Genomic DNA, 57671 nt, shown 5'->3' on the forward strand with positions numbered 1-57671 from the left:
TCAGTTTTAAATTCAGCAACGACTTGAGGCCCATTACTCATCTGGCTTCCCAAGGACTGATTAACATTCTTATCCAGCATTTTAAAAGGCCCTGATTCACTACCGCCAAATTGCAAATCTTGTACATGGTCAGCACTCCAGTTATCAATTGCATTCGGATTTTTTTCTAATTCCTCTTTCATACAAGGATCCATAAAATCGCTATCGTCTCCCTTTGGCATCCGGTCTGACCGTATCCATTGGCTCCTGCTCTTCGTACCTTTTTGCATCGCTTTAAAATGTGATTTAAACCCTTTGGCAAAAGCATTACCCAAATCTCTTGTACTTGCTGCTAGCCCATCAGCAGCGGATATGCCGGGCTTCCTGGTCAATGGGCACATTTTGTTCATTTCAGCAACCTTAGCTCTTGCTTGAGCCTTCTGACAGGGCGTCCAGTCATCTTTACAAGTAATTGTGACAACTCCAGCAGACATACCGTCTATTTCAGGGAATGGAGGTGTTTGACCTATCTGCGAGGCATGATTATGTGTAGTTATGTCCAAATGCCTAACTACGTTCGCTCCTTCAACTTTGACATCCATTGACCACGAATTAAAATATACCTTCCCTCTATTCGTACTGGTAATCACCCCTTTTTTTGCCGCGCTGCCTGCTTCATCTCCTACGCTTTTTTTAAAATATGATTTATTTTTCAACCCTACTTCTTTATTTGAAATTTTGACTTTTTTACTGCCTTTTGTGGTGTCGGATGCCATTCCCGTATTCGGATATGGCACCGGCACACCAGGAGGTGTAGCAGGATTCTCCGGCGGAGTCATACAAACATCAGGCATTGCACAGATAGTCTTCCCCGATGCAGCCTTGCAGGAAATCTCACGACCATTAGCAAAAACATTATTGCTCATCAATCAGCCCTCTCTATGCGTTGAGCCAATATCATTGCAGCACGGTTGCCTGAATCTGTCCCCCAATGAGCAAGAATGTTGTTTCCCACCAAATAACTCTTCTTGCCAGCAGCGAGCAGGACCGCCAACATAATCGGTCCGATTGCAGCACCTACTTCACCAACGCAATCTGCCGGATGCCAGATGTCGTAAAACTCTTTTCGCTGCCTTAAAACACGCAAAAGAGCCAGAGTCGCCTCTTTAAATGCGTATTGTTCGCCCGAGATATCAGTTATGCGGAAATCCGTTATTCCAAGATTGCAACCGGCCTCATCCAAGGCGCCATGAATCGCCTCCACCATACCGTCAGCACGCAGTGGAATCTCTGCGTTGGAAATGGTAGCTTTTTCCCTGCCAAAGCCAATCCCAATGCAGGTGAGGCCAGCCCTACCGTCAGGGGCTTCCACCAATATGGCCGCAGCTGCTTCACCAGGGACAAAGCCATTGGAGTTTTGGCTGGTCAGCAAACGCCCGCATTCTTCAAAGGATTTAAGAGTTGCACCAACCAATAAGCTGTCCACACCAGCGATAATGACCTGACCCAGACCATTTTCAAAGATAAGTTTTCGGGCGCGCTGCATAGCTGCTGCAATGCTGACTCTACCTTGAGAAAAACACTCCGATTTATCATGCAACCGGATCCCCAACTCTTTTTGCACTCCTGAAAAAACCTGGTTATTAAGATCATCCAAGCGCCCGGGACGATCCTCCTCAGCCAGGCAAAAAAGTACAGGCACTTGTTCTAATTTAAGCATGGGATCACTTGCAACGCATTCCTGCAAGGCACAAGTCACCATTTTAATGAGCCTAAAGGCTCCCCGCCTAGACTGCTCAATCGGGACGCGGCTTCCCATAATCCACTCACCACCCGAATCTATGAAACGGGTTTCCTGAGCATTATCGATGCCGCAGCGGATTGCAGCGCAGGCGGAAGGAGCGCTCAGGCCAACAGCGCAGACCATTCCAGATCCGCTTATTGCCAGCGGCCTGGTGCTCATACGTTTTCCCCCTGCGCATCTTTGCTTTTTTCTCTGGCCAAAGACGCTAAAGAACGATAATAGGTCTTTCCCATCTCCCGGGCCCGCCACCAGCCACGCGACATCTCGCCCACAACAACCTGCACGACCTCGAACATATTTCGCTTCAACGGCAAACTGGTCCTCCAGGTGACCATGAATCGACCCTTGTCAGGTTCTATAAGCAAAGTATCGGCAAACATCTGAGTTGAATTACGATCATAATTTTTCAGAAAGAACACGACCGGCAAGTCAAGTTTCGGAAGAATGAAGCATGTTTTCCCTTGAGGTGTCATATTGATCAACTCTACCTTCTCTCCACCTTTGAGATAGCGCACTTGCTGGTCCAGAGGGGCACTCTGGAAATAATCGTCTTTAAAGTCTGGGGGAAGAAACGGAAAGATGTTGTCCAGCCAGTTTTGATCATAGGTTCCGGCATGCTTTAGACGGGATTCCCAACCACGCCCTACCGGGCCGAAAGACATCGGCTGATAGTAGCCTGTCGGTTTGCGGACAGATTTCCCAATCTGTTCGGTATTTGGAAGAGGTTGTCCTTTGATTGCTTTTGCTTCCTGATTGGAATGAAATCCGACACCAATGGGGTTAGGCATAAACGCCTGATGTTTATCCGCCTTCTCGTGAGAATTATCTGTTCCACCAAACGCATTGTCGTAACTTAGCGGCATAACCGTGAACGGTTCCGGGGAAGAAACGGATATTCCCATGAGGGATTTATGCCAACAGCGATTGCCAACTACGTTAAACGACTTGGTTAGTCCAGCAACCTTAAGAGTGACTGGTACCTTAGTGACCGCCCTTCCGCCTGGCGCATAGGCGCTACCATTGAGGAGTACATCGCAGCGGGGTTTAAAAGGGGCATAGTCTGATTCATAAACCGGCGCAGACAATCCGGGCTCTCCGGTAAAACTGTCCGCTTCGACCAATGGTTCCTGCTGCTCACAGAGCCTGGCTTCTTCTCCCTCTTCAGGGATTACGTAGGTACCTTTTGCAACGACAACCAGCGACTCCCGTCCTTCGGGATTCATCCCCATGGTGTATCCAGCCACCATTTTTGTCGCGTTCAAAAGATCCATCTTTTCCCCAGAAACAGCTCAATTGATTTGCACCGAGCCACCTTTTATCCGATTTACCCCGGACGATCGACTCAACAAATAAGCGCCGCGTATCAGTATCTTGCCCGCTTTTGTTAAGGTTATACTTGACCTCCCGCAGCGCAGCACAATCTGCTCTTTTGCATCGAAAGCAATCTGCTTCCCATCGACCGTAACAGCCTGTTCCTCATCCGCTTGCAGATTCAGTTCTGGAGCCTCGATCACTTCATCCAGATACGAATGCAGGGTGTCGATAATAATCGGCAACCGTGGATCGCCATTTTCGAAAGTTAGCAGCACTTCCCGTTTGGAAGTACATGCCTGATGCAAAAGTTCCAGTTTCAGGGAACTGACAAAACGGGCGGCAACCGGGTAGCCCATGCTTCCAGGGAAATCAACAAACACGTCGCCGCTGCTGTCAATATGGTCAACAACACCAACCTGCACCCCGTCAATCCGTTCACTCAATTCAACCTGTTCGATGCTTTTCGTCAGGTCCTGTTTCATGCTCAGTTCTCCAGAATCTTTTTGCCCTTAATCACCACATTGCCAGAGCCCTTGATCGTGATCCCCTTCCCTTTGATGAGGATGTCGCCACTCTTCTTCAAAGTGATCGACGCTTTGCCGCATTTGAGGGTAAGTTGATCGGCGATATCAATAACTCCATTCTTTTTCCCTGATACCGCAAAATCATCACCGGCAGAAAGAGTCATCTTTTTACCGGAGGAATATGCGATATCCTTCCCGGCATCTATAGATTTATTGGCGCCGACGTTCTCACTGCTATCGGCGCCAACATTCACCGACTTGGCGGCACCGATCTCTTCGGCTTTGGCAGCGCCAACGGTTTCATTCATCCCTGCGCCAACGGTTACCTGATAGGCCGCGCCGATGGTCAGTTCTTTTGCTGCGCCGATACTCTCAGCAGTGTTGACGGCAACCGTTTCGTTTTTATTGCTGCCGACATCCAGCTTCATGTTGGCGCCGATTGCTTCGGTGTGGTTGTTGCCGACAGTTATCGATTTGTTGTTGCCGATCTCCTCGCTCTGATCGACACCAACACTCTTACTTCTGTTGTTGCCGATCGACAACGTCTCGTCGTGCACTACGGTCTGGTTCTTGTCATTCTCGATGGCAATGGTCCAATCCTTCTGCCCATGCAGAAAAACCTCCTCCTCGCCTTTTTTATCCTCAAAACGGAACTCGTTCGAGCCCCCGCCACCGATGGTAGAATTTGATTTGATAGTGCTCTTGGTCTTTTCCGCCGGCAATGAATATGGCGGTTGGTTGTCACCGTGATAAACGCGGCCGACGATGATCGGCTGATCGGGGTCGCCTTCGATGAAATCGACGATCACTTCATGGCCGATCCGGGGAATGTACATCGCTCCCCACTTGGCGCCGGCCCAAAGCTGGCTGACCCGGATCCAACAGGAGCTTTTGTCATCTTTTTTCCCCTCGCGATCCCAATGAAATTGCACTTTGACCCGTCCGTGCTTGTCGGTATAGATCTCCTCACCGGCAGGTCCGACCACGATCGCGGTCTGAACCCCTTCGACAATCGGCCTCAGTGTCGACCTGACCGGCCGAAAGGGAACCTTGTGCGGCATGCAGGTAAAGCTGTTTTTATAGGTCGCATCAGATTCCCCCGAAACGTATCCTCCCTGCTGAGCGCTGTGTTCGAGGCGGGTCAGGAGATATTCTTCGTCATTCAGATCGGTGCGATAGTGATTGATCAATTTAAAACGATATCCGGGACTGAACGCACGGCAGACACTTTCACCACTGATCGTGGAGAACTGGGCCTCTTCCTCTTCCATGCGGATATCAACCAGTTTCTGGCCATCGGCTTTGACCGCATATTCTCCCGGATGGTCGTAAATCTCTCGCTCCCCCGGCCCCAGGTTCTGTTCCGGTTTCGCAGTTGCCGTAACTTTCAAGCTAGTTGTCGGCATCTCGAAGTTGAAATCGTTCAAGGAGTACTTGCCGGGGCGAATTTGCTGCTCAATTTCCAAACTGGTAATGACATCTTGATCAAGCCAGCTACCGGCAGCAATCTCGCAGCTGGCCTCTTCCTGTTTCGGGCAGAGCGGATGTTCGCCCGGGCTGTCGGCAATGATCAGGGTGTGGACTTTCTCACTGTGCTCAAAGAAGTAATAAATCCCCTCTTCTTCCAGTAAACGACTGATGAAATTGAAATCGCTTTCGCGGTATTGAACGCAGTAATTACGCTGAGAGTAGTTGGCATTTAAGCGGAAGCTGAAGTCCTGAAACCCATACTCTTCAAAGATAGATTTGATGATATCAGGGACCGATTTTTCCTGAAAAATCCGTGAGTCGGTTGTGCGGGTGAGCAGCCACAGCCAAGGCACCATACAGGCGGAATAGTGTGAAAAGCGACTATCCCCCTCTCCTTCTCCACCACCCCGACCTTGAGAAAACCTGGCAATCAGGCCGTGAAAGAAACGTTTTTCCCCCTCAGCGGTAAAGATCGAGATAGAAACATTTTTGCCGATAATCTGGTCGAATGAAATGCTGTGATCTTCTGAGATGAAGTCAAGATCGAACTGGAAAAGACCCGAAAGTTGCTCTTTGCCATGAAAACCGGTCAGCAGCAGCTTGTCCTTCCCAAGCGGCGTATTGATAGTGATGAACCGGTTTTCCTGAGTAATCATAAGAGCCCACCTTTGGCAGGAAACACAAAGCAGAGCGATACTGCGACTCCACGACTTCCGTGAGGTGTGGCAAACTAGCAACTCATTGTAATAAAAGAAAACTTTCTATTTTCATTAATAGCAGCAGACGAGCCAATGTCAAGGTTCACAGCCTTAATCTGCCCAGAATTCAAATACGATTACCCCTTGTCTGCCAGAACCAGATGACCTGCTACCGGGTGCTTGCCCTCGTTGCGCAAAACGACCGCATCAAGCTGCAGCAACTGCAACCCGGAGGAGGCGAGCACCTGCTCAACATACTTTCAGCGATGCGCGTAACGACCGGTTTCGTTCAAAACAACATCCTGCCCTCCTCCAGCATCCTCCAACGTAAAAGCAAGCAGCCCACCAGGCCTTAAAGCTTGACTCGCTGCCTGCGTAACTGCCCCAAGCTCGCCGAAATAACAGAGCGTATCGGCCGAAACGATCAGGTCATAGCTTTCCGGAGCCTGCGCCATAAACTGGGGCAGCTCAGCTTTGCGCAGTTCGTCGTAGGCTTGCCGACCGCTCGCTTTTTGCAGCATACCGGCAGACAGATCAACCCCGCAGAGATGCTTGGCATAAGGGAGCAAGAAATCAGCACAAAGCCCGGTACCGCAACCAGCATCCAAAACATCCAGATTCGCCACAGACTCAGGCAACTGTTCTTTTATCACTTCTGCAATCAATGCCGGGGCCCGATACTCCAGATTTTCCAACAGGTGGGCATTAAAGCGCTCCGCCATATCGTCAAAAATCTGCTCAACGTAAGCGTTCGGCGCCCTTTCCGGTGCTTGCTCGCTGAGACATGAGGCTTTCAGATAAGGGATGATCGGATTTGCCGGGTCACTCTCTTGCCACTCCTCAAACATCTGCTCAGCATCATTTTTCCGCCCGTCCAAAACCAATGCCTGAGCCTGTCCCTGCCATGCCCCTGCATGTTCCGGATTCAACTGGACTGCCCTGTGATAAGCTTCCGCAGCCGGTGAATAGTTACCGGTACGGCGCAGTGCATTCCCCAGATTATATTGAAAATCAGCAGAATTGGAATTCAGCGATGTTGCTTTGCTATACGCCTCAAGAGCTTCAGCCGTTGTGTTTTGATCCATCAGAATCACACCCAGATTGTTGTACGCCGGGGCATGCGCCGGAAGCAGCTCAATCGCCTTGAGGTAACATCTTTCGGCCTCGTCGATCCGCCCCAATCCCTCCATCACATTGCCGAGATTGTTGTGCGCATCCGCATTATTCTGGGCGAGATTGATGATCTGCTGGATCAGTTCAGTAGCTTCTTTGTGACGGTCTTGCTGGTGGCAGAGCAGACCGTAGTAGTGGAGAGCGTTCAGGTCGTCGGGAGCCGTTTGAATAGTGCGTTTGTAAATGAGTTCTGCTTCCGGCAGTGCTCCTGATTGATGAAGGCACAGAGCAGTTTGTGTTGCCTCCTCGATCGTTAAGCAAACTGGCCTGCCAGATAAATTGGGTTGAAAATCGCTCCCAGTGCTCATTACGTCACACTCCTCACAATCTCAATTAAAATAGCGCTCAATCAGACTCAAAACTTCATCTCTTCCGGGAAATACGCTTATACGACTCGTCGATGCTAGCTGGAGTAAACTCTTGGCGTGAAAAATATCCGCACGCCTCAATTTTTGGATTTCGTTCGGTTCGAACCTGAAACAGCCTGCAGGCTTTTGGTTAGCATAGTATCGAAGTAGGTGCTTTCCTCTCATAAGATTGTTGGCCTGCTCAATTGCAGACTTAATCCCCTTGAGCTCCTCCGGCAGACCTTGGCGAGGAACGAGTGTGTCGAAGAATCCTATTCGATAGTCAATCCTGTCGTTGATCGACAATGGCAGAGCAACCTCAAGGAGCGTATGGTGGCAATTGTGAACGATAACCCCGAGTGGCAGCAACGCATATGCGGGATGCCCAAGTGTATCAACCCCCCACCTGTCAATAGCATACACTTGGTCACAGGTAGTTCCCGAGATATCGCAACCCCACGTGAGTCCAAACAAACGGTTAATTATCGAGAGATTTGCCCCCGAAACAAGTCTCTTGCTGTGTTCCCATCTTCCGGTCTTCTTATCCTTGATCCCACCCATGCCAGAGAATCCTGCAGGGTCACGCATAAACTCTTGCAATTGGGGTTCAACCTGCCACCCTTCATGTCTCCACCTTGCTCCTCTTTCATTTTGGGCAACAGGCAATCCCTCAGCTTTCAGGTCAGCGATGACTTTCCCAAAGAACTTTTTCGGTTGATGCCATACCTTCTGAGCGTCTGCTCCTACACCACCGCGGTAAGATTCCTTATCCTTTGCGGTCTGACCACCACCTTTTTCTACCCAAGTGCCCGCTAGTCGAATAAGATCAGCCACATCCGTCGCGTCTAAGCGCTTTATATACAGAGGGTTGGAGGTGAACAATTTGAAAGCGGATTTGGATTTCTGAACCTTGTCCCACAGACGAAGATTGCCTTCTTCTGTCACCGCTGCGTCAAATGCCTTCAAGTGACCAGGTTCGTCCCCCATCGCTGTGAGGATCGCGACTCCTAGACATTGTAACCTCCGGAGAGGTTCTCCTCCATTGAACACGGTATAGATGTTCTTCGCAAGGTCAGCCTCTATGCGTTCCTTCTCGTAGCAAATTTGAAACGTATCCGGGAGTTGACGACCTGTCATCTCTTCCACTTTATTCTCCTTAAATTCATTGATAGCAAATTGCTTTGGGAAAACACCAAGGGACATCTTTGTCATTTCACCATCAAGCATCCCTTCTCTTGTTTTCAATCACCTAACCTCAAACCCAAACCCTTCCCCTCTCAAACTCACAATCGCCTCCTTGATCTGCGCTCCATCCGCCATGCGCGCCAACAACTCACGCGACAGATCAGGCAACAGAGTATTGCTGAGAATATGATCGATATTCCGTGCCCCGCTCTCCACTTCCGTACAACGGCTCGCGATAGCTTCAATCAACCCATTTCCATACTTAAGTTCCACCTTGCGGTTCTCCATCATTCGTTTTGCGATCTTGTTCAGCTTGAGCCGGACGATAAGTCGGATAACCTCATCGGTCAGCGGGAAGTACGGCACCACTTTTAAGCGGCCAAGAAAAGCCGGTTTGAAATGCTTTAACAGGTCCGGGCGCAGGGCTTCGGCCAAACCAGCTGCATCCGGCATGGTTTCTTCGTCGGCACAGAGGCTCATAATGGTGTCGGTACCGAGGTTCGAGGTCAGGATGATCAGGGTGTTCTTGAAATCGATGCGCCGCCCTTCGCCGTCTTCAAGCATCCCCTTGTCGAACACCTGGTAGAACAGTTCCATCACGTCTGGATGGGCCTTCTCAACCTCATCAAGCAACACCACGCTGTAAGGTCGTTTACGGACAGCTTCGGTCAGCACGCCCCCTTCTCCGTAACCGACGTAACCGGGTGGTGAACCTTTCAGGCTGGCGACGGTGTGAGCTTCCTGGTATTCGGACATGTTGATGGTGATGACGTTCTCTTCGCCACCGTAAAGCAGTTCGGAAATTGCCAGTGCCGTTTCGGTTTTACCAACCCCACTCGGCCCGGCGAAGAGGAAGACGCCGGTCGGTTTTGAGGGGTCTTCGATACCAGCATGTGCAGTCTGGACAACCTGCGCAATCGCTTCGAGAGCGTGATCCTGGCCGATCAGGCGTTCACCCAGCAGCTTGTCGAGCTTCAGCACTGTTGCAATCTCGTCGACCAGCATGCGGCCGGTGGGGATACCGGTCCAACCGGAAATAACCTCGGAGATGATCTCGGAATCGACTTCCAGCTGCACCATCGGCGTATCGCCTTGGACGTCGGCTAGAGCCTGCTCAAGCTCCTGAAGTTTGTTCCGTTGTTCGGTCATATTTTTTGCTTCAGCAGGATCTTTTTCCATCTCGTCCTGCATGGCTTGGCGCAATTCGCGAATCTGCTCGGCCAACTCCACTTCTTTCTGCCATTTTTGGTTCAGAATATCGAGTCTCGCGGCGGTTTCTTCCTGCAGATTGGTTAATTCCTGCAGCCTTTCGCTGTGCTCACGCCCCATCAGTTCTTCCCGATTGAGGATTTTCGTTTCACGCTCATACGCGGCGAGCTGACGATTGGCCGCTTCGACTGCGGGCGGGATGGTGTTCTGCCCGATAGCCACGCGGGCACAGGCAGTATCGAGGACGCTGACCGACTTATCCGGCAGCTGCCGCCCAGGCAGGTATCGGTGTGACAGGCGCACCGAGTCGAGCAGCGCCTCGTCGGTCATCATGACCTTGTGGTGATTTTCCAGGAAAGGTGCAACGGCACGCATCATTACCAGTGCCGTTTTCTCGTCCGGCTCTTCAACTTTGACCACCTGGAAACGTCTGGCCAGTGCGGCATCTTTTTCGAAGTATTTTTTGTATTCCGACCAGGTGGTCGCTGCAATGGTGCGCAGCTCACCGCGCGCCAAAGCCGGTTTCAGCAGGTTGGCTGCATCACCGGAACCAGCCGCACCACCCGCGCCGATCATGGTGTGCGCCTCATCAATAAACAGGATGATCGGCACCGGCGAAGCTTTAACTTCTTCAATGACCGACTTGAGACGCTCCTCGAATTCCCCCTTAATGCCCGCACCAGCTTGCAGCAATCCCAGATCGAGGGTATGAATGGCGACCCCCTGCAGCGGTGGCGGCACATCCCCTTCGACAATGCGTAGAGCAAAGCCTTCCACCACGGCGGTCTTGCCGACGCCTGCCTCGCCGGTAAGGATCGGGTTGTTCTGCCGCCGCCGAATCAGGATGTCGACCATCTGGCGGATTTCAAAATCGCGTCCCAACACTGGGTCAACCTGCCCCTGCCGGGCTCTTTCGGTCAAATTGATGGTGAACTGGTCGAGGGCCTTGGTGCCAATAGCAGCCCCTGTTGCCCGTCCCCCAGAGCGTGGTGCCGCTCCAGAAGACTGAACATCACGCTCCTCCACCGATCCAGCGGTCAAATCGACCAGATTCTCCTTCAGGGTATCGATTTTAATTTTCCTGAACTGATCGGAGCTCTCAATCAGTGTACGTGCAGATTTGGAGTCGCTGAGCAAAGCCAGCATGACATGCCCGGAACGAGTCGCCCCCGATTGAAAATCGACCGAAGCGTACATCCAGGCCTGTTCAACCATTTTAGGGATATTGGGCGACAAAGCCGGGGTTCGCGCATTGCCGGTTTTGAACTCTTCGATCGCACCCGTCAGATCACCGATCAGGTGATCCTGATTGACCTCAAAATATCGCAGGATCTTTTGCAGATCGGTATCCGGCACCTCCAGCAGCTTGAGCAGGAAATGTTCAATATCGACCTCATAATGGGTATGGGAAAGACAAAGCCCTGCAGCAGATTCAAGTGCTTTTCGGCAGGTGCTGTTGAGCTTACCGATCAGCGATTTAAGATCGTGCGTTGCCATAATTGGTCTCCTTGTTTATTGCAGCGGTCTGTTTTCAGATCGCAACCGATAAATCCTTTTCCGCAAATGCCAGAGCGGTGTCATATGAACACCTGTATTCCGAGCTTTTAATCCAGCTCGTCCAGCCGAGTTGTGCGGCATCAGGCCCAGTTCCCCCAAGCATGCAAGGTCTGACTTCGCTCCGTTTTAAAATCAGCCGGATATCAAACTCGAATTCGACGCCGACCATGTACTTCACCAGCGCGAAGATCGGGCGTAGCATCCTGCCATTCGGCAAAAAGCGTTGAAACTCATCAAAGCTGAGAGGCCCGAGTTCAACCCGGAATTTGGTCTGACATTCCCATACCTGACTGCCGACAACGGTATTGACGCCGAGTTTTCCATTGACCCCGCCGATTTGTGACAAGTTGTCCTTTTCCAGCGGCAGCACTCGGTTGATAAACTGTCTGACCGTTGCCGGGACACCGGAAAAGTGCTCGACCGATGCCTGTATCGATGTGGCCGATGCGGCATTGCGGGAAAAATGACCGCTGTAAAAGGTCAACGATTCTTCCGGCAGGCCGATCCTTTCTGACAATCCTGCCGTACCCAAACCGGTCAGGCTGAGCAGATGCTGCGACAAGCGATCATGCGCACCGGAGCGATAATTGACGGTGAACTTGTGCTTTTTCCAAGCAAGATAAAACAGGCTGATCAGCCGATGATGAAAGACATCGAAGAAGGCTTTTAAGGTTCTGTCTTTCTTGTAGACCCGCTGTTGGGTCAGTTCGGTAAACCAGCATGGCAGAATGCCGGAAGGCCCGATCAAGCCAAGAAATGTCACTTCCAATTCAGCCGGCAGATCTTCTGTGCCCGGTACCAGCGATGAGATATCGCTGGCAGGAAACTGCAGGTTGGCGGGCACGCTGAAGCGTACGGCCTCCTCTCCTGGCACCAATGCCTGCCCCAGGCATTTCTTGCCACGAGCAGACTGCTCGAGCAGCTCCACCGCCTTGAAGAAAGAAAAGCGGTAATATTCCTCAGCAAGCAGCTCCGCTACAGCAGGATCTGGTTGCCGTTTCTTGGTGGCCACTGTCTTAGTACCTCTTTTCTCTGGAGGGTTTTCACCACCAGCTGGGAAAAGGAGTTGACTGAAACATACTGTCCAAGAAATCTTTCCAATACGCTGGCGAACAACATCAAGCCTGTGCCGACAAATTTATCTTCATCAAGGGTGATTGTCGTCTGGACACCTCGGCAGAACGCCTGTCCGACTCGGCGCGTTACATACTGCGACTGTAAGGAAACAATCCCGTCAATCTGTTGCTGATTGCTGGGAGAATTTTCAAAATCATAAAGCTTCAACAGCTCTTTAAGCCCCTCTTCGCCATCGTTGACAATCGACAGATAGTTCAACGACAGATGCGATATCAGGCGCCACTGCAATGCCCCTCCCAACGCCGGCCGACAGGAGCTGGTCGGTTTGATCAAACTACAGATTCGGTGCACCGGAGCGACAGTTTCCATGTCGAAATCCCCCTGCGCATCACCAAATGGAAGACGAGCAGGCAGATCGCGATTGGTGCAGGTGACGTTCAGGGTCAGCACTTCCACACCCGGTTGTGTGGGGTTGAAATCAAGATCGGTAAAGGACAGGTAGACCTCGGTTCCGTTATCCCCTTTTTTACCGGAAGGCCTGCGCTGGCTGTGCCAGAAAGCGTTGCTTCGAGTGCCGCCATCTTCTTCCAGGTGATGGCGCATCGAATAAAAGGGTTTGTACTCGACAGTCGAGCCAATATTGTTGGTGCGGGCCGAGACAACGCGATCGACCGAGTAAATTTCCGTGGCCAACTGACGGCGGACATCGGCGACAATCCGGTACTCCGGTTGACGATGCTCCAGCCGGATCGGTTCGGCGATCCGCTGAAACAGATTGACCACAGGAGTTGCGTTCAACATGAACGTGTCTGCGTTGACAACCAAGTTGGTTTTAGCCATCCGGTTCAGATAAATCTTGACCTCGAAGCTGTTTCCCAACTCTTCGTGAGTGAAGCGGTCTAGGCCGCAGAGATCGAAGAACAGAAACTTTTCAGCGAAGACGAAATACTCAAACAACATTAGGTAGCCAGAAAATGAACGCTTCGAATAAGGCAAAAGGTTCTCGTTGTCGGAAAATCCGACCGGCACCAATCTATCCGGTTGCAGGCTGATCCTTTTCTGATTGCCCTCGCTGGTTTCTGCAACCAGTTCAAGATGGCAGATATTGTTGTACAACAGCTCGTAGAGATGAAAGACATGCTGTGAGGGGCCACTGAGGAAGAAGCGCAACGACTGCCAATTGAGTGTTGACAAGCTGATGTCGTTAAAGGTTTTCAACCGCAAACTGAGTTGTTGCTGAGCGTTGGCGAGGTTGTGGTCGGGCTCACTCAAGGTCGCGGAGATGACTTCGATCGGCCAGAGCTGCACAGGGTAACAGGTTGAAAATTCACACGGGGTGCCAGCGACCGGCTTTGAATAAACTTTGCTCCCTCGTTCGATATGGTACCCGGTCTCCGACAAGTTCTGATTAACGGGATCGAAGCAGACCACAGACAGCGACGGAATCGGATTGATATAGTGTGGGTAGAGTATGTTCAGCAGCGACTCGGTGATTTCGGGGAAATCATCGTCGATTTTTTTATGAATCCGGCCACTGATAAAGGCGAAGGCTTCTATCAACCGCTCAGTAAAGGGGTCTTCGCATTTGTCCGCCTCCAACTGCAAGCGCCCGGCAATTTTAGGATATTTGCCGGCGAACTCGGCAGCCATTTCTCGGACAAAGGTCAATTCCCGTTCATAGTAGTAGAGCAGTTTGTCATCCATGCCGACCCTTGCGTTACCCGACCGGCAATAAAGCTAACCGGTAACGGTACAAAGCCCTCGATTCATATCGAAGAATGTGTCGAATGCAACTGGCTCGGAGAGCGGTTCGACATGCAACACCGCAGTAATCCGAAACCTGAGTTTGCGCAGGTTCTGCTCCCCTGTTTCCAGATGGACCCTGACGTTCTTCAATCGCGGTTCAAATTTCACCAAAGTCTTTTCAATGTCCTGCCGCAACTGTTGCCTGATAATAATGCTGTTCGGGTTCTCGGCAGTAAAATCCTTCAAACCATACAATAGTAGAGACTTGTTGAGTTCGCGCAGTTCTGCTGCCGGTTCCTCGATCAGCCTGCGCGTATTCAACAGAAGCTCCAAGTGATGGACAACCGATTTTTTGATCGGTTCGATCCCCTGCATGCGATTCTGAACCGGTTCACTTGAAACACTCGGTTCAAGGTCTATCAACCGGTCCAGAATCGATGTCCGGACATAAAAGCCAGGCTCACTCACTTCTCAACATTCTCGGCAATACTGAACTTAAACGGCAGCACAGAATCACCAGAACCATCCGGCTTCTGAGGAGTATAATCAAATTCAAATTCACCAAAGTTGATCGATATGTTCTCGGTCAAACGATCTTCACTGCCTGATGCGCCGGTCGAAACAGAGGAGATAAGGCAGTTCTTCATGATCAACTTGATGTATTCAAGCGGCTTTTCTCCGGCTTTACGCACAGTCAAAGTTGCTTCTTTGATGTGCGTGCCTTTAGCGACACTCCCCAGCAGTTTGTGAGATGCCGAATCGACCCACTTGGTGACGCTGATATCTTGAAAGTTAGCTTTGCCAGCTCCAGAACCACCACCTACATGGGTCGTTCCACTTTGAGTCGCGCCCCAACTCCAGCCAAGAACATCGATCTCCTTTTTATGTTTATCGTCAACAGACTCTCCATTGATCCCATCTATTTTCAGAAACATATCAACAGCCATTTTCTCATCTCCTTATCAACGATTGCCGGTTAAAGCAGCCATGAGTACCAAGTTGCCCTCCATGAGATCGGCTAAAAGCACTTAAAACAGTTAATCCTCCTTTCTACTCGAAGCCCTATTTTTTAGGCAGCTGGTGGCGGCAACTCTGCAACCAAGCGCAGAGATACCGTCAGTTCATCAAGCTGATAATGCGGTTTCAAGAATGCGACAGCTTTATAGACGCCTGGCTTCCCGGGCACATCAACGACATCGACCCTCGCTTCGCGAAGTGGATATTTAGCCTTCATATCCTGACTGGCATCGTCGTCACCGAGGGTGTAGTTATTGATCCAGCGATTGAGAAAGTCCTGTGCGTTCTGCCGGGTCATGAAGCTGCCGATCTTGTCGCGCATGATCGATTTGAGGTAATGCGCGAATCTGGACACCGCCATGATGTACTGTAGTTGTGATGATAGTCGTGCGTTCGCAGTTGCACTGTCGGTATCGTAAACCTTTGGCTTATTGTTGGTCTGGGTGCTGAAGAAGGCGGCATAGTCCGTGTCTTTACAGTGCACCAAGGGGATGAAACCGAGGTCGGCAAATTCCTTTTCGCGCCGGTCGGTAATCGCGATTTCGGTCGGACATTTTAGTGCGACCTCCCCTTCGTCGGTATTGAAGGTATGGGTCGGCAAGCCCTCAACCAATCCCCCCCCTTCGACCCCACGAATTGCTGCGCACCAGTGATATTTGGCGAAGGCATCGGTCATTCTGGTCCCCAGTGCATAAGCGGCATTCCCCCACAGGTATTTTCTGTGGTCGGTGCCATCGACCTGCTCTTCGTAACCGAATTTTTCCACCGGAACATTCGCTTGGCCGTAAGGCAGTCGCATCAGAATGTGTGGCAAGGCCAACGCGGTATATCGAGAATCTTCCGATTCACGGAACGACTTCCACTTGGTATATTCAACCGACTGGAATATCTTGTTCAGATCTCTCGGCCCACCTAGTTCAGTGAAGCTCTCCCAGTTGAAAAGCTCAGGAGCCGCTGCAGAAACAAAGGGAGCATGGGCTGCGGCAGCCACCTCGGAAATCTTTTCCAGCAGCGCCATGTCTTGTGGATGATTGCTGAACTCGTAATCTCCGATCATGGCGCCAAACGCCGAACCACCGAATGTACCGAACTCATCTTCATAAATCTTTTTGAACAGTGCTGACTGATCGAACTCACTGGCCTTTTCAAGGTCTTTGAGAAGATCCTTCTTCGAGACATTCATGACCCTGATTTTCAGCTTTTCTCCGGTTTCCGTCTGCTGCACCAGATAATTTAACCCACGCCAGGACCCTTCTAGCTTCTGGAAATCGGGATGATGCATGATCTCGTTTAACTGGTCCGAAATCAGCTTGTCGATCTGACCAATGCGGGTATTGATCATGGCTTCGGTATCACTGGAAACCGTAATGGTTTCATCCATAATCTGGCTGACGAACTCGCTAATAACATCTTTGGCCCAGCCCTTTTGCTGTTCCTCGCGAGCCATCCGCCCGTCTTCCAGTATCTGGTCGAGCAGACTTTTTTCTTCTACGCTTTCAGCCGCTGTTGATTCGACCTGCTCTACAGCTTCTTTATCTGCCATAACAACCTCCTAATCTTCCTGCCCCTTGTCACCGGTTTCTTCGCCGAGTTTTTTCAAGGCATCACTGTTATGAATGACTTCCTGCAGCAGTTCGTCCAGCTTATCGTTACCATCTAGCTTACTGAGCAATTCAGACAGCTTAGTCCGGGTTTCAACAAGCTTGCGTAGTGGATCAACCTGATTGGCCACTTGTTCCGGATGAAAGTCATCCAACGCTTTAAAGCGGAGTTCGACAGGAATCTGGGTATCTTCGTCGGTCAATTTGTTATCAACCTTAAATGCCAGGCGCGGCTTGATGCCGGCCAGGACATTGTTGAAGTTGTCCCGATCTATCTCGACCAGCTTGCGGTCCTTCAATTTGGGCAAGGGTTCATCCGGCTTCCCGGAAAAGTCTCCTAACACACCGACAACAAAAGGAATTTCCTTCATCTCGATGGCATCACCGATTTCGACATCGTAAGTAATCTGCACCCGCGGTGCGCGCACCCTGTCGATTTTATGTTGCAGACTCTCTTTGCCCATAGCGAACCTCCTTCCTTGCGATCCGTTTAGATTAGTAGTCTCTTCTTTATTACTGCTTATATTTCGTTGCCTTGGTCACATCGGTCGTACAGAGCACCTTTAACAGCTCAGCCGCCCGGTCAAGATCCTGAAAACGTTCATCAGGATTGGTCAGACACAGGTACAAACCTTCTATAACTTCACCAATCCAAGTTGGTGCCTCCCAAAGCTTCAAGTTCAACTCTTCAATCAGTGTGTTCAACTCTTCCAAAATAGGTTTGGCCAGATCGACCCTATTGGCCTTCAGACATAATCTGGCCATCAAAAGTCGATAACGATGCTTCTGACGAATCGACAACGCACTGCAGGACGCTTCAAACAGCAAGGCCAGCGCGGCATCGATGTTATTCGGTCGCAACAGCGACAAGGCCTCCGACCAAACCGACTCTTCCTGACCGTCTGCCGGCAACGGCGCTTTTTTCTGAACTTTCTCAGGCTGAGAAGGAGCAGCGATTTCTTCTTCCATAGCAGGTTCTTCCACTTCATCAGGCTGTTCCGGGATATTTTCTACTTCGCCAGCAGAATCCTCATCCGGAGCAGCCTCCTCCTCGAGCGACCAGCCCTTTTCCTTGAACAGCCGCTGGAAAAACTTCTCACAGTCCTCTAGAGTTTCTCGCAGTTGCGCCAGGCTTGGTCCCTGGTCCCCGAACTTCTCATCAACCTGCTCGTCAAGTCGGATAAACTCCTGTTGAGAGTCCTGCAGCGCAAGCAACTGTGCCCGGATAAAGTTCTCGTCGGTGTACGCAAGAGCGTTATCGAACTCTTCCGGTGCAAGCTTGCCGTCGGCGATCGCCTCGCTGCGATTCTGCTGTCGCTTTTCATCGACAGTGCCATCGGCTGCAACGAGATCTTTTTCGTAACCGACTTCTCGCGACTCATGCCATTCAAGCCAACTATAGGGGGTTGTTTTGCTTTTGTCGGTTAACGGAATCTGCTTGATCGACAGCCAGAGGTTGTCGTTCAAAAAAGCCAGCCGTCCGGCACGATAATCGAGGTCACCATCATCTATTTCCGGGTACAGAGTTTCCCAGAACTCCTGCAGCAGGCCATTGACAACCTGCAATCCAACTGCAAGCCCCTCGAATCCATCAACGTTGACCAGCCCTTCCGTTAACCAAGCTGCCAGCTGCAGGTCTTTACTCTTTTTGGCCAAGGCTTCTGCTGCCAACTGAATAACCTTGTTCCAGTCCGATGATTTCAGATCACGCTGCCAGTCTCCTCGTTCCAGCTCATCATCCGCCTTACGTGCGTCTTTTATCTCGTCATAGACAGCTTCGTAACGCAGATCGGCTCCAGAAGGGTTGTCACCAGGAATCGGAGTAAGTATGTCGTTGACGTCTATCACGAATTGCATGACGAAAACCTCTACTCGCGCGCCGCAAAAACGATTTCACGTATTTCCAGGAGGCCTATATCTTGTTCCCCGAACTGAAAAACATGTTGCCCCGCCCCTCTAGCATAGCCTCCTCCCTGAGAGAGCCAATCAGTCATACGGCCCATTTTTACCCGCTCATCTTCGTGGAGATATGATTCCGGGTAGAGAACCGGCAGATAACAGTTCAGGTCATGTCCGCTCCACGTGGTAATCCGGGCGGATGTCCAGATCAGATCGAAAAGTGTTTTGGGTGGTTCGATGATTAATTCCCGGATCGCTTCGAACGGCATCCAGACATAGCGTTCATAGGTAAAGGTTTCCAGAAAACGGCAAAGAAACTGGTCGGTATCGATCAGTCCTCTAAAGTCCCGCCCATTCAGTGTTCCGACAAGTTGAGGGATCTGTTCATCGACTTGAGCGATTAATTCATTTACTCTGTCGAGCTGGTTTGTTTCCAGCGCTTGCCAGGCTGCAAGATATGCATCGAGATAGACAGGTGATTCTGGAAAAACGCAGGGGCGACGGCCCTGCTTTACGACTTCCAAACGCTCCTTTTCCGCATGGAGAAGATTTTTGTAGACCTGAACTCCAGTTTCCGAATCAGGATTCTGCTGCACGATTGCATTCAGATGGCGTTCAGCCTTGTCCCATTCTCCGGAGAGAACCAGAACCTGAAACAGAAGCGTACGAAACGAGAGATCAGTTGGGGCCGATTTTACAGCAGCAATTAGATTCTCTCGGGCCTCAGAAAGTCGACCAGACCTAAGCAGTTCCTTAGCTTCCACTGTGGTCTCCCCTTTGCTTTAATTAACGGCCCATATCTATCTATATTTTAGCAGGTTGCAATCAACCTACAGCCCGTTGGCAAAAAAACCTTCTAAAATCAGGCGATAAAGAGTCCCTCTATTTAATAGCTCTTCCCATCTATAAGCTTTTTCAAATCACTCAAAACCAATGACCGATTCAATACATATATGGCCGAATTGGTCATATTTCCGCCGATAAAAATCGCTGTCGGTATTTTAGCAAGTTCTGTTTTCAACATCATAAGCAAACCGAGAATATGACGATCCAGTTCTTCATTTGTTGTTGTGGGTAAATTGCTGAACAGCTCAGCATTCCGTTCGATTACCGAACAATCGCAAGCAGACAGCAGCTCCTTGCCCTGTGCCTGATCTCCTGCTGCGTTCGCCAGCATATCCCAATCACTGCCAGGGGCAGGAACTCGAGCTATCTCTCGTTCAAAATCCGACAATTCTGCATAACGCTGCACCGAAATGAATTCCATCTGTACCCAGGTCTTTTCCAGCGCCAGCGGCAACAGCTGTAAATTTTTTTCCCATCCGTTTAAGTTTCCGTGCCCCATAATCAGAAGCGGATAACTTCGATCGCTCCGGTCAGAGCTGTTCTTCAAAATTCCGCAGGCGAGTGCTCCTTTGCGCGGAGATTTAAGCCAAAAACGCCATGAATAAGCTTTCTCCTCTTGCCTGCCCTGTTGACAGCAGGGCTGATAACCGCGATCGAGCCAGCTACAGATTGTTTTCGTCAGTGAATCTCCAACTCCAAGGGTGAAATAATCACCAGCCACAGGATGTTTCCCATGGGCAATCCAGTTCCATGCCGGCTTATATTTTCTCAATCCCAGCATTGACCGATATCTCGTGGGATGGTGCCGAGTGACCATTCACTGAGCGCCTTGATGGTCTTTAGTTTCTTACCGCTCAGCTGATACTTGACCTTGATTAGGTCAATTCCGCTACGCTCCAGAACATTCCTTTCTGCAGGGAAATCCTTCGGCCGGTAAATGGCCTGCCCATCTTCAAAAATCTTGATAAGCTCTGGGAACGAATATGTTTTTTCCAGTACAAAGTTGTTCTGGAACTCAATTCGCATATTCACTTCCCCGCAGGTTTCCGGATACCAGGTAAAAGGCGTCGCCCTCGTCGGAAAGCTTTCGGTCGCAAGAATCAGGTTTTCGTTGGCACAAGGGATCAGCAGATGCGTGGCATGTAGGTTGAGTCGAGCACCTTTGTTCAAATCGGCTGGCAACCCTTTTATGAAAATCAGATAGCTTGATTGGGCAACCGGCGGTGGTAGCTGCGCTTTCTCCATCATGGAAAACAGCGTCGGCTTGAATGGGAACGGTTTATCGTAAAAATAATTCTCCCGCTTTTTCTGCCCCTGCTGATAAAAGGGTTTCGCCGGACCCTCTACGAAGTTCATGGCAAAACCAGGATTGCGGAACAGCATCTCCCACTCTTGTCGATCCGAACTGACCCTGCTGATCTTCTGCAGAACCTCGGCATCCCAAAGATCCTGCAAGTAGCAGGAGGTTTCTACCTGGAAATAATGCCAGAGAAAGTCGAGCGGCCCGGCCAGGAGTTGCCAGAAAATCTTCTCTTGTTGCGGCTCTCTCCCCATATGTTTCTGTAAAGCGAGCAGTGCGCGATAAGCAAGATAGAATGGCGACTCCCCAGTCACGGAATCTTCGTTATAAACCTGTGCAGTCGCGTCATAGACCGCTTTGCTCGCAGCGGTTTTCTTGGAGATAGCGACTAAAGCCTGCCGCATTTCTCGGTAAGAGTTTATGGCTTTGACACGTTCCCAGGGATGACCTTTTACCCGGTCGACGGCCTGACGTCCTTGTGAGATAAGCTCTTTCCCCTTGTCAACGGCCTCACCAATCAGGCTTTTCTCTTCATCCTGAGTGGCAGAAACAGAAGCACTGAGATCCTGATGCCTAAAGACCTGTACCGCCCAAGCCGGTATATCGTCCTGTAGCGACAATACCGTCAGTTCGCTGGCCATACGTTGCAACAGAGCGAAATACGGGCTGAGGCTTTCCACAACCTTCAGCGACATCAAGCGCCAATCCTGGCCAGTCATGAGCAGTTGCTGCCCTTCGTTAAATCGCTCGGCAAACTCTTCCCAGGCGGTAAAATAGCCGATATAGTACCATTGCTTGAATGTTGCCACCTGTCGATCAAATTCTTCAGCTTTCGCGATCGTCAGGTCGACTTTAAGATCCTCGATAAAGTTATCTATCGCCATTTTGCCTTTGGCAGTGAAAGCCGCGTCCACGTATATCTGTTCGCTATCCAGCGTGTTCTCTCCTGGCCAGAAATCGACCAACGTGATACGGGGCAGCGATTCTTGAGCGTTTGCCCAGGCAACCAGCCAGTTCAGGTTTCCTCCTTTGTGCCACAATATTGATTGCAGCAAATCATTCAGATGCTCTTTTTCCGTGAACATCCTCTCGCCATTTTGCGACCAGAGCAGATAAGAGCGATAAAGTTCAGGCATCTTTGCACTTACTTCTGCAGGCATGTCTGTTGTTCTATCCAGGTTCAGTTCTTTAACCGGTATCAGAGGGAGGTCTTCGGATGCCGCCGTCGGATCATCCAGCCGATCCTTGAGCTGGGTAATCCGCCGCAGTAGATGGATAACGTAATTGCCAATATCTTCGGCCGGGGTCAGTTCGTAAAAATTGCTGATTTCAGACCGCAAGGTCTGGTCGAATGGGGTAAGCAGATAGCGATTAAATTTGTCGCAGTAGCGTTTTTTCATTCTTTCTTCAGCTTGCAGGCTCTGTGACAGCCCGAAACGGGGAACGAGCCAGTCACTGTTTTTGCTCTCAAGCTTTTCGATTTCTTTACGCAGAGCATCAAGAGACCCGAGGTCGGATAGTAGCTCATCCCTGAACTCAGGCCCTTGAATATAATCATTCGAGACAGACTGCAGGGCGGTAATATTGTTGATAAATGAAAATGCCAGTAAACCGGAGAACGCAACTCCCAGCAACAGCCAAGCCGCTAGTCCATAATTTCTCGTCAGCCGATTCCATTCCAACGCCCTTCCCGTCGGCGCAAAAATAGCCCTGTCTGCAGGGAGAATGCGGGAAAAGAAATCGTGCAGGAACAACCCTTTGCTAGTTCCTGGTAAGACGTCTTTGGAACTGATCAAGCCAAGTTTGTTCAGAAAATGGGAGTATGGCGTGCCTTCCTGGCAACCACTGCTGAAATAAAGTCCTCTGATGATCGGATTTTCCTGATATGGGGTTTCTTTAAAAGCTGCCCGGACAAAAGTTTCCAGACCGCTGCGAAGTTTGGCAAACTCGTCGGGAAAAAGAAGCAGTTCTGGAGCGATCTGGCTTTTCTTATGCTCGTGAATCAACAGCAGACGCAGGTTTCTCAAGCGATCCACGATTGAATTAACAGCCAACCCTACTAGCTTGTCCGTTGCCTCATCCAATCCCTGATTCAGATACCCCATCGCCTGCTTCTGGGCAGATTCCGGAAGTTGATCACAGAATTGCGTCATCCCCTGAATCAGGTCGCATTTGGTGACGAGCAGGTAAACCGGAAATTTGACTCCCAAAGCCAGCATCAGTTCTTGAATGCGCATCCGGATGCTATGGGCATCATCCTCAATTGCCACAGAATCAGCCGAAAGCAGCTTGTCTGCGGGCAGAGACACGATCAGGCCGTTTAAAGACTCTTTTCTACGATATTTGACCAGCAGGCGCAGAAACTTCAGCCATTCGTCTTTGTCCCGGCCCTCATCGACCGGGATAGCGTAGCGGCCCGCCGTATCGAGAATGACAGAATGGTCGAAAAACCACCAATCGCAGTTTTTCGTCCCGGACAAACCGGAGACGCGGGGGGCTTCGGCAAATGGGGAGGACAACTTAGCACTAGTGATCGCGGTGGTCTTTCCAGAACCGCTTTCGCCGATAACCATGTACCAAGGGAGAACGTAGAGCGGGTTGCCCAGTTTTTTAAGATGGGAACGTTTGAGCGTTCCAATCGCTTCTTTCCAGCGTTCCTGAAGTTCCTGGCGCTGTTGCCTTTCAGGCGCGCTAAGGTTCGCCTGTTGAAGCTCATCCTGCTCAACGATTTGGTTGACGAACTTCTGTTCTCGCCGCCGCATCCAGATTTTACGGAAAAACAGGCCGCTGATAATGAAGCCGACAATCGCCAGCAGAATAAAAAAACCATACCAACCCAAGGCAATGATCAGCATAACCGCCAATAGAAGAACTAAGGAAATTCCTGTGACAATGAGAAGAATCTTGAAGATTTTCGCAACCATTTGTCACTCTCCCGCAACCCGGTATCAGAAACTTGCAACCTTCATCTTCAATATCAGTGTAAAAATCAATAACAATAGTGCAAACAACAGAATCGGCGACCCGAGCAGACCGAGGGTTGTCGGCGACAGGCGCCAGCGTTCACTTTTCAGAGGAATCGATTCAACCTCGGAGGCATACGACTGGGGAAACAGCTCACTTCGTTCCAGCGACGGGATGCCGAGCGAACTTCCAGTCAATAGCTTCAGGTTGGACGTCTTCAGTTGCTCCAGCAGGAACTCATCCCCCTCTTGGCAGTAACGACCCTTAAACCCCATGGCCAAACAAAGAAAATAAACTTCACGGACATCCTGCTGCTGCAACCCAAGACTGTTCAACCGGGTGTAGAATTCCTCACCAGCATCAGCGGTCTGATAATAAAATCGTTGCAGGGTTTCCTGTTGCCAGCGCCCCTTCTCTGGCCAATTGGAACTGAGGATGGCCTCATCGATCCAAGCGCAAATGGCGAACCGGGCCTGATTATAATCATCCTGGCTGACTTGATTGTTCCTGACGTACTGTTCGCTTTCAGTCAACAACCTGCGAACCTCCGAGCTGAACTGATCGAAGCCGATCTGGCGACCTGCATCAGCAATCAGAAAATACGAAACGTAAGCAACCGTTTCAGAAAAACAATCTGTCATTCGCATGGTTAATTTCTCCCGACAACCATCAATTCGACTTTCAAATCTTCTGGTGCTTTATCCCAATAAAGCGCAAGGTTTTTCAACTGCTGAACATTGGCCCAGGGCTCACTGTGATGATCAATCTGGAAATAGAGACAATTTGCCCTGCGTGGCAATTCCTGTGGCGGAATGGTCAGATGTTCCAGCCCGACGCCAGGCAGCGCACGAGCAATAAATAGAGGTAAGGATTCGCGAGTGGCCAGTTTGGCGATTCCCAGTAAAGCCTCGATGATCTGCTGGGGATCTTCATCACTTTCGATAACCAGGTAATAACGGTTACGACCATCGAAAATTGCCGGCTGCAGTTCGGAGGCAAAGTAAGTTCCGTCGTAAAGCAGGTTGATAACGTACTCGGGACCGGCGGTTATTTCATCAAGCAGTCTAGTGACCGTCGACTGCAATTCCCGATAGCTTTGCGACAAGTTCGAATGATCATACTCGTTTAGCAACAATCCACCATCTGCCAACTTACCCATCACGCTGACTTCGCCGGAAAATGTTGACAACTCGCCGATCAATTGTCTGGCCGCAGTGTACAGTTGCCAGGGATGGGTGTGTTGAGCAGTCAATAAGGAATGCAGCAAGGGGATATACCGATTAAGGGTTCGCAGGGCCAAAAGATAAACCATGTCCCTGGCACCGAATTCTGCCGTGTGGATCCCACGTTGCCGCTTATAGGCTTCGAGTTGACGACCGCGGCTGGCAATCTGGTCGGAGACATCTCTGGCAAGTGTCAATAACTGCTGAGAGGTCTGCAGTGTAACCATGGGCGGGATAAAGTTTTCAGACAGGATGATTTCATCCGCTTGCACCTCCAGTTGGGCAAGTTCGATAAGCTGATAATTAGTGGCCTGCTCTTTCTCAGAGCCGAAGAAGAGCTTCAACAAAAAGCTGAGTTTTTTTACTTGCCCGTCCGGGCCTTGCTGATAAAGATCTACCACCTCATCGGCATCAAAAGAGGCAACAAATCTTGTGTTCAAATCGGCAAGATCTGATTCGTCGTTATACTCCCCGACATTCCCCCCTTCGCTATTAAACCTGCGTAAACCGATGAAAACGGGCAGAGGTTCTTCTTTATTGGGCCAACAATCCTCGAAGGAGCGACTACGCATCACGGCATTGTCATGAATCGCAGCATAACTGTTGTCCTGAAAAAGAAATTCTCCGTGCTGAATCTCGAAGACAAAGTTGCTTAGGGCTGCCTCAGCTACTTGCAACCTGACAACCCCCCAAAAATAAGGACCGATAAAACGATAGAGCGGCGCAATCAGAGACTGATGATAAAGGTCAGTCAGCTGCAAATGCTGAGGCTGGAGGAAAAGACCTTGATGCCAGAAAATCGGTTTTTCGATGCCCATTCTGAGCCCCCTACTAACCGTCCACTATTCTGAAATCTGCTGAGACCCTAATACCAAACGCTGATCAAAAAGTCGTAACGTATCAATTTTGGAGAAAAAACTCCTTTTGGTCGGTATTTCATAAAGTCTGATAATGTCCTCTTTTCGCAGGTTGTAGTAGCCTGCGACGATGCCGACAAACCTGGTGCCCTCAGCTCGGTCAAAGGTTAGATTTTGATGCTTGCCGGGATGAACAAACTCCTGCTGTGCAACCTTAACCGATGAGTCATACCGTTTGCAGTCGAGCAAATCGTACAGTCCATTCATGTCATGAGTTAACTGCTTGAAACTATTTGGGTCGCTCAACTGATAAATACAGAGTTTCAAGCTGTGTGGTATCCCTTGGTGAAAGTTAAGTTGCTGGTCGGCCGATATTTCCAGGCGGATACAATCTTCACAAAAAGTTGCCGCGACCACAGGTGCAACCGCGGAACCGGAGCACGCGGAGAGCAAAGCCAATAACCCGACAAGACTGATCAATTTCGCTACAGATGTCATGATTTCCTCATTTTTCTGCATAAATTTGCTGGCAGTGTTTTTCAAATTCTCGCAATAACGCTTCTTTGAGCAACCCGGTCCTGTGCCAGTTGTCTAGCGTACGATATTTCTCTTCGTAGATTTTGTACATTTCCGCTTTTTGAAAGGGGCCTATTTTCATGCCGCCATTCAGGGAGGCTTCTATCTTCCGGGGGTCAAGTTCTCTTAACATCTCTTCCATTTTTGTCATCGCTGCATCGGTAAAAGCCCGATGCATGATCGAAAAAGCTTCTTTAATCTGCGCCAGATAGCTTTGCAGGGAAATCGATTCTGTTGCTTCATCAACATTGGACCTGATAACCAGCCGGATAGTTTCGCTGCCACCGACCTGCCCCATAAAAGTTGTGTTGATGCCCAGGATCAATTCGTTAAGGGTGTCGAAAATCAGGTTCAAGGATTCCGCAAGACGTTCCGGCAATTCGTCTGCTGAGCACTCAATTTCTTCGACTTGCTTCCCCAACAACAGCGGCACAAGCTTCTCGAAAACCTGCTTATCTAGCTGGGGGCCAGACTGCTGAACGGGTTTATCTATAGAGAATTGCGAAGCCAGTTTTTGTAAAAAAACAATTTTCACGTCCAACGGTTCATCAACCAAACAACGCTGCAAATAATCTTCGATCGCAGTCGAGGGGTCTCCCTGCGCCTCCCGATAGAGACGCATTACTTCCGAACTAATTTTCTTTTCTTCTAACGAGCTAATCATGTCGCCTCGGTTTCATCTTCTGCTCAAATTCAGCCGGGTTCAGAATAATCGTCTCATCCAAGTGGTCATCATTGCTTGGCTCTGGAGTCACAGGCGGTTGCATTTCTACTTCTGCGTTCTCAGGGTTTTGTTCAACAGCAATGATAACGGTTTTATCGATGTCTTCGTTTTTGGCATCATTGGTAAGATCGACCTCAGGTTCGGCAACGTGCAGAATGACTGTTTTATCCAGTTCTTCAACCGTCTTCGTTGGCGCAATGGGCGGCCCCTCAAGCTCAGGATGCGGTTCTTCATAGGGTTCAGAAACGGATTCCGCGTCCACCCGTTGCCACCGTTCCTTGATTTCACCGATAATTGTTCCGAGCGACCTTAAATCACCCACCTCCTTACTGGTTGCCACTTCTGCAGTCGCTTCTGTGAAAAGCGCATCTTTAACTTCAGCAGTCAATTTCTGCAACGCCTCGGTAAAAATACCTGGCTGACAGCCCCTTTGCTGATTCTGGCTAGTTCGGAACAAATCCCATCCTAACTGCAGAGCACGTGTCCAGAAGAACAAACCGGATTCTGATCTATATTCCTGCGGTTTCCAGAAAATGTTTTCTGCAGCCAACAGTGGATTGCTTGAACTCTCAGGCAATTCTTCCTCATCTAAACGGGAAGTCATGGATATGAGAAATAAACGGATATCCGCTATTGATTGTCGTGAGTTCGCCAAGAGGGTCGCAAACCAGATTAAAATGTATGAATGCAGCCTGCGAGTGGCAGGTAAAAAAGATTCATTCCTGTTGGTGACCAAAACCCCCCCGCCAAGCGGCTTGACAGTAAAATTCCAAAAGTTGGGCAAATGATTGTTCACTATTGGAAAATCGATCCAGAACTGATCGAGAGAAATTTCCAGATCAGAATAGTTTTTAAGCACTTCCTCAGATAAAGCAAAATGCGCCAGTTGCGAAAGGTAGGTCAATTTCAGAAAGAGGATCTCCAAAAACCACTTGTCCCGGCCTGAAAATAAAAAGTTATTTTTTATCTGTTCACTGAATGCAACGTCTAAAAACCTGCCGTCATTTCCCGCTGCTTGTAATTCTGCTGGCGAGGCCCCTGATACCAGCGCAATAAAATCGAATGAGGTTAACGACGAGGCACTAAAGGCAACCATATAACTGTTATAGAAGGAAAAAGGAGAAATCCGTGAGACAGACAACCCCTGCTCGCCATAGCACTCTTCTTTGCAATTACAGGTACAGCAGGGCAAAGAGCTGGCTGTTGATGCCTTAGCCTGTCTGCCAAAATCACGGATCAAGACGAACCGGTCAAAAACAAAAGGAGCATCGTCATCTTCACGTTGATAAACGTAATAACTATCAGAATCACAGGCAGAGCAATACAGATAGCGCCTTAGCGTAGAGGAATAAGGATGCACTCCTGCTTCCGCTAATGGTTCATCCTGATAATATTGGTCGAGAAGCGCACCACATTCTGGGCAGATGGGATGGAAATAGAGCTGTTTAAATTGACAATAAAATAGTGCTCGAAAAGGTGCTGGAGCACAAGCGTCTGGGCTAGAGGAAATCAGCTCGACACATGTCCCTTGCGAGCGACTACAAGATATATTGTCCTGCCAAAAACCATCGATGACAGAGTTGGAAATGGTTTCAAGAATGTTTTTGGTATATGAATAATCGTCTTTTTGCTGAATCAGGAACAGTTCTTTCAACGAAAAGCCAGATACGGTAGATAAATCGACTTTCAGTATTCGGAAAAAAGGATTGATGTCCGACAGAACCCGACAAACGCCTTGCCCCGATGTGAGTAAGTTATTTTTTACAGGGTGAGAATAGATATCCAGAAAGACATTATTCTCCCTTTTAAGCCAGGGAAGTAGTGAGATGGGAGAAATACTGTTATTCACGCAAAATCCTCTCAGGCACCTGAAGTAGCAATAATAGAGGAAAGCTTAAACAGATCTTAAAGTTTAAATATTCATCCCGCCCAAAAAGATAATTCAATAAAAAATTAGCCGTCGCAAATGTTAATTGAAGAGCTTGATCTATAGTAAAATGCTACTAAAAAGCTAATCGCTGTCAAGATAACCGAGGCATCAAGGATATTTTTGTCGCTAACGTCGATGGGCTCAAGGGCTTTACTGAAGCGATCGAGGCCGTCTTTCCGGGTATGCAAGCTCAGCTCTGCATTGTTCACATGGTTCGGCATAGCCTTAACTATGTTGCGATCAGCACTGAATCAGTTTTCGGTAATCTTTGAAGAGCGGATGCTGCTGCTCTGCCCAGCGGTGCATTTACACAATCTGTTTCACAAACCCCTTTCCATTAAATGCACCGAGCAAAGCTATGACGTCTAATTGACAAATTGATATTTAAAGAGTCTTTTAACCCCATCCGCAAGTGACGCACTGATTTCAAAATTGTACTTTCCTTTGCGGTCAAGATTTATATCGGCACCGAAACTTCCATCCATAGCCAATAGCGAAACCGTTTTAGCGATTGTCCCATCAGGCCTCATGACTGTTATTTCTACTTTACCGTTCTCTAGAAACTTCCCGGATGAAATTTCCTTAAAAGTAACCATAATGTGATGGGTCTTTTGTAGCCCGTACTTGGCCATCAATTTTCGCACATCGTTCAAATAAGCGACGCTTTTAACCCCTGCAACTTCATTCGCTCCTAGCATATACTTGTCTCCAGCAGGCGACATCCCGGGCAGGTCAGAAAGTTCTTTCGGCTGCCATTGTTGCAATTTGTCTCCGGGGAAGCCCAGAACTGGAACCGCTATTAATATTAATAGCAAAAGAAAATATGTTGATTTCATGGCCAACTCCTAAATCTGGCCATAGCTTAGCCATCCCTCATCGGTCTTTTATAGTTACTGGAAAAGATCTTCGAGATTTTTAACGCCACCGCCTGAGCGAGCCTTGTCAAGCTGCTCTTTGGTTAACACTTTGCGTGCAGCGTTGAACGCTTGTAGGTGACGGACTTGAATATCGGCTTCCAGTTTTTGAGCTTTGCGCACTAAGTCTTCAGCGTCTTTCAGTGACCAATCGTCACTTGCCAGCAACTCAGCCAACTCCAGGCGGACAATTTTTACTTCTGCAGCGGTGCGGATATTTTCTTTACGACAATCTGAATGGATCGTTTTGAGCTCAGCAATTTGTTTTTCTGAGAGTTCTAGTTCCTTAGCTTGACCGAGGAAAAACAAATGTTCTTTCCGACAATCCATCATGTTCGGACCCATCATGTTCGGACCCATCATGTTCGGACCCATCATGTTCGGACCCATCATGTTCGGACCCATCATGTTCGGACCCATCATGTTCGGACCCATCATACATGAAGGTGATGATGACTCTCCTCCTTTATGGTGAGCCTCGTGCATTGAGGCAGAAAAGCTTATGCTAGCAATAAGCACTAAAAAAGAATTCATCAGAAGCATCATTATAGCTTTTTTCATATGTTCTCCTTTAGGCGACATTAAGTGTTTAACCAATATCATATCATCTTATAATCAAAGCTCATGCCAGAATAAAAAACTATTCATGTCAGTGCGTTACAGATAGCACTGGGGAAAAGAGTAAAGAATTTGAAGAATATTCTCCATCGAGTTTGAATTTTCTATAGGCTCTAGACTATCAGAGCTTTTCTGCTAGTCTGGAGCCTTCTATATTTTCCATAAATGAGTAAAACCGAACTTTTGCCTGATGATATTATTTATTTTTGGTGATTTTCTGAAGGCTTGCTAGGTTTGATGGCCAAACAGATTCTTTTATATATTAAAACTACAAAGGTTAAAATAGATCTTGCGAATCCATAAACGTGTTGAAAGACCGGAGCTAACTGAATGGTATCCTGGATATGAGCCAGTGCATGGGTCTTTTCAGCTATCTGAATGGGTGTTTGGACAAGCACTAAATCGGAATAGAAATTTAGTTTAAGGGGAGCTATTCTTCAGCGAGCCGGACCGTTGCATCCAGCAGTAATTTTGCCCCTATACAAATATCTTCCATGCGGCTGTATTCTTTTATATTGTGACTTACCCCGCCTACGCTGGGAACGAAAATCATCCCCACATCTGTAATGCTTGCCATATTCATAGCGTCATGCCCGGCGCCACTCGGCATTTTAATAAACGACATGTTGTTTTGCTTAGCAACCGTTTCGAGCGATGTCATGATACGTTTTGAAAGCTCGACTGGAGTGTCATCACACAATTTTTTCCAAGAAATGTCCAAACCTCTTTTGGCAGCGATTTGGGTCATCAGCTCTGTAACAGCCTTTACCGCCTTATTTTTGTCACTACAACTTATGTCACGGATATCGATTCCCAGTTCTACCCTGCCGGGAACAACGTTCATCACCCCTGGGGAGACTTTTAGATAACCGACAGTTGCAACGGTATCCTTGCCAGCCGCCTCCGTCGCTATATTTTCTACGCCAAGAACCAATTCGCTAGCACCCACCAATGCATCCTTACGCATTGCCATCGGAGTATTGCCAGAATGGTCAGATCGACCTGAAATCACAACGTTAAAGCGTGTCGGTGCGGCAATCGAGGAGACCAAACCGATGGGACATTCCTTCTCTTCCAAGACCGGGCCTTGCTCTATGTGTAGCTCAAGGAATGCATGAACATTTTCTCGCGACAATGATGAATACTGGATATTTTCAGGGTGGTAGCCACTTTCTCTCAGTGTGTCATAGAGCGTGAACCCATCGCTGTCGGTCAATGATTTCAAAGTCTTTAAATCAAGCTTTCCTGTGAGAGCCTTACTGCCAATGGTGGCAACTCCAAAGCGGCTCGATTCTTCGGCAGAGAAGTTGACCACCTCAATCGGCCTTTTGGTAACCTGTTCGCGATCATTGAGAACCCTGATAATTTCAAGCGCAGCGAGAATGCCGACCGAGCCATCATAATTGCCGCCTTCGGGGACGGTATCCAGATGTGAACCGAGCATAACCGGTGGCAGATCCTCTTGTCCCGGCCGCTGACCACGAATATTCCCAACCGCGTCAACCACGACCTGCAGCCCGGCATCCTCCATTTTTTCCTGTAACCAACCACGTGCAGCCAAGTCTTCAAGGGAATAAGCAACCCGGGTAAACCCGCCATTTTCGAGCGATCCGAATTGGGCGAGTTCAGCAAAGTCCTTTTCTAAACGATCACGACGACAGCAGAAATACATGATTATACAACTCGAATGATAAATTCAGGACAAGCAGCAGCGCAGTAACCACAGAGGATACAGGCTTCTTTTATAATTTTAGCCTTACCATTTTCAAGAAAGATCCCATGATTAGTGCACGCCGGTATGCAGGCACCGCATCCCTTGCAAAATTGTTCCATAATCTGGATCTGGCGTTCCCTTTTTTCTAATTGCTCCCAAACTGTTGCTTCAGCTTCACCCGTGGTCAAAAGCTTGTAGTTGCCTTCTATCTCCTCTTTTGACAACATACCGATCGCTAAAGCGTGCATTCCAGGCAGGTTGAGCACAAAACGGAAACATTCACGCGCCTCTTTAATCAGGTTGCCACCAGCCAACGCCTTCATCCCATAGATGCCTTTGTCGCATTTTGCCGCGTAGGCAATCGCTTCAGCCATCTCAGCGGGTGTTCCATCGAGAATTCCCATCCCGTCACGATTGATCAGCGGATGGATTACATCGATGTCCGGATGTTCTGCCGCTTGTTTGACCGCACAAATATAATGGGTCGACAAACCGAGGTAATCGACCAAACCTTCCCGCTGCATGGATTTCATTTCCGCCAGTACTTCAGCCCGGTCGATAAAGGGGTTGACTAGGCGCGCTCCATGAATATGCAACACATCAAGTTTCTGCACATTCATCTCATTTAGGGCGCGCTCAACATGCCTACGCGCATCAACGGCTGTCGCAGCATGGGTTTTACTGATGATGTGAGGCTGTTGTGAAACTCCTTTTAGTCCTTCGCGAATATGTCGATAGGTGCCGTATAGTTCTGCAGTGTCGATAACATTGACACCAAGTTTAATCGCATGCCGGATTAGCTCCCCCCCTTCTTCCGGAGCAACATTTGCTTGCAGAGGCCCTAACGGAAGAGAGCCGTAAACCAGCCTCGAAATCTTTAGATTTGTTCTTCCGAATCGATACCGTTTTTGTTGCACCATTAATCATTCCTTTTTTGAGGTTGCCGACAAAATACCTGCCTAGACAAAAGCCAGCAACAAAAAAGGCCGTGACTTTGGGAGCGCCTTAAAATCAGTGCTTTTGTTACGAAATGATTATTTTTCCAGGTACAGAGACAAAACTTTTCTCCGTCCTTGAGCATATCACATGAATAAGCTTCTTCAGCTTCTGTTAACGTTCGGATTTGATTCAGGTCGATAATACCACCAAGGTGCAAATCACGGGTAACTGTTTCCAAGTTCCAACTGGATAGCTTACTGTGCGCATGAATCAAAATAGTGGCATATCATCGCATATGTCCTCATATAAAAAAGCTATCATATTAGGGAGAACTGACATGAATCTGAATAGAACAAAAAAAGCCGATTTCCTAAGGAAATCGGCTTCAGCGTTGATGGTCGGGGCGAGAGGATTTGAACCTCCGACCCCGTGCACCCCATGCACGTGCGCTACCAGGCTGCGCTACGCCCCGTCAACTCAACGCGTGGCGGATTATGTTGTATTTACAGTTATCTGTCAAGCTAGTTCTTGCGATTATCGAAAACCCGACAGGCCTTTCCCTCGTGCCTGGTAATGCTGGAGGGCTCAACTAATTTTACTTTTACACTAAGGCCTAATGCGGAATGTATTTTCTTCTCTGCTTCGGTAACAAAAGCACGCTGCTGTTTCATCTCATCGAAGAAAATCTTCTCGTTAACCTCGACCTGCACCTCCAGTTTGTCCTGGTTATTTTCCCGCTCAACAACCAATTGATAATGTGGCTGACAGCCTTCGATCTGGAACAAAACTTCTTCGATCTGGGTTGGAAAAACATTGACCCCTTTGATGATCAGCATATCATCGCTGCGGCCACGCGTCTTTTCCATGCGGGCAAAGGTCCGTCCACAATCACAGGTTTCGTAATGCAAGCGTGTTATGTCACGGGTACGATAGCGAATCATCGGAAAAGCCTGTTTTGTCAAGCTAGTCAAGACCAGTTCACCGACAGATCCTTCCGGCAAAACTTCACAGGTGTCAGGATCAATAATTTCAGCAATGAATTGATCCTCAGCCAAATGCATACCGGCTTTGCAGAGGCATTCCCCAGCCACACCCGGCCCCATGACTTCCGACAGACCGTAATTATCAGTAGCAATGACACCAAGACGATTTTCGATCTCAACGCGCATCTGCTCACTCCAGGGCTCCGCCCCGAACAGGCCGACCCGTAACGCCAGGGATTCCGGAGCTATTCCCTGTTTTTCCATCCGATCAGCGATTGTTAGAGCATAGGAGGGAGTACACACCAATACAGAGGAACGATAATCCTGCATGATCATCAATTGTTTGTCGGTATTGCCTCCAGAGATCGGGATAACCGACGCTCCAATCGCTTCCGAGCCATAGTGCAAACCGAATGCACCGGTAAAAAGCCCATAACCAAAGGCAATATGAATAATGTCTTCGTTGGTCACACCTGCGGCTGTCATGAAACGAGCTACAAGCTCAGTCCAACTGGCCAGATCTGCTTTGGTATAACCGACCACAGTCGGCTTGCCGGTCGTACCGGAAGAAGAATGGATGCGCACCACGTCACGCATCGGTACGGCAAACATGCCGTAAGGGTAATTCAGTCGCAAATCTTCCTTGGTGGTAAAGGGAAGATTTGCAAGATCGGATAAGTCTTTCAAATCCCCTGGATTAAACCCAACCTCCTTAAATTTTCCCTGATAACAGGGAACATTTTCGGCAACTCTCATCAAAGTCTGCTGCAGCTGGCCCAGTTGCAGAGTGAGCAGTTCTTCTCGTGGCATGCATTCGGCAACGGGGTTCCAGATGGTGGGTTGTTGTTCCATATTACTTCAACTATCCGATCAATTAAATAGAGCTATCTACTTGTTAAATAGAGGTTAACTTCTTGCCTTCAATAACCCTAATACTATTCTTGGTTAGCACATCAATGGCGGCATCAACGTCGTCAAAGCGGAAAATGATGACCGCGTTATCGCCAGAACGCTCGACAAATGCATACATGTACTCAACGTTGATGTTGTTCTTATCAAGGGTCTGCAGCAACGATGACAGTCCCCCGGGTGAATCGGGAACTTCGACACCGATAACTTCCGTTTTGCTGACCGTGAAATTGTGTTCGCGCAGTACATTAAAAGCCTTATCGGTATCGTTGACAATCAGCCGCAGGATACCGAAGTCGGACGTATCTGCCAGCGACAGTGCACGAATGTTAATCCCTGCATCGCCGAGAACCCCGGAGACCTCAGCCAACCGGCCCGATTTGTTTTCAATAAAAATCGAAATCTGTTCAACTTTCATTGCCAGTCCCCTTTTTTCAGGATGATTTTTTACGGTTATCAATCACACGCACAGCCTTACCTTCGCTGCGTGCGATAGTTTTGGGTTCAACTAGTTTGACCTTACAGGTTACGCCGAGCAGATCCTTGATATCCTTGCGAATCTTGTTCGACATATTCTGCAATTCCTTAATTTCATCAGAGAAGGTCTGCTCATTGACTTCGACCTGAACCTCCAGCGTGTCCAAGTTCCCTTCACGTTCGACGATCAGTTGATAGTGCGGCTCAACCCCCTCGATATTGAACAACACCGACTCGATCTGGCTCGGGAACACGTTGACACCACGAATGATTAGCATGTCGTCGCTACGTCCGGACAGACGCTCTATCCGGGCGTGGGTGCGGCCACAGATACAAGGCTCCTTGATCAGGCGGGTAATGTCGCGGGTCCTATAACGGATCAACGGAATCCCTTCCTTGGTGATCGTGGTGATAACCAGTTCGCCCTTCTCCCCTACCGGCAACACTTCTCCGGTTTCCGGATTGATGATTTCTGGGATAAAATGATCCTCCCAGATATGCAAGCCGTTCTGTGCTTCGATACACTCGATAGCAACGCCGGGTCCAAGGATCTCCGATAACCCGTAGATATCGATCGCTTTGATATTCAGCTTCGCCTCTATTTCCTGACGCATCGTTTCGCTCCAAGGTTCTGCACCGAGGATACCGACCTTCAGCTTCAGTTTTTTGATGTCGATCCCCTCATCCGTCGCTGCTTCAGCAAGAAACAGACTGTAAGACGGGGTGCAGGTCAGAACAGTGGAGCCGAAATCCTGCATAATCATCAGCTGTTTTTTAGTGTTGCCTCCTGACATCGGAATAACCGATGCGCCGACCCGCTCAGCACCGTAGTGAGCTCCGAGTCCGCCGGTGAACAGACCGTAACCGTAAGCGTTGTGGAGAACGTCACCTTTATTCCCCCCAGCAGCAGCAAAAGAACGCGCCATCAGCTCAGTCCAGGTTTCGATGTCGCGACGAGTGTAACCGACGACAGTTGGCTTGCCGGTGGTTCCAGAGGAGGCATGAATCCGAACGATCTGCTCCAAAGGAACAGCAAACAATCCATAAGGATAATTGTCGCGCATATCCTGCTTCAAAGTGAACGGCAAACGCTGCAGATCAGCAAGCGACTTAATGTCTGCCGGAGTGATACCAGCTTTTTTGAACGACTCTTGATAAAAAGGAACCGTCGCGTACACACGCTCTACAGTCTGCTGCAAGCGTTTCAGTTGCAGCGATTCAATTGCTTCTCGCGGCAGAGTCTCAAAATCATCGTTCCAGATCATTTAGTGTCTCCTGAAATTTCAGATACATTTAAGCGGCATTACGGCCGAGCTCGAATGCCTTGAGATTGATATCGAGCAGCTTTGCCGGAACCATCTTCTTCAGTGCATCGATCCAGAGCTGATAATCGACATCAAGCACCTTGGACAGCGCACCGAGCAACACCGTGTTAACCGTTTTTGGATTTCCCGCTTCGAGGGCCAAATCGAGGCCGTTGATCACCTTGGTGTCCGGAAATTGCATGCTGATCTCCTCGGCTAGATTTTCCGGGTAATCCTGCTTGCCGAGCGCAACCGAAGGTGGGGCAATCTTCAGATTATTGACGATCACCTGTCCGTTTTCGCGCAACAAGGGTAGATAACGTTTGGCTTCCAGCAGTTCAAAACTGAACAGGATATCGACCTCTCCTTCCGGAATAATCGGCGAGAAGACCTTCTCACCATAACGCACATGCGAGGTGACACTGCCACCACGCTGTGACATGCCGTGGATCTCGTTCTTCTTTACGTCCTTGCCGGCCATCATCATGACCTCTGAGAGAACTTCACTGGCAAGCAGAGTGCCCTGCCCGCCAACTCCCGCCAGCAGAATATTTTTCACATCACTCATGGTTATTCACACTCCAGAAAAGCATCAAATCCGCAGGTCTGCTGACAGACTTTACAACCAACACAGATAATCTTGTCGATATTCGATTTCTTGTTCTTTTCATCCCAAGCAATTGCCGGGCAACCGAGGCGAAGGCAGGTCTTGCAACCGGTGCACTTATCATGTTCGACATAAAGCGGCATCCGCTTGTCCATGTTGTCGCGCGGCACCAGCATACAGGGACGGTTAGTGATGATCACCGAAGTTTCCGGCCGAGCCATCTCTTCACGGATCGTTTTCCGGGTCAGCTTAATATTATACGGATCGATTATTTTAACGTGCTCGACACCTACGGCACGGCAGAGTTGTTCAATATCCACTTTATAGGTTTCCTGCTCATTGAGCCGATATCCAGAGGTTGGATTCTCCTGGCGGCCGGTCATCGCAGTAATCCGGTTGTCGAGAATGATCACTGTCGAGGCTGATTGATTGTACACCATGTCCATCAAACCGTTGATGCCGGTATGCAGGAACGTCGAGTCGCCGATGACGGCAACCACCTTGCGCTGTTCTTCTTCGGAGAGCACTTTGCTGATCCCGGTAGCGGTACCGATGCTGGCTCCCATGCAGACACAGGTATCCATCGCCGAGAGCGGTGGCAGGAAACCGAGGGTATAACAGCCGATATCACCGGTCACATAAGCTTTGGCACGATTCAGCTCCATGAAAACCCCGCGATGAGGACAGCCGGGACACATGTTCGGTGGCCGGGGTGGCAATTCCGGGGAGTTATCCTCGGTGGGAGCCGTTTTGTCGAACAGTGCTTTCTGCAAACGTCCCGGAGTCAATTCTCCGCAAATCGAAATCTTCTCCTTGCCGATCACCTTGATCCCCATCGCCCGAACCTGCTCTTCGATGAATGGATCGAGTTCTTCCACAACATAGAGGGTCTCATAGCCAGCCGCGAAATCACGAATCAACTGCTTCGGCAACGGATAAACCAGACCGATCTTCAAAACATCTGCTTCCGGCATCACTTCCTTGACATACTGGTATGAGACACCTGAAGTGATAACCCCGACCTTGCCATCCCCTTTTTCAACCCGGTTGAACCGCTGCTGGCAGGCCCATTCTTCCATCTGCTGCAAACGTTCTTCAACAACGTAATGACGTTTGCGGGCGTTCCCCGGCAACATGACCAGTTTGGCAGCGTTGCGCTCCAATTTCGGTTCGGGCAAATCAGATCTGCGCTCAGCAAGGCCAACGATCGATTTAGAGTGGGAAATTCGCGTGGTGCTGCGCAAGAAAATCGGGGTGTCGAACTGCTCGCTGGCATCAAACGCGAGTTTTGTGAATTCAAGCGCTTCTTGGCTATCTGCCGGTTCGAACATCGGTACCTTGGAGAATTTTGCGTAGTTGCGGCTATCTTGCTCATTCTGGGAGGAATGAAGTTCTGGGTCATCCGCCACGACCAACACAAGGCCGCCACGAACTCCGGTATAGGATAGCGTGAAAAGCGGGTCTGCGGCGACATTGACGCCTACATGCTTCATCGTAACCAGCGAACGTGCGCCACCAAAACAAGCACCGATAGCCACTTCCAAGGCAACTTTCTCGTTCGGTGCCCAAGAGGAGTCAATCTCTTTATATTTGGTTATATTTTCCAGAATTTCGGTACTCGGTGTGCCGGGATATGCTGATGCGACCAACACCCCGGCCTCATACGCACCCCGGGCTATGGCCTCATTGCCAGAGAGGATAACTTTCTGCATAACAATCCTTGTGAATTTAATAACTTGAAATATGAGTATAGCGAGCCCGAATAATAGGCAATTGAGATGGTTCTGTCAATCAGATCAGTTTTGACAGAAATCGAGCAAAATCCCTTCCAGCAAACCGGAATCGGCCACCAGAATAGAGCTCTGTTTAAAGTAACGCCCCAAAGCAATCAGCAGTTGCAAGCCGGGGATAATGACATCCCCCCTACCCGGTTCGAATCCAGGCAATTGTTCCCGTTCAGCAACAGAGATACCACTCAAGGTATCCAGTACATTTTCCAGCCATTCGAACTCTAACCGATGGTTATTGATGCGGTTGCGGTCATATTCGCGCATTTCCAGATCAAGCGCCGCCAGGGAAGTCACAGTGCCGGCAGTCCCAACCAATTGACATGTTTCAAGCAATTCAGCCGAAACCTTGGCACGTAACAGGTCAGAAGCAAATTTCACGACCATGGCTTTCAGATATTCAAGTCTATGCTCTTCGTCCGGCATCTCTTCGCAAAGCTGCACAACCCCAAGCGGATAACTACATGAAAACAAAACCTTTTGCTGATGACAGAAGATAACTTCCGTACTACCCCCGCCTATATCAACAATCATAGAGCTGTCAGGTATTGGTTGCAGGGCCGACAAAACGCCAGCAGAACTTAATCGCGCCTCTTCTTCCCCGTTAATAATTTCCAAATCCAGACGAGTTTTTAACTTGATCAAATTAATCAGATGTTGAGCATTTTCGGCCCTGCGCAAAGCGGCAGTGCCGACAGCACGAACCTGGTCGACTCCCATTTGCTGCAAAATTTCCGCATATTCCGAAAATACAGCCAGAGTTCGCTCCATACTAGCACTAGCCAACCCCTGACCTGGCTGAAAACCGCCAGCAAGGCGGGTGATCTGCTGTCGATAAAGCTCTGGAAAATAATTTACTCCAGTACAGTTGCCGACCAGCATCCTGATGGTGTTGCTACCGACATCTATTGCTGCAATGCGCTTATCTTTCACCAACAATCGCCTCAGAAACTTTGTAGGTATGGTCACCGATCTTTTCGAAATTATGCAACATATCGATAAACAACAAACCAGGCTGAACGGCACATTCACCGGTGTTCAAGCGTGCGATATGCCTCAGACGCATGCTGGTTTCCATCTCGTCGACTTGATCTTCAAATTTAATCGCCATAGCGGCGATTGATGTATCGCCTTGCTCCATCGCTTCAACGACAAAACGTAAAAACTCAATGGTTTTTTCGCCGATAATAGATATTTCATTCTCCCCTATATCGGAAAATATTATTCTTGCGTCGGCCTTTTTCTGCCCTAAGCGCCACAAATTCTCACAGTGATCCCCAATCCGCTCAAGATCGTTAATGATCTGCATCAGTGAACCAATACTTTCAGATGTCTGCGTAGAGATAGAACGCTGCGAAAGCACAGCCAGAAAGTTGGTAATCTCCCTCTGCAGCATATCAACAAGTTCTTCGCGTCGTTCTAGTTCAGAGATTCGTTTGAGGTCGAAATCTTCCAGGAAAAGGGTCGTCTCCTCCAACATCTCGAGTGCGATCAAGGCCATGCGCTGCGCTTCACGACGGGCTTGGCCGATTGCAATTGGTGGTGTATTCAACACCCGATTGTCGATGAATTTGACCTGCATACTATCGCTGATATCTTTACCACGGATGACGATCGTCGCCACTTTGGCAAGCAAACCAGTAAATGGTAGAAAGATAAGAACGTTAATCACATTGAACAATGTATGGGCGTTGGCTACATACCGGGCGATATAAGGCTTGTCTCCGATCGCAGCTGTAAGGCTCTCAGCCTGCGCTTGGGTTTGAACAATAAAATCAGCTTCCCCAGGAGAAAACATTGCCACAAGCTTCAAATAGACCGGCAGTAAAGAAAGGACGATAAATGTGCCGATGACGTTAAACAGAAAATGAACAAATGCAGTGCGGCGCGCCGCAACCGAAGTGCCGATCGAAGCAATGTTTGCCGAGATCGTGGTACCGATATTCTCCCCCAAAACTAGCGCTACACTGGTTTCAAACGAGATCAACCCAGATGTAGCCAGCGCCAGAGTAATTCCGATAGTTGCGGTACTGCTCTGCACGACAATTGTCATCAATGCACCAATCAGCACCGTTAGCAGGTTATTGTTAGAAACCTTAACCAGCAGCTCCTTGAATTCGTAACTCGACTTTAAAGGATCGAATCCGAGTTTCATCGTCGTTAACCCAAGCAACAACAAACCGAACCCAAGGATAATTTCTCCCGTATAAATTTGCCGTTTATGTCGGCTAAAAAGCTTGAAAGCTGCACCGAGGCCAACAGCCGGTAACGCGAATTTACCAATATTGAAAGCAATCAATTGACCGGTAACGGTCGTTCCGATATTGGCACCAAAAATGACCCCAATCGCTTGCAATAGCGACAGCAGACCTGCGTTAACAAAACTGACGGTCATAATTGTGGTTGCGGTTGAGGATTGAATAATTGCGGTCACCGCAATGCCGACTAAAATCCCAACAAACCGGTTATTGGTAAGAATAGAGAATGTTTTGCGGATTTTGTCGGCCGCAAGCTTCTGCAGCCCTTCCGACATAACCTTCATGCCGAATAAAAAAAGTCCCAAACCGCCAAACAGACTGAAGATAAAGTTCTGATTTAATAATGAATCCATAAGTCTCAACCGAACAGCAGACAAAAACAAAGCGATAGATTCATCAACAAATCTACCGCTTTTTTCTTAAGGCACAAAAGATAACTTGTGGGTTATTTTTCCTCAACCAGAAAAGCGAGGAAAATTCAAAAAGATTTCTGCCCCGGCAAAGCGCCGATCTGGTAACGAAGATCAATGCTCTTCATAGTTCGCAACTCCGCCCGGAAATAGATAGCCTCATGAATCGAAGAGGCAGGCAAAATACCATCATTTGGTAGGGCATCAGCCTGAGTACGCAGAGAATCCTCAAAACAATAAAAACCGACATACAGATACGGAATCAGACAGGGGGCAGAATCGGTTAATTTAGCCAGGAGTTACCACGGATCGAGCGATTGATACTGACGACCCTGTTCGTCGGCTAGTAAGAAACCACATAGCCCAGGGTAAGCATAACGTCACGTTGGTTGGTTACTTCCACCCAGAATGAACGATAATTCTAGTCTCCTGGAGAGGGTATCACCATCACTTCCTGTGATTTTGCAAACAGGCACACTTCACCCGCGGCCCGCCCTTCCTGCAGCCCATCCATGTCAATCTGACTATCGGGGTGTGGTTGAGGTGTATTGTGGATAGTGCTGTAGGCGGATAAAGAAAACAGCAGCAAGAATAAAAAGTAACTTATTCATAGGGCGCACTGAATTTATTTCTTGTTACGTTTCAAGCATGCCAGCAACATTGCCCGGTAATCTTTTTGCGAATTTCTGACTCGACAACTGAATATGCGCACTATGTTGAGCGCAAACTTCAATCCTAAAACCGGATCATTTTCTGCCATGGACTCAAAGGTTTTGCGGTTTAGCCCGTACAAAACAGCATCTTCAGCGATCCGAGCAGTGGCAGAACGGGCACCTCCATCCAAAACGGCCATTTCACCAAAAACATCGTCCGGACCAAGAACAATCAATACCTGTTCATCACCTTCGGCCAGCATACGGGAAATCCGGACAGTTCCTTCTTTGATCAGATAAAGGGATTCACCCGGCATATTTTCAATAAAAATCGTTTTCCCCTCAGCGATCTGCTTTACCGTAAATATTTTTTCTAAGCTCTTGATTTCACCTGGACTCATCTGGTTGAACAGGGGGCTATCTTGTAAACCATCAAAACTGACCTGACTCATTTAATAACAAACCTTTCCACTTGAGCGGAATCATTGAAAAGTTTAATAACCGTTGGGGCGACCCTGTAGACAACTACGTCACCCCATCTTTGCTAGCTAAGTTTAGCAGTTGCTGAATATTTTTCGTCAAAACCAGAAAAATAATAAATACGGTCAAGCCTCACAAGGGCACTGACAACATGACGCAGTATGAAAAACTACTGGAATATTTTTTATGGCGATAAAGTGTAAACAACGCTCTGAGATCTAACACATAATGTACAAAGTTACCTTCTTCTTAAGTGCCTTATTTAACCTTCATGTCATATATCAAAGGATGATCGAAAATTCCAAACGCAAAACGTAAAAAAGCCACTCACATTTTAATAAGTGGCTAAAAAACTTTCTGATTTTGGTTTACCTCTCAGTCGTCAACTCGCTCGCGCAATTCTTTGCCTACCTTAAAAAACGGCAGCATCTTTTCCTTAACCTGGATCACTTCACCAGTCTTTGGATTCCGGCCCTTATAAGCCTTATAATCTTTAACCATAAAGCTACCGAAACCGCGTATTTCAATACGATCTTTATCAATCAACGCCTGGGACATTGAATCGAAGATCAGATTAACAATCTGCTCCGCTTTCTTGTAAGTCAAATTCTTTTTAATGGACAGAGCTTCCACCAGTTCAGACTTGTTCATGTTGCCCCCTGGAGGTGTGAAAATTAACTACTAAACTTACGGACATTTATGTTGAATATACAATATCATTTTCACATGTCAACAATAGTGGCAAAAGTTTCAGGCAGTTGCAGGTTTTGTGGCCATTTTTTCAAATAATTGTAAAGGGTGAAAGCGTCCAGATGACCTTTGCATCCTCATCGCCAACGTTGTCCCATCGGTGGGGTAAATGTGATTTAAAGCATAAGCTATCCCCCGACTTAAGGTCATACACCTCATCGACAACCGTGACGCGCAAACGCCCTTCCAGGAGGTAAATCAACTCATCCCCAGGATGATACATATTCTTCCTGCCACTGCTGCCTCCTTTTTGCACCGTGCAAAAAAAAGACATAAACTGAGGGTCGCGCAGACCAGAGGTGAAAGACTCAGTATGCATGTTATGCTCGTCATCATAGACTGTCTTGTCACGTGTTCCCGGCCGAGTATGTACAACTTCGTGCGAGGTGGAGACATCCTCAACAAAATAATTGATACTTTTATCGAAAACCGTCGCTAGACGCATCAGTATTTCTACCGAAGGAATCGTCAAGCCACGTTCGATCCTCGAAATCATATTGGAAGAAACCTGTGATTTTTCAGCCAGGATCTGGATTGTCATATCCTGCTTCAAGCGGATTTCCTTAAGCTTCTTGCCTACAATCTTCTTTACCTGCATCTAATCATCTCCAGTTCAGTCAGCATTCAACATCAGTTAGACGTTTGGTGGTGGAGAAACAACCCAGAGGATCTTAGCCTGTTGGTCGCTGCGATTTCGCCAACTATGGGGGATCGATGCTTTAAAACCGATCGAATCTCCTTTATCAAGAGTGTAGGTTTGTCCCTCAATGACAAATTCCAAACGCCCATCAAGAACCATCGCGAACTCTTCGCCGGTATGTACCATGCCACCCTCCCCGCTGTCGCAATAAGGCTCAAGAGTATCGACAAAAACAGAAAAACCAGGGTCACGAAGGCCCTGGGTTAAACTGCTGATCTGATGTTTATCTTCAAAGAAGAAGATCGGCTCACCTTTGTCAGCCGGGGTATGAACAACCATGCTCCCCTTTTCCGCTTCTTCGACAAAGTAACTGATACTTAACCCGAGTGCATCGGCTAGCTTCATCAGAATTTCTACGGATGGAGTTGTCAAACCCCGTTCAATTCTTGAGATCATATTAGACGAAACTCGCGACATTTCAGCAAGTTCCTGTATGGTTTTATCCCTTTTCAAACGTGACGATTTGAGCTTTCTTCCGATTAATTTTTTCACCATTCCAAAGCACTCCATACAATTTTAAAATCACGTTTTATCATTCCTGTTTTTTTGTGTCAATCCTATATGAGATATAAGAAACATTAAATGGTAGTCCACCTTGGTCTTTATCTATAGCCGCTTGTCAACCAAGAAGATATGCCTGGTTGACAATTGCGAAAAAAAAGGATAATCTTCGGCCTCTGTCGAAATGGAGAGATTAATGAATCATATAACCCAGAATCTCGTTGAACGAATCGCTGTCGGAGGGACTCTCAGCTCATCCGAAGCGCTGCAAATACTCACCGCAAAAGGAGCAGGATTAACTTCTTTTATGGCCGGAGCCCAACTTTTAAAAGAAAGGTTTCTCGGTGATAAAATTGATCTCTGTTCTATTATCAATGCCAAATCTGGACGCTGTTTTGAAAACTGTAGTTTTTGTGCCCAATCTGGGCACTACCAGACAGAAAGCCCGATTTATCCGTTAAAATCTGTTGCAGAAATCGTCCAGGGTGCTCGGCAAGCCGAAAACGACGGGAATCACTGCTATGGTATTGTCACTAGTGGCAGCCGCATAGAACCTGGTGAGGAATTCGAGCAGATCCTCACAGCAATTCGTATGATTAATGCAGAAACAGCGATTTCTCCGTCAGCTTCACTTGGATTTCTCGTTTCGTCATCAGCCAAGGCCCTTGCTGACGCTGGCTGCAAAACTTACCACCACAACCTAGAAACGGCACGTTCGTTTTTCCCGGAAATCTGCACAACGCACAATTACGAAGATGATGTCGAAACGGTCCGTTGCGCCAAACAGGCAGGCATGGAAGTCTGCTGCGGAGGCATATTCGGTCTCGGCGAATCGCTCGAGCAGCGTTTTGAATTGGCTGTTACGCTGCAGGAACTCGACGTTGACTCGGTTCCACTTAATTTCCTCAACCCGGTTGCCGGGACGCCTCTGCAGGATACAGCGCTTCTGACACCGATGGATTGCCTGCGCATTATCTGTCTCTATCGCTATATGCTGCCGAAAAAAAGGATCTCTGTTTGCGGCGGTCGGGAGAAGAACCTTCGTGAATTTCAGTCAGCAATTTTTATGGCTGGAGCCAGTGGAACCATGATCGGCAACTACCTGACCACCACCGGCCGCAATTATGAGGTTGACATGCAAATGATTAAAGATGCAGAGGTCAACATCAATGTCTGCAAATAACAAAGCAAAAGGCTTGTTTATTACCGGTACCGATACCGGTGTCGGGAAAACACTAGTGGCAGCAGCTTTGACCAAGATGCTGGTTGACAAAGGGGTCCAGGTCGGAGTTATGAAACCGGCGGAGACGGGAGTGAACCAACCGGAGCAACTGGGGCTGGACGGCAATCTTTTAAAGTGGGCGGCGCAGAACCAGCAGACCGACGATTCGATCTGCCCATATCGCCTAAGGGCACCACTGGCTCCGTCCGTGGCCGCTTCGAAAGAGCGGATCCGTATCGCCTACAGTCGACTGGTTGAACAGGCTAAAAACACGATCAATGAGTACGATTTCACCATAATCGAAGGAGCAGGCGGCCTGATGGTGCCACTGGCGGGAGGGTTTTTGATGGCCGACTACGCCCGAGCTGTCGGCTTGCCACTGGTGGTAGTCTGTCGTCCCAATCTGGGTACAATCAACCACACGCTGTTGACCCTTTTCTCAGCGCGCAACCTTGACTTGCCGGTTGCCGGTTACCTGATCAACAATATGCCTTCAGAGCAGACAGTAGCCGAAGAAACTGTTGCTCACAGCCTCGCGTCTTTGACGACTGACGAACTGCTTGGTGTGCTGAACCAGGCCACGGGGAATGCACAAGAGAAAGTAACACAGCTGGCCGAACAGATTTCAAGGTTGAAGACCTACTCCCTCCTCGCGCGCCATCTGCCACCGTTTTTTTCCTGCTAACCAAGCTCTTTGCGTTTTTGACCACAAACAGGGCAATAATCCCAACGACTGCGCAACAAGACCCCGCAGCCACAGGTGTTCTGCTTTGCAAGGTTACGATTTTTTGCTTTACTTGAAAACAGGAAAACCACTGCGATAGCGATACCGAGCAGCAACAGTTTGGCCGGTATGCTGAATCTCGTGAGGGTCGCTACAGTACAATACCCGGCATAGTATGACCAGGTATTGTAACCGACGATCACCAATAGCAATAACGATGCTGCCGCGTACATGATTCTGGCTTTTTGTTTTACGTTCATTTGCCCCTCTTCTGTATCGAACCGCAATACGGGCAATGTTTATGACTGATCAGTTTGCCACGATGGCAAGTGGAGCATGCCTCGCGCAACTGAAGCTGGCAATACGGACAAACCATCGCGTCGATATCGATCATGCGCTGGCATGCTGGGCAGCTGATTTCCATAACATCTTCGATTTGTCGCTCCGATTCCAGTTCAGCTTGCAGCAACCAGATCAGAACTGCCAATATGATCAATAACAGTAAAACCATACTCTACCCGACACGAGCGTATAGCTCTTCCCGTTTGCAAACATCTTTTGCGATAAGTCCATCACGCAACAGCAAAGTCCGATCGAAATAACTTCTCACTTCATCGTTATGGGTGACCATGACAATTGTCTGCCCCTCCTTATTCAGAACACTCAGTAATTGCATTATCTCACGGCTGGTTCCGGTGTCGAGGCTGCCAGTCGGCTCATCAGCGAGAATCAGTGGTGGCTCGTTGACCAGAGCGCGAGCAATTGCGACTCGCTCCTGTTCGCCACCGGAAAGTTGATTCGGCAGATGGCCCGCACGATGTCCCAAACCAACCCGTTGCAACACAGAATGAGCCATTTCCTTTTTTTGTCGCGAATGAATCTTCTTTACCGCCAACGGCAACATTACGTTTTCTTCTGCCGTCAAATAAGGGATCAGGTTAAAGGCCTGAAAAACAAATCCGAGATATTCTCGTCTAAAATCAGCACGTTTCTCGCTGTTTAATTGATAAAGGTCAATTCCATCAACCACCACGGCACCTTCAGTCGGATGGCACAAACCGCCGAGGATCGACAACATGGTGCTTTTCCCCGATCCGGACGGTCCCATAACCCCGACAAAAGCTCCCTCTTCGATCTCCACACTGATCCCGTCCAGCGCCTTCACTTCAACCGCATCGCTGTTATAGACCTTGTGCAAATTTGAGAATTGAACAAACGACATACGGTACTCCTATAATGAACGCAAAGCTTCGGTCGGATCGAGTCGACTGGCCTGCAGGGCCGGATAAAAAGAAGCTATACAACCAACGACCAAAGCTAGCAGAATCGCCCCAGCCCCCAGTGCAGGATCCCACAGCGTTTTTACTTCCTGCTCGGTCATAAAGGGAAGAATCGCTTCTGTTGCCCCCATCCCGGTGAGAAAGCCGAGCAACCCAGCCAGCAAACTAACAGCTGAAGATTCCATTAGAATCAGCCGCATGACGTGGGAGCGCCGGAATCCCAACGCCCTGAATATGCCTATTTCACGAGTTCGCTCGTTGACTGCCCCCATCATGGTGACAAAAACGACAAGCGCACCGATTAGTAGAACGACGCCAGCTATCACCAAAGAGAAGGTGCGAAACTGCTCCAGACTGTGCATGCGGGTTTTAACCACCTGCTGGATCGCGCTGACCTCAACACCCGGTAGAACCGAACCGATCTGCTTAACCATATCGGTAACAGGACATTCGGAACAAAGCGCTGCCACCTCGACCAGTGAAACTGTGCCGTTTTTATTCAGTAGCTGCTGGGCCATCGGCAAAGAGCCGATCAGGAGCTGATCGTCCTGAGATCCGGTTTTGGCCAACACACCACTTATCTGGAACTCTTCCCCGGCGACAGTGATTTTGTTACCCACCTGCAACCCCAATTTCTGCGCGACCGCATACCCGGCGACCAGCTGCCGGTCATTGGTCACTGCCAGACCATCAATACTCCACCAACGTTTGAGGTGAAACTCTTTGTCAATGTCGACGCCCATCAACATCACCCGCTCTTGACCTATTTCTACCGCTCCCAGCACCTTCGGAGCAACCGCTGCTATATTGCGGTTATTCGGAATCATCATGATCTTTTCCAGATCTACCTGCTGAATTTCCGTGCTATCGACGGAAACTCCCCCCAGGGTAATCCCTCCATAGCTAAGCGAGAGGTTGTCGCTTCTAGGCGTGATCAGGATGTTGGCACCGTAGTTCTCCATTTTGTGCTGAATGTCTGCCGTGAGGGCGCTCGACAAAGAAACCAATGTCACGACCGTGGCAACACCGATCATCAGACCGAGTACTAAAAAAGCCATGCGGCTTTTCCGTCGACGCAGATTATTGAAAGCGATTGATTCCAACTTCACATCAGCCCCCTACCCACCGAAATACTTTGCGCCTTGCAGAATATCACTGTCATTGATGACCAGTTGTTTCCCTTCAATCCGACGGTTCAGCGGCGCTGGGTTACAGCCCCCTTTCACCACGTTGATCAGGTCGGAGCGAAACTGCATACCGCAATTGTTGCAAACCATTGAAGTCGCTTCCTGCCGATAACCCTTTTTCTCCCGATAGCAAACATCACAAGCATCAAACGCAGCCCGCATCACCCCATCAACACTTTTGATGACGAAAAAGCTGATATCTCCTGTGTCCGACGCATACTTGAAGTAGTGTGCATTGCCATCACTTATTTCATTAATATCGAGTCGCACTTCACCGTTGTTGCTGTTTACCATGACATGACCATCAGAAGCGCCTTGGAAAAGGAAAAAGCAACCACCACCAATGGCGAGCACTGCAACGACAAGAACCGCTGCGATAATTCCGCCAAAACCATTTTTCTTTTCCTGATCAAACATCTCTTTTTTAGCCTGACGTTGCCTACTCATTCACATCTCCTGATTTTTTTTGGTTTTTAAAAACTCATCAGAGCGATCAGCAACAACTACCACCGCACCCGCCCGAGCCAATAGCTTGTTTCAATTGTGGGTCATAAATGATGACAGGTGAATTATCGAGGAGTGACCGATACCATTGGTCAAGAACCTGTTGCCGCTGTTGCTGATCATTTGTTTTGCCGATCACGAACTGATCGATATTGCGGCTGATCACCATATCTTCCTTAAGTTGTCGGCGAAAATTTTCAATTGAACCGTAACGACTCTGAATATAAGAACCAATGTTCGGCATCCCTTTTTGCATCTCCTCAATACGCAGTTCCACTTCACCCGGTTGAACAACAACTAGGTTTTTCTCAGCTGCTTGTAATAACAGAGTCTTTCGCATAATCGTTTGCCAGACTTGGGCAAGAGCCTGTTGTCTACCTTCCATCTTTTCTTCAGGACCGGAATTTTTCAGAAACTGATCAAGCTGCTGCTCAAAATCCTGCCGCGAAATAAGTTGATCGCCGATCCTGGCAACATAATTGGCAGCAAGACGGGTTTCTTCGTTCTGAAGCAAATGATATTGCTCTGTCGAGAGAAGCTGTTTAACAGACGCCGGATAGCCCGCTTCAGTAATGGTATCGGTCAACTGCTTCGGTGTAACCAGCAAAGGATCGTATGCGACCTTCCCGATTCCAGTTGTTACGCTTATGTCGATTTTTTCAACACCAGAAACTTTGTCCAGGGCCTTAGTGATATTGTCCACGCAGGCACCGCAGGTCATATTCTCAACCTGAAGTTCTGCTAAGGCTAAATCAGACTGTTTCGTGATCCGGGTCGTAAAGCCTGCGTACACAGATGCTCCAACCACGGCAACAACACTTAACAAAATAACGACAATGATTTTTAACTTCATCCCAACTCCTCATTCTGCAAGTAAAAAGATTCCCCCTGCACAGATCAGGATTCATGCCAAAAGCGAAAAGAGCTTCAATAGGCTGATTTCAAATATTTTTTGGGATTAAACGCTACACGACTTGAGGAATATTCTTCAGACAGATTGTAGACTTTTCTACAGTACAATACGGTTGGCTAGGATGCGTACGAAGACCCTATCGTTTCGATCGTCTCACGTATTTTCGTGAGAAGAAGAAACGGTGAAATAGGTTTATTCAATAAGATGATGTCGTCGCCGACCAACCCCTGGTCGCGTAAAGCGTTGAAGGTATAGCCACTGATAAAAACCACGGGAACATGGGTTCGTTTACGGATTTCCTGATAAAATTCAATCCCTTTTATCCCAGGCATAACAACATCGGAGAGAATCAGACTCAACTCCTGCTGCTTGACATCCAGCATCTTCAGAGCCGAGTCAGCACAGTTACTGGTTACCACCTGATAACCAACAGAAGTAAGAATGTTATAGGTCGTTTCCAGAACCTGAGGGTCGTCTTCGACTAGGAGAATGGTTTCGTTGCCACCCGGCAGTTCTGAAGTGCTTTGCGAATATTTCTTCAGTGGTCTTTGGGTCGTCATGGGTAAATAAATTTTGAAACAGCTACCCTTCTCATGGGCACTGTCAACCAAGATATATCCCTTATGCTGCTTGACAATCCCCCAAGCAATCGCAAGTCCCAACCCAGTCCCTTTCCCGGTATCTTTGGTGGTATAAAAGGGGTCAAAGATATTTTGCAAAACCTGGTGCGGGATTCCAACACCGGTATCCGTGACTGTAATCAGAGCATAATCGCCCGGCTCTCCGTAGCCATGTACCTTACAGAAGTCCTTATCAATTACCGTCCGTGAGGTTGTGATGGTCAGCGTGCCTCCACCGGGCATGGCATCCCGTGCATTGGTCGCCAGATTGACCAGCACCTGCTCGAGCTGTGAGGTGTCGGCCAAAACAAATAACTGCTGCTCTGCAAGGTGAAGATTTTTGTCAATATGTTCTCCTATCACTTTGCCGAACAGATCTTGGACCTGCAGTATCAGGTGGTTCAAGTCGACCGGCGTCGAAGGCCCCGTCTTTTTACGGCTGTACGCCAGCAAACCGTGAGTCAACTTGGAACCGCGTTCTGCCGCTTCAGCAATCTTGCTGATTTTCGGCAATAAGCCTTTATCGTTTGCATACAGGGATTGCAACAAACCAGCGTAACCGGAAATTACTGTCAGGATATTATTGAAGTCATGCGCGATCCCGCCAGTTAAGGTACCGATCGCTTCCATCCGTTGCGAATGTTGAAGCTGTTTTTCCAACGTTCGGCGGCGGGAGATGTCAATAAAAGTAATAACCCCACCGATCAACTCTCCATCGCGCATCATTTGATGCCCCCAGAACTCAACCGGTATTTCCTGTCCATCCTTTTTCAACAGAACCCCATCGGAACCGGTAACCTTCTCCTCGCTCTCTATTGCCGCCATGAAAGGGGAATCACTGTCACCGCCATTCAGCTCGCGCAGTTTCTCGTTATCAACTAATTTGCAGAAACTTTGGCCGACGATTTCAGACTCATCATTGTAACCCAACATACGCAAAGTCGATGGGTTACAGAATACGCACTCGCCGTTCAGGTCAATCCCGACAATCGCCTCAGCCGTCGAATTGAACAGAGTGCGTAGCATTTCTTCACTGTGTGCAAGTTCCTGCACATAATCGAGTCGCTCACACTCGGCAGCTGCGCGAGAAGCGATTACCGAAAGTAATTCTTCAACGTGGGGCACGGCCAGCATAGGCTTGCAAGAAAACGCGCTGACGGAACCAAGAATTTGTCCTTTGTGTCCGAACATCGGGATACCGATAAAGCTTTTTATGTCAGCCAGATTAAATAGGCTCAAAGCGGGGAATCGACCTGAAACACCTTCGGTATAGAAGCAGTAATTGCCATCAAGAATTTCCTCAAAGGGTGTACTGGAAACCTGCATCGTAAAAGGAGTTTTTAACTGACCATGCAGGCAGCTGGCCTGCATTTCCAAGCGATCCCCCACAATTATGCCGATACTAGCACCATCGGCGTTCAACCAGTCGCACAGGTTTTGGACGATTTCATCCAGACAATCCTGCCCAGTTAATCCAACCGTGCTACGCACCAAAGTTTTGATTGAGGACTCATATTTCTCTCGCAACGTGATGTCGCGAGCTACCGAGAAATAAACCTGCCGGCCTCCCAGTTCGAATAACTGACAACCGATTTCTACTGGCAACCAATCGCCGTCAGCAGTCAGCAATTCGGTTTTGAACAATGCCTGGTCATTTTCCCAAACTTCTTCGAGTATCTGTTCGAAGGTCTCCGGCTCTTCCTGGGCAACGCGATTCAGGTCATAAGGAGACAAGGCCTTAAACTGGCTTCTTGTATAGCCAAGCAGGCGGCAGGCAACATCGTTTACCTCGATGAAAGTCCCGGGCAAACCGTCGGAGAGGCGCTTTGAAACAAGGATGGCGTCGGTCACACCGTTAAACAAGCGAGAAAAATACTCCTGGTTTTGCATCAACAAGGTTTCCCGCTCATCGATGTTCTTACGCATCTCGCGAAAGCTATCTGAAAGCCGGTCAATCTCTTGATGATTTCCATAAGGCAACGGGTGAGAATAATCGCCTTCGGCAAAAGATTCAGCACTTCTCGCTAGATCAGATATCGGTCGGACAATTTTCCATGCCAACCGATGCGCCCATACCGCCGCTAACAAAAAAGCCAGAAACAGTGAGCTGATCAATATAATTCTCAGTCGCCAGACAATACTCGACAGTCCGGCATGTTCCTGCCCATATAGCATGATCCATTCGACCGACGGAATCCTAATTGCTGTACCTAGATAGGACTTGCCATTAAGTTCATAGTTGGTGGTTTTAACTATGCCGTCCAAGATCGACTCGACCGGTTGCAGATACTTCAATTCGGCGAGGTCAGGCATTCCTGCCTGAGGCAATTGAAAGATCATCCGCCCCTGTTGATCAAGCAACAACAGGTGGGCTGGCTGCCCTCCTGGCAGCGGGATAAAACGCTTATACAATCGCTCAATATTAATGTAAGCGAAAATCAGACCCACCTCACTGCGATGAGTCAGAGCAACCGAAACTCGGCCATCGAGTTTTGAGAAAAACGCCCTGGACCAGCTGGGTTCGACACTGTCGTTGACATCCTTATGTTGTGGCAGCAATGAAAAATCTTGACCGATAAAGTCAAACGGACTGCGGCGAAGATGATTCGGTAAGCCGGTAGCAGCAACCCGACCATCCGGGCCAAGGACAAAAACCGAATCGACGCTGTTGCTGCCATTGACGAGCTGATCGAGATAATCATTACACTTGCCCAGTTCGGAATTGAAAAGCTGGCAATATCGAGCTATTTCACGAACCAGTAGCTGCGGTTCTTGCAATTCCAGAGATATTTGAGCGGCAATCGATTCAGCGGTGGAATGATTTTGGCGGGAGAGGCTAAATTTCGTTTCTCGGGTAAAAAAGTCGAAAGATACAATACTGACAATCAGCAACGGCAGAATCGATACAACCACAAATCGCCAAGTGAGAGCATCTTTTAGGCTGTAATCGATCTTCATGTGAAAAGTCCGGTGAATGCAACAAGTCAGGTCAAAGTTAATTTTGCGCTGGAGTATAATTGAAAAAAACGATTCATTTCAATAAATTAAAAGCCTAAAGCTCCTTACTTATTTTAAATTTAAGGCCCTGAAACGAACAGCGCACACCGTCCGGCAAGATTTCATCAATGTGGGCACCATCAATTTCGGTCCCTTCCATAACCGGCAAATCGTTGATAACCGCTAGACGTGCTCCAGGATCCTGATGATAAACAATCTCGTCCACGCGCAAAGGTGGAATCTCGACTGTTGCCAACTGCTTAGTCTCAGTGTTTTTGTTCACCGGTGCTTCACCACGCTCTCCATCAAGTTTCACATGGTGGTCAATACTTTCCTCTACTGCAATCGACGGCTCGAGTTCATTATGTTCAGGTACCTGAGTTTCAGGCTGTACGATCGGCACATGTTTCTCCATTTGCGATCCGGTTTCCGTACTCAACAGCCAGAACCCTGCACTGGCCAGGACAAAAATAAAACTGATGCCCAGAACATAAATCGGCCAACGAGCCGTTTGCGGCTGATCATAGTTGCGCTTTAGAATATCGTGCGCCAAATCAACACTGCCACCTCCTATCGCCGCATTTTCATCTTCGACTTTACGTAGTGCTTTCAGGATAGAGCTCATCACTTCCCCTCTTCCTTCAGCCGCGGAATCTTGTAGCCAGCCTGACGATAAAGCCAAAACAAGGTATGATTTCCGACTCGCCCATCAGGATCCAGCTGTACCTTTCGCTGAAATTGAGTTACGGCATCGATTGTCGTTCGATCATAGACACTGTTGATCGGCACATCAAACTCCTGTAAACCGGAAAGCAGTGTCTGAAGTTTGCTTACATCCGACCCAATTTTTCCTGGCTGGTCAATAAAAGAAATTTCTTGATAATTGATATAAGGCAAAAAAGCCTTGCCGAACCAGATTTCCTTGAGAGCAGCAACATCAAGCCAGCCAGTTGAAGTGATAGCCGGACTGATATTGAACTGCCCGTCGAGGTATGCGTTTAACGACAAAAAACGCTTGCCGACAACATTCGGCAACGAGAGTTCGAGTACAACCGGCGCATCCAACAGCAACAACTCATCAGTCGTGGCCTGTAATTCCAGCAGGTCAAAACCAGCTCCAGCTAACGCGTTTGTCATCCCACCGCGAGTTCTGATGGGCGCAAGTTCCCGAATTTCTTTCCCCCACGCCTGGGCGACCTCCCGTAGCGATTGTTCAGCAGAAGCTGAAACCCCAATTGCATCGATCTGGCGAACCAGCTCGGCAACCTGCTCGGGTTTGACGGTTGCCTCGGTCAAAACAGGTTTCTCAACGGGGACAGCCTGCAGCTCTGTGGCAACTGCGGCCGGCAAATCCGTTTCGGGCAATTGCGGATTGGTCTCCAGCATAGACACCGGTATAAAAAAGAGAGCCAGAAAAAGCACCATTGCACCAGCCACTGCGATAGGACTTATGGATTTTTTTGCTTCTATTTTGTGTTGTCGCAACTCATCCTGCGCGATCTTTACATCCTGCCTACTAACCTTTTGCGCGTCCCGTCCATATGCAACCAACAACGCACGGTCACAGAGAATATTAATCAACCGAGGAGTACCCTGTGTGTAGTTGTAAATCTGCGTTAGCCCTTGTGGATCAAACAGAGCGGGGCTGGTATTACCAGCAACCCGTAGCCTATGCTGTATATAGTGAATCGTATCCTCCTTATCCATCGGCTGCAGGTGATAGCTGACGGCCACCCGCTGCTTCAATTGGCGCAAATCCTGTCGCTGCAGCAGTTCATCGAGCTCTGGTTGCCCAACCAGAATCATCTGGATAAGCTTTTCCGTTTCCGTCTCCAGGTTCGACAACAACCGAAGCTGTTCCAAAACCTTGGGATCAAGATTCTGGGCTTCGTCTACGACCAGTACCACCGTTTTTCCCACTTCTCTTTGCTGCAGCAGATAATGATTAAGCGACTCGTGCAATGTTACCAGGTTCGAACTTTCCGGGTCGAACACGATCCCGAACTCACGATGGATAATCTGCAATAGCTCAATGGCTGTCAGGCAAGGGTTGAAAATCAACGCTACGCAGTATCCCCCCTCTTCCAACTGACTGAGCAAAGTTCTGAGCACAGTCGTCTTGCCGGTGCCGATTTCACCAGACAGCGACATGAATCCGACCCGCTGCTGAATGCCGTAAAGCAGATGAGCAAAGGCTTCCTTATGAATTTTACTGAGGAAAATAAAGCGTGGATTGGGAGTAATGTGGAACGGCTTCTCTTCAAAACCGTACATCTTTAGATACATAAAAAGCCCTGACCGTCATAAGAGTTTTTATCTTTAACTAATCATTCACGGGGAACCAATATTTTTCAAGTTTTAAATAGCTAGACGATCCATCACCTTTTGCTAAACTCAAAGCAATTCAAATTAAAAACGGGAGGCCTGGTGATGGAAAGCTGGAGACGATTCACTCAGGATCAGCGGATCGCTTATTTCTCGATGGAAATCGGACTTAAAGCTGAAATTCCAACTTACAGCGGCGGTCTAGGTGTGCTGGCTGGCGACACAATCAAGAGTGCCTCCGACCTGAAAATTCCTCTTGTTGCCGTCACCCTGCTTTATCGCAGAGGTTATTTTCTACAGCATTTCGGCGTCGATGGCTGGCAACAAGAAACTGATGTCAGCTGGCAGCCGGAAAAACATATGCAGCTGTTGCCGACCAAAACCCTTGTCACGATCGGCCAACGCGATGTCAAGATTCAAGCGTGGCTCTATAACGTCAAGAGTCCAACTGGCGGCGAAGTTCCGATCCTCTTTCTCGACACCGACATCCCAGGTAACGAAGAGGAAGACCGCACAATTACCAACCACCTGTACGGCGGCGGACTTGACCTGCGCTTAAAACAGGAAATCGTTCTTGGTATTGGTGGAGCCAGGATCTTGCGCACGCTTAACTTTGACATCAAGAAATATCATATGAACGAGGGGCATGCCAGCTTGCTTACGCTAGAACTGTTGCATAACGCTCGCATCCCGATTGAAGGTTCCTGGAACGGCTCAAACTCCTGGGACATAAAAAAAGTGATGGAGCAATGCGTTTTTACAACCCATACCCCGGTTGAGGCAGGACATGATCGTTTCTCCTACGATTTGGTCGAACAACTTATGCCGCCAGAAGTACCGATCAACATGCTGAAAGACATCTCTGGTAAAGAAAA

Annotated in this window: 50 protein-coding genes, 1 tRNA gene and 1 pseudogene (1 of these 52 running past the window's edge); 4 read left to right on the top strand and 48 right to left on the bottom strand. The window is 48.6% G+C overall.

The window, feature by feature from the left end; all coding sequences use genetic code 11:
* The 23 genes from Q7J88_RS08590 to Q7J88_RS08700 form a co-directional block, all read right to left on the bottom strand.
* Positions 1–905: DUF4150 domain-containing protein (locus Q7J88_RS08590; protein WP_303721764.1), on the bottom strand; the 905-nt coding region annotated here is incomplete at its 3' end.
* Positions 905–1942 carry a hypothetical protein gene (locus Q7J88_RS08595; protein ID WP_303721765.1) on the bottom strand — a complete coding sequence of 346 codons (1038 nt, stop codon included), beginning with the start codon at positions 1940–1942 and terminating at the stop codon, positions 905–907. The genes Q7J88_RS08595 and Q7J88_RS08590, both read right to left, overlap by 1 nt.
* Complete coding sequence (locus Q7J88_RS08600; protein WP_303721766.1) at positions 1939–3054, bottom strand: DUF2169 domain-containing protein; 1116 nt, start codon at positions 3052–3054, stop codon at positions 1939–1941. Before Q7J88_RS08600 ends, Q7J88_RS08595 begins: the two co-directional genes overlap by 4 nt.
* An 18-nt stretch (positions 3055–3072) precedes the next feature.
* Positions 3073–3579, bottom strand: coding sequence for a DUF6484 domain-containing protein (locus Q7J88_RS08605; RefSeq protein WP_303721767.1), 507 nt, complete (start codon positions 3577–3579; stop codon positions 3073–3075).
* Between the two features lie 2 nt (positions 3580–3581).
* Positions 3582–5747 carry a type VI secretion system Vgr family protein gene (locus Q7J88_RS08610; RefSeq protein WP_303721768.1) on the bottom strand — a complete coding sequence of 722 codons (2166 nt, stop codon included), beginning with the start codon at positions 5745–5747 and terminating at the stop codon, positions 3582–3584.
* Positions 5748–6049: 302 nt separating this feature from the next.
* Positions 6050–7270 (bottom strand): tetratricopeptide repeat protein, encoded by a 1221-nt coding sequence (locus tag Q7J88_RS08615; protein ID WP_303721769.1) that lies wholly within the window; start codon positions 7268–7270, stop codon positions 6050–6052.
* Positions 7271–7291: 21 nt separating this feature from the next.
* On the bottom strand, positions 7292–8536 hold the full coding sequence (locus tag Q7J88_RS08620; RefSeq protein ID WP_303721770.1) for a hypothetical protein: 1245 nt from the start codon (positions 8534–8536) through the stop codon (positions 7292–7294).
* A gap of 18 nt (positions 8537–8554) precedes the next feature.
* Complete coding sequence (gene tssH, locus Q7J88_RS08625) at positions 8555–11200, bottom strand: type VI secretion system ATPase TssH (RefSeq protein WP_303721771.1); 2646 nt, start codon at positions 11198–11200, stop codon at positions 8555–8557.
* 34 nt (positions 11201–11234) lie between these two features.
* The gene (gene tssG / locus Q7J88_RS08630; RefSeq protein WP_303721772.1) at positions 11235–12272 is read right to left on the bottom strand and encodes a type VI secretion system baseplate subunit TssG; all 1038 of its coding nucleotides are present in this window, start codon (positions 12270–12272) and stop codon (positions 11235–11237) included.
* Positions 12236–14041 (bottom strand): type VI secretion system baseplate subunit TssF, encoded by a 1806-nt coding sequence (gene tssF, locus Q7J88_RS08635; RefSeq protein ID WP_303721773.1) that lies wholly within the window; start codon positions 14039–14041, stop codon positions 12236–12238. The genes tssG and tssF overlap by 37 nt, the downstream gene beginning before the upstream one ends.
* Before the next feature lie 33 nt (positions 14042–14074).
* Positions 14075–14551 carry a type VI secretion system baseplate subunit TssE gene (tssE, locus tag Q7J88_RS08640; RefSeq protein WP_303721774.1) on the bottom strand — a complete coding sequence of 159 codons (477 nt, stop codon included), beginning with the start codon at positions 14549–14551 and terminating at the stop codon, positions 14075–14077.
* Positions 14548–15030: a type VI secretion system tube protein Hcp gene (locus Q7J88_RS08645; protein WP_303721775.1), complete on the bottom strand. Its 483-nt coding sequence runs from the start codon at positions 15028–15030 to the stop codon at positions 14548–14550. The genes tssE and Q7J88_RS08645 overlap by 4 nt, the downstream gene beginning before the upstream one ends.
* A 122-nt stretch (positions 15031–15152) precedes the next feature.
* The gene (gene tssC, locus Q7J88_RS08650; protein ID WP_303721776.1) at positions 15153–16643 is read right to left on the bottom strand and encodes a type VI secretion system contractile sheath large subunit; all 1491 of its coding nucleotides are present in this window, start codon (positions 16641–16643) and stop codon (positions 15153–15155) included.
* A gap of 9 nt (positions 16644–16652) precedes the next feature.
* Positions 16653–17165 carry a type VI secretion system contractile sheath small subunit gene (tssB, locus tag Q7J88_RS08655; protein ID WP_303721777.1) on the bottom strand — a complete coding sequence of 171 codons (513 nt, stop codon included), beginning with the start codon at positions 17163–17165 and terminating at the stop codon, positions 16653–16655.
* Between the two features lie 49 nt (positions 17166–17214).
* Positions 17215–18558 (bottom strand): type VI secretion system protein TssA, encoded by a 1344-nt coding sequence (gene tssA / locus Q7J88_RS08660; protein ID WP_303721778.1) that lies wholly within the window; start codon positions 18556–18558, stop codon positions 17215–17217.
* Positions 18559–18569: 11 nt separating this feature from the next.
* A complete protein-coding gene (locus tag Q7J88_RS08665) occupies positions 18570–19364 on the bottom strand; it encodes a type VI secretion system accessory protein TagJ (protein WP_303721779.1) in 795 nt (264 codons plus the stop codon).
* A 122-nt stretch (positions 19365–19486) separates the two neighbouring features.
* Positions 19487–20227, bottom strand: a complete 741-nt coding sequence (tagF, locus tag Q7J88_RS08670) for a type VI secretion system-associated protein TagF (protein ID WP_303721780.1) — start codon at positions 20225–20227, stop codon at positions 19487–19489.
* On the bottom strand, positions 20215–23670 hold the full coding sequence (locus Q7J88_RS08675; protein WP_303721781.1) for a type VI secretion protein IcmF/TssM N-terminal domain-containing protein: 3456 nt from the start codon (positions 23668–23670) through the stop codon (positions 20215–20217). Before Q7J88_RS08675 ends, tagF begins: the two co-directional genes overlap by 13 nt.
* 24 nt (positions 23671–23694) lie before the next feature.
* Positions 23695–24357 (bottom strand): DotU family type IV/VI secretion system protein, encoded by a 663-nt coding sequence (locus Q7J88_RS08680; protein WP_303721782.1) that lies wholly within the window; start codon positions 24355–24357, stop codon positions 23695–23697.
* 2 nt (positions 24358–24359) lie between these two features.
* A complete protein-coding gene (gene tssK / locus Q7J88_RS08685; protein ID WP_303721783.1) occupies positions 24360–25751 on the bottom strand; it encodes a type VI secretion system baseplate subunit TssK in 1392 nt (463 codons plus the stop codon).
* 24 nt (positions 25752–25775) lie between these two features.
* Positions 25776–26288 carry a type VI secretion system lipoprotein TssJ gene (gene tssJ, locus Q7J88_RS08690; RefSeq protein WP_303721784.1) on the bottom strand — a complete coding sequence of 171 codons (513 nt, stop codon included), beginning with the start codon at positions 26286–26288 and terminating at the stop codon, positions 25776–25778.
* A gap of 7 nt (positions 26289–26295) precedes the next feature.
* Positions 26296–27030 carry a type VI secretion system-associated FHA domain protein gene (locus Q7J88_RS08695; protein ID WP_303721785.1) on the bottom strand — a complete coding sequence of 245 codons (735 nt, stop codon included), beginning with the start codon at positions 27028–27030 and terminating at the stop codon, positions 26296–26298.
* Complete coding sequence (locus tag Q7J88_RS08700) at positions 27023–28939, bottom strand: hypothetical protein (RefSeq protein WP_303721787.1); 1917 nt, start codon at positions 28937–28939, stop codon at positions 27023–27025. The genes Q7J88_RS08695 and Q7J88_RS08700 overlap by 8 nt, the downstream gene beginning before the upstream one ends.
* A 179-nt stretch (positions 28940–29118) precedes the next feature.
* Here Q7J88_RS08700 and Q7J88_RS08705 point away from each other — a divergent pair.
* Positions 29119–29259 (top strand): annotated as a pseudogene (locus Q7J88_RS08705) (transposase); the annotation flags it as partial.
* Between the two features lie 126 nt (positions 29260–29385).
* Here Q7J88_RS08705 and Q7J88_RS08710 read toward each other — a convergent pair.
* The 16 genes from Q7J88_RS08710 to Q7J88_RS08785 form a co-directional block, all read right to left on the bottom strand.
* The gene (locus Q7J88_RS08710; RefSeq protein WP_303721788.1) at positions 29386–29856 is read right to left on the bottom strand and encodes a hypothetical protein; all 471 of its coding nucleotides are present in this window, start codon (positions 29854–29856) and stop codon (positions 29386–29388) included.
* Positions 29857–29910: 54 nt separating this feature from the next.
* Positions 29911–30495 (bottom strand): hypothetical protein, encoded by a 585-nt coding sequence (locus Q7J88_RS08715; RefSeq protein ID WP_303721789.1) that lies wholly within the window; start codon positions 30493–30495, stop codon positions 29911–29913.
* Between the two features lie 487 nt (positions 30496–30982).
* Positions 30983–32224: a M20 family metallo-hydrolase gene (locus Q7J88_RS08720; protein ID WP_303721790.1), complete on the bottom strand. Its 1242-nt coding sequence runs from the start codon at positions 32222–32224 to the stop codon at positions 30983–30985.
* A gap of 2 nt (positions 32225–32226) precedes the next feature.
* On the bottom strand, positions 32227–33186 hold the full coding sequence (locus Q7J88_RS08725; RefSeq protein WP_303721791.1) for an aldo/keto reductase: 960 nt from the start codon (positions 33184–33186) through the stop codon (positions 32227–32229).
* Positions 33187–33600: 414 nt separating this feature from the next.
* A tRNA-Pro gene (locus Q7J88_RS08730) sits at positions 33601–33677 on the bottom strand.
* Positions 33678–33726: 49 nt separating this feature from the next.
* Positions 33727–35040, bottom strand: a complete 1314-nt coding sequence (locus Q7J88_RS08735) for a phenylacetate--CoA ligase family protein (RefSeq protein WP_303721792.1) — start codon at positions 35038–35040, stop codon at positions 33727–33729.
* A 43-nt stretch (positions 35041–35083) separates the two neighbouring features.
* Positions 35084–35515: an ACT domain-containing protein gene (locus tag Q7J88_RS08740; protein WP_303721793.1), complete on the bottom strand. Its 432-nt coding sequence runs from the start codon at positions 35513–35515 to the stop codon at positions 35084–35086.
* A 16-nt stretch (positions 35516–35531) separates the two neighbouring features.
* The gene (locus tag Q7J88_RS08745; RefSeq protein WP_303721794.1) at positions 35532–36839 is read right to left on the bottom strand and encodes a phenylacetate--CoA ligase family protein; all 1308 of its coding nucleotides are present in this window, start codon (positions 36837–36839) and stop codon (positions 35532–35534) included.
* Positions 36840–36867: 28 nt separating this feature from the next.
* Positions 36868–37446 (bottom strand): indolepyruvate oxidoreductase subunit beta, encoded by a 579-nt coding sequence (locus Q7J88_RS08750; protein WP_303721795.1) that lies wholly within the window; start codon positions 37444–37446, stop codon positions 36868–36870.
* Positions 37447–37448: 2 nt separating this feature from the next.
* The gene (iorA, locus tag Q7J88_RS08755) at positions 37449–39197 is read right to left on the bottom strand and encodes an indolepyruvate ferredoxin oxidoreductase subunit alpha (RefSeq protein ID WP_303721796.1); all 1749 of its coding nucleotides are present in this window, start codon (positions 39195–39197) and stop codon (positions 37449–37451) included.
* An 84-nt stretch (positions 39198–39281) separates the two neighbouring features.
* Complete coding sequence (locus Q7J88_RS08760; RefSeq protein ID WP_303721797.1) at positions 39282–40205, bottom strand: hypothetical protein; 924 nt, start codon at positions 40203–40205, stop codon at positions 39282–39284.
* A complete protein-coding gene (locus Q7J88_RS08765; protein ID WP_303721798.1) occupies positions 40195–41883 on the bottom strand; it encodes a Na/Pi cotransporter family protein in 1689 nt (562 codons plus the stop codon). The genes Q7J88_RS08760 and Q7J88_RS08765 overlap by 11 nt, the downstream gene beginning before the upstream one ends.
* A 682-nt stretch (positions 41884–42565) precedes the next feature.
* Entirely contained in the window at positions 42566–43045 is a 480-nt protein-coding gene (locus Q7J88_RS08770) for a Crp/Fnr family transcriptional regulator (protein WP_303721799.1), read from the bottom strand.
* 403 nt (positions 43046–43448) lie between these two features.
* Positions 43449–43724: an HU family DNA-binding protein gene (locus tag Q7J88_RS08775; protein ID WP_303721800.1), complete on the bottom strand. Its 276-nt coding sequence runs from the start codon at positions 43722–43724 to the stop codon at positions 43449–43451.
* 130 nt (positions 43725–43854) lie between these two features.
* Positions 43855–44421: a helix-turn-helix domain-containing protein gene (locus tag Q7J88_RS08780; protein WP_303721801.1), complete on the bottom strand. Its 567-nt coding sequence runs from the start codon at positions 44419–44421 to the stop codon at positions 43855–43857.
* Positions 44422–44457: 36 nt separating this feature from the next.
* Positions 44458–45018 (bottom strand): helix-turn-helix domain-containing protein, encoded by a 561-nt coding sequence (locus Q7J88_RS08785; protein ID WP_303721802.1) that lies wholly within the window; start codon positions 45016–45018, stop codon positions 44458–44460.
* A gap of 202 nt (positions 45019–45220) precedes the next feature.
* Here Q7J88_RS08785 and bioB point away from each other — a divergent pair, with 202 nt between their 5' ends.
* Both bioB and bioD read left to right on the top strand, forming a co-directional pair.
* On the top strand, positions 45221–46207 hold the full coding sequence (bioB, locus tag Q7J88_RS08790; protein ID WP_303721803.1) for a biotin synthase BioB: 987 nt from the start codon (positions 45221–45223) through the stop codon (positions 46205–46207).
* Positions 46194–46931 (top strand): dethiobiotin synthase, encoded by a 738-nt coding sequence (gene bioD / locus Q7J88_RS08795; protein WP_303721804.1) that lies wholly within the window; start codon positions 46194–46196, stop codon positions 46929–46931. The genes bioB and bioD overlap by 14 nt, the downstream gene beginning before the upstream one ends.
* Here bioD and Q7J88_RS08800 read toward each other — a convergent pair.
* The 9 genes from Q7J88_RS08800 to Q7J88_RS08840 form a co-directional block, all read right to left on the bottom strand.
* Positions 46928–47230: a hypothetical protein gene (locus Q7J88_RS08800; RefSeq protein ID WP_303721805.1), complete on the bottom strand. Its 303-nt coding sequence runs from the start codon at positions 47228–47230 to the stop codon at positions 46928–46930. The two genes, bioD and Q7J88_RS08800, sit on opposite strands and share 4 nt — an antisense overlap.
* The gene (locus Q7J88_RS08805; protein WP_303721806.1) at positions 47227–47481 is read right to left on the bottom strand and encodes a zinc ribbon domain-containing protein; all 255 of its coding nucleotides are present in this window, start codon (positions 47479–47481) and stop codon (positions 47227–47229) included. Before Q7J88_RS08805 ends, Q7J88_RS08800 begins: the two co-directional genes overlap by 4 nt.
* 3 nt (positions 47482–47484) lie before the next feature.
* On the bottom strand, positions 47485–48192 hold the full coding sequence (locus tag Q7J88_RS08810; RefSeq protein ID WP_303721807.1) for an ABC transporter ATP-binding protein: 708 nt from the start codon (positions 48190–48192) through the stop codon (positions 47485–47487).
* A 9-nt stretch (positions 48193–48201) separates the two neighbouring features.
* On the bottom strand, positions 48202–49359 hold the full coding sequence (locus Q7J88_RS08815) for an FtsX-like permease family protein (RefSeq protein WP_303721808.1): 1158 nt from the start codon (positions 49357–49359) through the stop codon (positions 48202–48204).
* A gap of 9 nt (positions 49360–49368) precedes the next feature.
* Entirely contained in the window at positions 49369–49884 is a 516-nt protein-coding gene (locus Q7J88_RS08820) for a DUF2318 domain-containing protein (RefSeq protein ID WP_303721809.1), read from the bottom strand.
* A gap of 46 nt (positions 49885–49930) precedes the next feature.
* Positions 49931–50794: a cation transporter gene (locus Q7J88_RS08825; protein WP_303721810.1), complete on the bottom strand. Its 864-nt coding sequence runs from the start codon at positions 50792–50794 to the stop codon at positions 49931–49933.
* A gap of 176 nt (positions 50795–50970) precedes the next feature.
* Positions 50971–54432, bottom strand: coding sequence for a PAS domain S-box protein (locus Q7J88_RS08830; protein ID WP_303721811.1), 3462 nt, complete (start codon positions 54430–54432; stop codon positions 50971–50973).
* 94 nt (positions 54433–54526) lie between these two features.
* Entirely contained in the window at positions 54527–55096 is a 570-nt protein-coding gene (locus tag Q7J88_RS08835; RefSeq protein ID WP_303721812.1) for a general secretion pathway protein GspB, read from the bottom strand.
* On the bottom strand, positions 55096–56757 hold the full coding sequence (locus Q7J88_RS08840) for an ExeA family protein (protein ID WP_303721813.1): 1662 nt from the start codon (positions 56755–56757) through the stop codon (positions 55096–55098). Before Q7J88_RS08840 ends, Q7J88_RS08835 begins: the two co-directional genes overlap by 1 nt.
* Positions 56758–56901: 144 nt before the next feature.
* On the opposite strand from Q7J88_RS08840, the gene glgP reads away from it, so the two are divergent.
* Positions 56902–57671, top strand: the 5' end (the start) of a protein-coding gene (glgP, locus tag Q7J88_RS08845) for an alpha-glucan family phosphorylase (protein ID WP_303721814.1). Its footprint extends 943 nt past the window's final position; the window shows 770 of its 1713 coding nt (coding positions 1–770); its start codon is at positions 56902–56904; the stop codon falls past the right edge of the window.

Source organism: Malonomonas rubra (genome assembly GCF_003247215.1).
GTDB lineage: Bacteria > Desulfobacterota > Desulfuromonadia > Desulfuromonadales > Geopsychrobacteraceae > Malonomonas > Malonomonas rubra_A.

Excerpts from the sequence above, each read along its gene's own strand:
- Q7J88_RS08595 (WP_303721765.1), bottom strand. The coding sequence starts at position 1,942 with ATGAGCACCAGGCCGCTGGCAATAAGCGGATCTGGAATGGTCTGCGCT.
- Q7J88_RS08600 (WP_303721766.1), bottom strand. The coding sequence starts at position 3,054 with ATGGATCTTTTGAACGCGACAAAAATGGTGGCTGGATACACCATGGGG.
- Q7J88_RS08605 (WP_303721767.1), bottom strand. The coding sequence starts at position 3,579 with ATGAAACAGGACCTGACGAAAAGCATCGAACAGGTTGAATTGAGTGAA.
- Q7J88_RS08610 (WP_303721768.1), bottom strand. The coding sequence starts at position 5,747 with ATGATTACTCAGGAAAACCGGTTCATCACTATCAATACGCCGCTTGGG.
- Q7J88_RS08615 (WP_303721769.1), bottom strand. The coding sequence starts at position 7,270 with ATGAGCACTGGGAGCGATTTTCAACCCAATTTATCTGGCAGGCCAGTT.
- Q7J88_RS08620 (WP_303721770.1), bottom strand. The coding sequence starts at position 8,536 with ATGCTTGATGGTGAAATGACAAAGATGTCCCTTGGTGTTTTCCCAAAG.
- tssH (WP_303721771.1), bottom strand. The coding sequence starts at position 11,200 with ATGGCAACGCACGATCTTAAATCGCTGATCGGTAAGCTCAACAGCACC.
- tssF (WP_303721773.1), bottom strand. The coding sequence starts at position 14,041 with ATGGATGACAAACTGCTCTACTACTATGAACGGGAATTGACCTTTGTC.
- Q7J88_RS08645 (WP_303721775.1), bottom strand. The coding sequence starts at position 15,030 with ATGGCTGTTGATATGTTTCTGAAAATAGATGGGATCAATGGAGAGTCT.
- tssC (WP_303721776.1), bottom strand. The coding sequence starts at position 16,643 with ATGGCAGATAAAGAAGCTGTAGAGCAGGTCGAATCAACAGCGGCTGAA.
- tssB (WP_303721777.1), bottom strand. The coding sequence starts at position 17,165 with ATGGGCAAAGAGAGTCTGCAACATAAAATCGACAGGGTGCGCGCACCG.
- tssA (WP_303721778.1), bottom strand. The coding sequence starts at position 18,558 with ATGCAATTCGTGATAGACGTCAACGACATACTTACTCCGATTCCTGGT.
- tagF (WP_303721780.1), bottom strand. The coding sequence starts at position 20,227 with ATGCTGGGATTGAGAAAATATAAGCCGGCATGGAACTGGATTGCCCAT.
- Q7J88_RS08675 (WP_303721781.1), bottom strand. The coding sequence starts at position 23,670 with ATGGTTGCGAAAATCTTCAAGATTCTTCTCATTGTCACAGGAATTTCC.
- Q7J88_RS08680 (WP_303721782.1), bottom strand. The coding sequence starts at position 24,357 with ATGCGAATGACAGATTGTTTTTCTGAAACGGTTGCTTACGTTTCGTAT.
- tssK (WP_303721783.1), bottom strand. The coding sequence starts at position 25,751 with ATGGGCATCGAAAAACCGATTTTCTGGCATCAAGGTCTTTTCCTCCAG.
- tssJ (WP_303721784.1), bottom strand. The coding sequence starts at position 26,288 with ATGACATCTGTAGCGAAATTGATCAGTCTTGTCGGGTTATTGGCTTTG.
- Q7J88_RS08695 (WP_303721785.1), bottom strand. The coding sequence starts at position 27,030 with ATGATTAGCTCGTTAGAAGAAAAGAAAATTAGTTCGGAAGTAATGCGT.
- Q7J88_RS08710 (WP_303721788.1), bottom strand. The coding sequence starts at position 29,856 with ATGAAATCAACATATTTTCTTTTGCTATTAATATTAATAGCGGTTCCA.
- Q7J88_RS08715 (WP_303721789.1), bottom strand. The coding sequence starts at position 30,495 with ATGAAAAAAGCTATAATGATGCTTCTGATGAATTCTTTTTTAGTGCTT.
- Q7J88_RS08720 (WP_303721790.1), bottom strand. The coding sequence starts at position 32,224 with ATGTATTTCTGCTGTCGTCGTGATCGTTTAGAAAAGGACTTTGCTGAA.
- Q7J88_RS08725 (WP_303721791.1), bottom strand. The coding sequence starts at position 33,186 with ATGGTGCAACAAAAACGGTATCGATTCGGAAGAACAAATCTAAAGATT.
- Q7J88_RS08735 (WP_303721792.1), bottom strand. The coding sequence starts at position 35,040 with ATGGAACAACAACCCACCATCTGGAACCCCGTTGCCGAATGCATGCCA.
- Q7J88_RS08740 (WP_303721793.1), bottom strand. The coding sequence starts at position 35,515 with ATGAAAGTTGAACAGATTTCGATTTTTATTGAAAACAAATCGGGCCGG.
- Q7J88_RS08745 (WP_303721794.1), bottom strand. The coding sequence starts at position 36,839 with ATGATCTGGAACGATGATTTTGAGACTCTGCCGCGAGAAGCAATTGAA.
- Q7J88_RS08750 (WP_303721795.1), bottom strand. The coding sequence starts at position 37,446 with ATGAGTGATGTGAAAAATATTCTGCTGGCGGGAGTTGGCGGGCAGGGC.
- iorA (WP_303721796.1), bottom strand. The coding sequence starts at position 39,197 with ATGCAGAAAGTTATCCTCTCTGGCAATGAGGCCATAGCCCGGGGTGCG.
- Q7J88_RS08765 (WP_303721798.1), bottom strand. The coding sequence starts at position 41,883 with ATGGATTCATTATTAAATCAGAACTTTATCTTCAGTCTGTTTGGCGGT.
- Q7J88_RS08770 (WP_303721799.1), bottom strand. The coding sequence starts at position 43,045 with ATGAGTCAGGTCAGTTTTGATGGTTTACAAGATAGCCCCCTGTTCAAC.
- Q7J88_RS08775 (WP_303721800.1), bottom strand. The coding sequence starts at position 43,724 with ATGAACAAGTCTGAACTGGTGGAAGCTCTGTCCATTAAAAAGAATTTG.
- Q7J88_RS08780 (WP_303721801.1), bottom strand. The coding sequence starts at position 44,421 with ATGCAGGTAAAGAAGATTGTAGGCAAGAAGCTTAAGGAAATCCGCTTG.
- Q7J88_RS08785 (WP_303721802.1), bottom strand. The coding sequence starts at position 45,018 with ATGGTGAAAAAATTAATCGGAAGAAAGCTCAAATCGTCACGTTTGAAA.
- bioB (WP_303721803.1), top strand. The coding sequence starts at position 45,221 with ATGAATCATATAACCCAGAATCTCGTTGAACGAATCGCTGTCGGAGGG.
- bioD (WP_303721804.1), top strand. The coding sequence starts at position 46,194 with ATGTCTGCAAATAACAAAGCAAAAGGCTTGTTTATTACCGGTACCGAT.
- Q7J88_RS08800 (WP_303721805.1), bottom strand. The coding sequence starts at position 47,230 with ATGAACGTAAAACAAAAAGCCAGAATCATGTACGCGGCAGCATCGTTA.
- Q7J88_RS08805 (WP_303721806.1), bottom strand. The coding sequence starts at position 47,481 with ATGGTTTTACTGTTATTGATCATATTGGCAGTTCTGATCTGGTTGCTG.
- Q7J88_RS08810 (WP_303721807.1), bottom strand. The coding sequence starts at position 48,192 with ATGTCGTTTGTTCAATTCTCAAATTTGCACAAGGTCTATAACAGCGAT.
- Q7J88_RS08820 (WP_303721809.1), bottom strand. The coding sequence starts at position 49,884 with ATGAGTAGGCAACGTCAGGCTAAAAAAGAGATGTTTGATCAGGAAAAG.
- Q7J88_RS08825 (WP_303721810.1), bottom strand. The coding sequence starts at position 50,794 with ATGAAGTTAAAAATCATTGTCGTTATTTTGTTAAGTGTTGTTGCCGTG.
- Q7J88_RS08830 (WP_303721811.1), bottom strand. The coding sequence starts at position 54,432 with ATGAAGATCGATTACAGCCTAAAAGATGCTCTCACTTGGCGATTTGTG.
- Q7J88_RS08835 (WP_303721812.1), bottom strand. The coding sequence starts at position 55,096 with ATGAGCTCTATCCTGAAAGCACTACGTAAAGTCGAAGATGAAAATGCG.
- Q7J88_RS08840 (WP_303721813.1), bottom strand. The coding sequence starts at position 56,757 with ATGTATCTAAAGATGTACGGTTTTGAAGAGAAGCCGTTCCACATTACT.